At 53.6% G+C, this 56370-nt stretch carries 62 protein-coding genes and 1 pseudogene (1 of these 63 only partly in view); 13 read left to right on the forward strand and 50 right to left on the reverse strand.

Annotated features, from left to right (window positions below; all coding sequences use genetic code 11):
* Nucleotides 1-438 precede the first annotated feature (438 nt).
* Complete coding sequence (locus J0A66_RS11785) at nt 439-1212, forward strand: hypothetical protein (RefSeq protein ID WP_206574026.1); 774 nt, start codon at nt 439-441, stop codon at nt 1210-1212.
* Nucleotides 1213-1306: 94 nt separating this feature from the next.
* On the opposite strand, the gene rplQ is transcribed toward J0A66_RS11785, so the two are convergent.
* The 24 genes from rplQ to J0A66_RS11905 all read right to left on the reverse strand — a co-directional run bounded on the left by rplQ (nt 1307) and on the right by J0A66_RS11905 (nt 20212).
* Nucleotides 1307-1708 carry a 50S ribosomal protein L17 gene (gene rplQ / locus J0A66_RS11790; protein ID WP_206574027.1) on the reverse strand — a complete coding sequence of 134 codons (402 nt, stop codon included), beginning with the start codon at nt 1706-1708 and terminating at the stop codon, nt 1307-1309.
* Nucleotides 1709-1750: 42 nt separating this feature from the next.
* Nucleotides 1751-2740: a DNA-directed RNA polymerase subunit alpha gene (locus J0A66_RS11795; protein ID WP_206574028.1), complete on the reverse strand. Its 990-nt coding sequence runs from the start codon at nt 2738-2740 to the stop codon at nt 1751-1753.
* Between the two features lie 22 nt (nt 2741-2762).
* A complete protein-coding gene (gene rpsD / locus J0A66_RS11800) occupies nt 2763-3383 on the reverse strand; it encodes a 30S ribosomal protein S4 (RefSeq protein WP_206574029.1) in 621 nt (206 codons plus the stop codon).
* Between the two features lie 30 nt (nt 3384-3413).
* The gene (gene rpsK / locus J0A66_RS11805) at nt 3414-3803 is read right to left on the reverse strand and encodes a 30S ribosomal protein S11 (protein ID WP_102798683.1); all 390 of its coding nucleotides are present in this window, start codon (nt 3801-3803) and stop codon (nt 3414-3416) included.
* Between the two features lie 12 nt (nt 3804-3815).
* Nucleotides 3816-4172, reverse strand: coding sequence for a 30S ribosomal protein S13 (gene rpsM / locus J0A66_RS11810; protein ID WP_206574030.1), 357 nt, complete (start codon nt 4170-4172; stop codon nt 3816-3818).
* A 104-nt stretch (nt 4173-4276) separates the two neighbouring features.
* Nucleotides 4277-4393 carry a 50S ribosomal protein L36 gene (gene rpmJ, locus J0A66_RS11815; protein WP_102798681.1) on the reverse strand — a complete coding sequence of 39 codons (117 nt, stop codon included), beginning with the start codon at nt 4391-4393 and terminating at the stop codon, nt 4277-4279.
* Between the two features lie 24 nt (nt 4394-4417).
* The gene (gene secY / locus J0A66_RS11820) at nt 4418-5737 is read right to left on the reverse strand and encodes a preprotein translocase subunit SecY (protein WP_206574031.1); all 1320 of its coding nucleotides are present in this window, start codon (nt 5735-5737) and stop codon (nt 4418-4420) included.
* 5 nt (nt 5738-5742) lie between these two features.
* Nucleotides 5743-6177, reverse strand: coding sequence for a 50S ribosomal protein L15 (gene rplO / locus J0A66_RS11825; protein WP_206574032.1), 435 nt, complete (start codon nt 6175-6177; stop codon nt 5743-5745).
* Between the two features lie 3 nt (nt 6178-6180).
* Complete coding sequence (gene rpmD, locus J0A66_RS11830) at nt 6181-6366, reverse strand: 50S ribosomal protein L30 (RefSeq protein WP_439098869.1); 186 nt, start codon at nt 6364-6366, stop codon at nt 6181-6183.
* 3 nt (nt 6367-6369) lie between these two features.
* Nucleotides 6370-6870 carry a 30S ribosomal protein S5 gene (gene rpsE, locus J0A66_RS11835; RefSeq protein WP_206574034.1) on the reverse strand — a complete coding sequence of 167 codons (501 nt, stop codon included), beginning with the start codon at nt 6868-6870 and terminating at the stop codon, nt 6370-6372.
* Between the two features lie 9 nt (nt 6871-6879).
* On the reverse strand, nt 6880-7233 hold the full coding sequence (gene rplR, locus J0A66_RS11840) for a 50S ribosomal protein L18 (protein ID WP_206574035.1): 354 nt from the start codon (nt 7231-7233) through the stop codon (nt 6880-6882).
* 12 nt (nt 7234-7245) lie between these two features.
* Nucleotides 7246-7779 carry a 50S ribosomal protein L6 gene (gene rplF / locus J0A66_RS11845; RefSeq protein ID WP_206574036.1) on the reverse strand — a complete coding sequence of 178 codons (534 nt, stop codon included), beginning with the start codon at nt 7777-7779 and terminating at the stop codon, nt 7246-7248.
* Between the two features lie 13 nt (nt 7780-7792).
* Nucleotides 7793-8185 (reverse strand): 30S ribosomal protein S8, encoded by a 393-nt coding sequence (gene rpsH, locus J0A66_RS11850; RefSeq protein ID WP_206574037.1) that lies wholly within the window; start codon nt 8183-8185, stop codon nt 7793-7795.
* A gap of 12 nt (nt 8186-8197) precedes the next feature.
* Nucleotides 8198-8503, reverse strand: a complete 306-nt coding sequence (gene rpsN / locus J0A66_RS11855; protein ID WP_206574038.1) for a 30S ribosomal protein S14 — start codon at nt 8501-8503, stop codon at nt 8198-8200.
* Between the two features lie 11 nt (nt 8504-8514).
* On the reverse strand, nt 8515-9054 hold the full coding sequence (gene rplE, locus J0A66_RS11860; RefSeq protein ID WP_206574039.1) for a 50S ribosomal protein L5: 540 nt from the start codon (nt 9052-9054) through the stop codon (nt 8515-8517).
* Between the two features lie 16 nt (nt 9055-9070).
* Nucleotides 9071-9385 (reverse strand): 50S ribosomal protein L24, encoded by a 315-nt coding sequence (gene rplX, locus J0A66_RS11865; RefSeq protein ID WP_206574040.1) that lies wholly within the window; start codon nt 9383-9385, stop codon nt 9071-9073.
* A 12-nt stretch (nt 9386-9397) separates the two neighbouring features.
* A complete protein-coding gene (gene rplN / locus J0A66_RS11870) occupies nt 9398-9766 on the reverse strand; it encodes a 50S ribosomal protein L14 (RefSeq protein ID WP_188695774.1) in 369 nt (122 codons plus the stop codon).
* A gap of 719 nt (nt 9767-10485) precedes the next feature.
* The gene (locus J0A66_RS11875) at nt 10486-11844 is read right to left on the reverse strand and encodes a DUF4397 domain-containing protein (RefSeq protein WP_206574041.1); all 1359 of its coding nucleotides are present in this window, start codon (nt 11842-11844) and stop codon (nt 10486-10488) included.
* Between the two features lie 217 nt (nt 11845-12061).
* Nucleotides 12062-14635: a M1 family metallopeptidase gene (locus J0A66_RS11880; protein ID WP_206574042.1), complete on the reverse strand. Its 2574-nt coding sequence runs from the start codon at nt 14633-14635 to the stop codon at nt 12062-12064.
* Nucleotides 14636-14766: 131 nt separating this feature from the next.
* A complete protein-coding gene (gene rlmB, locus J0A66_RS11885; RefSeq protein WP_206574043.1) occupies nt 14767-15504 on the reverse strand; it encodes a 23S rRNA (guanosine(2251)-2'-O)-methyltransferase RlmB in 738 nt (245 codons plus the stop codon).
* A gap of 3 nt (nt 15505-15507) precedes the next feature.
* Nucleotides 15508-17853 carry a ribonuclease R gene (gene rnr, locus J0A66_RS11890; RefSeq protein WP_206574044.1) on the reverse strand — a complete coding sequence of 782 codons (2346 nt, stop codon included), beginning with the start codon at nt 17851-17853 and terminating at the stop codon, nt 15508-15510.
* 107 nt (nt 17854-17960) lie between these two features.
* Nucleotides 17961-18566, reverse strand: coding sequence for a tetratricopeptide repeat protein (locus J0A66_RS11895; RefSeq protein WP_241264173.1), 606 nt, complete (start codon nt 18564-18566; stop codon nt 17961-17963).
* Between the two features lie 78 nt (nt 18567-18644).
* The gene (locus J0A66_RS11900; RefSeq protein ID WP_206574046.1) at nt 18645-19772 is read right to left on the reverse strand and encodes a MalY/PatB family protein; all 1128 of its coding nucleotides are present in this window, start codon (nt 19770-19772) and stop codon (nt 18645-18647) included.
* A gap of 8 nt (nt 19773-19780) precedes the next feature.
* Nucleotides 19781-20212 carry a response regulator gene (locus tag J0A66_RS11905; protein WP_206574047.1) on the reverse strand — a complete coding sequence of 144 codons (432 nt, stop codon included), beginning with the start codon at nt 20210-20212 and terminating at the stop codon, nt 19781-19783.
* A 161-nt stretch (nt 20213-20373) separates the two neighbouring features.
* Here J0A66_RS11905 and J0A66_RS11910 point away from each other — a divergent pair, with 161 nt between their 5' ends.
* A complete protein-coding gene (locus J0A66_RS11910; RefSeq protein WP_206574048.1) occupies nt 20374-20592 on the forward strand; it encodes a YgaP family membrane protein in 219 nt (72 codons plus the stop codon).
* A gap of 72 nt (nt 20593-20664) precedes the next feature.
* Here J0A66_RS11910 and J0A66_RS11915 read toward each other — a convergent pair whose 3' ends face one another.
* Nucleotides 20665-20856, reverse strand: a complete 192-nt coding sequence (locus tag J0A66_RS11915; RefSeq protein ID WP_206574049.1) for a hypothetical protein — start codon at nt 20854-20856, stop codon at nt 20665-20667.
* A 269-nt stretch (nt 20857-21125) separates the two neighbouring features.
* Here J0A66_RS11915 and J0A66_RS11920 point away from each other — a divergent pair, with 269 nt between their 5' ends.
* A complete protein-coding gene (locus tag J0A66_RS11920; RefSeq protein ID WP_206574050.1) occupies nt 21126-21896 on the forward strand; it encodes a DUF2884 family protein in 771 nt (256 codons plus the stop codon).
* Between the two features lie 45 nt (nt 21897-21941).
* Nucleotides 21942-22745, forward strand: coding sequence for an SDR family oxidoreductase (locus J0A66_RS11925; RefSeq protein ID WP_206574051.1), 804 nt, complete (start codon nt 21942-21944; stop codon nt 22743-22745).
* 48 nt (nt 22746-22793) lie between these two features.
* On the opposite strand, the gene J0A66_RS11930 is transcribed toward J0A66_RS11925, so the two are convergent.
* Both J0A66_RS11930 and J0A66_RS11935 read right to left on the reverse strand, forming a co-directional pair.
* On the reverse strand, nt 22794-24224 hold the full coding sequence (locus tag J0A66_RS11930; protein WP_206574052.1) for a sodium-dependent transporter: 1431 nt from the start codon (nt 24222-24224) through the stop codon (nt 22794-22796).
* A gap of 138 nt (nt 24225-24362) precedes the next feature.
* Nucleotides 24363-25085, reverse strand: a complete 723-nt coding sequence (locus tag J0A66_RS11935) for an SDR family NAD(P)-dependent oxidoreductase (RefSeq protein WP_206574053.1) — start codon at nt 25083-25085, stop codon at nt 24363-24365.
* 138 nt (nt 25086-25223) lie between these two features.
* Between J0A66_RS11935 and msrA the strand changes: the two genes are divergently transcribed.
* Nucleotides 25224-25766 (forward strand): peptide-methionine (S)-S-oxide reductase MsrA, encoded by a 543-nt coding sequence (gene msrA, locus J0A66_RS11940; protein ID WP_206574054.1) that lies wholly within the window; start codon nt 25224-25226, stop codon nt 25764-25766.
* Between the two features lie 4 nt (nt 25767-25770).
* Here msrA and J0A66_RS11945 read toward each other — a convergent pair whose 3' ends face one another.
* The 7 genes from J0A66_RS11945 to purE form a co-directional block, all read right to left on the reverse strand.
* Nucleotides 25771-27246, reverse strand: coding sequence for a HAMP domain-containing sensor histidine kinase (locus J0A66_RS11945; protein WP_206574235.1), 1476 nt, complete (start codon nt 27244-27246; stop codon nt 25771-25773).
* A complete protein-coding gene (locus J0A66_RS11950; RefSeq protein ID WP_206574055.1) occupies nt 27246-27959 on the reverse strand; it encodes a winged helix-turn-helix domain-containing protein in 714 nt (237 codons plus the stop codon). The genes J0A66_RS11945 and J0A66_RS11950 overlap by 1 nt, the downstream gene beginning before the upstream one ends.
* Before the next feature lie 18 nt (nt 27960-27977).
* Nucleotides 27978-28679, reverse strand: a complete 702-nt coding sequence (locus tag J0A66_RS11955) for a spondin domain-containing protein (RefSeq protein ID WP_206574056.1) — start codon at nt 28677-28679, stop codon at nt 27978-27980.
* Between the two features lie 6 nt (nt 28680-28685).
* On the reverse strand, nt 28686-29387 hold the full coding sequence (locus J0A66_RS11960; protein WP_206574057.1) for a spondin domain-containing protein: 702 nt from the start codon (nt 29385-29387) through the stop codon (nt 28686-28688).
* 199 nt (nt 29388-29586) lie between these two features.
* Nucleotides 29587-30432 (reverse strand): tetratricopeptide repeat protein, encoded by an 846-nt coding sequence (locus J0A66_RS11965; RefSeq protein ID WP_206574058.1) that lies wholly within the window; start codon nt 30430-30432, stop codon nt 29587-29589.
* A 96-nt stretch (nt 30433-30528) separates the two neighbouring features.
* Nucleotides 30529-31671, reverse strand: a complete 1143-nt coding sequence (locus J0A66_RS11970; RefSeq protein ID WP_206574059.1) for a 5-(carboxyamino)imidazole ribonucleotide synthase — start codon at nt 31669-31671, stop codon at nt 30529-30531.
* Complete coding sequence (purE, locus tag J0A66_RS11975) at nt 31668-32159, reverse strand: 5-(carboxyamino)imidazole ribonucleotide mutase (protein WP_206574060.1); 492 nt, start codon at nt 32157-32159, stop codon at nt 31668-31670. Before purE ends, J0A66_RS11970 begins: the two co-directional genes overlap by 4 nt.
* 239 nt (nt 32160-32398) lie before the next feature.
* On the opposite strand from purE, the pseudogene nhaA reads away from it, so the two are divergent.
* Nucleotides 32399-33577 (forward strand): annotated as a pseudogene (gene nhaA, locus J0A66_RS11980) (Na+/H+ antiporter NhaA); the annotation flags it as partial.
* Here nhaA and J0A66_RS11985 read toward each other — a convergent pair.
* The 3 genes from J0A66_RS11985 to J0A66_RS11995 are packed head-to-tail and all read right to left on the reverse strand — an operon-like array spanning nt 33574 to nt 39848.
* Nucleotides 33574-34356 carry a transporter substrate-binding domain-containing protein gene (locus tag J0A66_RS11985; protein WP_206574062.1) on the reverse strand — a complete coding sequence of 261 codons (783 nt, stop codon included), beginning with the start codon at nt 34354-34356 and terminating at the stop codon, nt 33574-33576. The pseudogene nhaA and the gene J0A66_RS11985 sit on opposite strands and share 4 nt — an antisense overlap.
* Before the next feature lie 46 nt (nt 34357-34402).
* Nucleotides 34403-35341 carry a diguanylate cyclase domain-containing protein gene (locus tag J0A66_RS11990; RefSeq protein ID WP_338143886.1) on the reverse strand — a complete coding sequence of 313 codons (939 nt, stop codon included), beginning with the start codon at nt 35339-35341 and terminating at the stop codon, nt 34403-34405.
* A gap of 1 nt (nt 35342) precedes the next feature.
* Complete coding sequence (locus J0A66_RS11995) at nt 35343-39848, reverse strand: PAS domain S-box protein (protein WP_206574063.1); 4506 nt, start codon at nt 39846-39848, stop codon at nt 35343-35345.
* Between the two features lie 147 nt (nt 39849-39995).
* On the opposite strand from J0A66_RS11995, the gene J0A66_RS12000 reads away from it, so the two are divergent.
* From J0A66_RS12000 to trmB, 3 genes are read left to right on the forward strand one after another with little or no spacing between them, the layout of a single operon-like run.
* Complete coding sequence (locus J0A66_RS12000) at nt 39996-40913, forward strand: ABC transporter ATP-binding protein (RefSeq protein WP_206574064.1); 918 nt, start codon at nt 39996-39998, stop codon at nt 40911-40913.
* Between the two features lie 27 nt (nt 40914-40940).
* A complete protein-coding gene (locus J0A66_RS12005; RefSeq protein ID WP_206574065.1) occupies nt 40941-41711 on the forward strand; it encodes an ABC transporter permease in 771 nt (256 codons plus the stop codon).
* A complete protein-coding gene (gene trmB / locus J0A66_RS12010; RefSeq protein ID WP_206574066.1) occupies nt 41711-42376 on the forward strand; it encodes a tRNA (guanine(46)-N(7))-methyltransferase TrmB in 666 nt (221 codons plus the stop codon). The genes J0A66_RS12005 and trmB overlap by 1 nt, the downstream gene beginning before the upstream one ends.
* A gap of 22 nt (nt 42377-42398) precedes the next feature.
* On the opposite strand, the gene J0A66_RS12015 is transcribed toward trmB, so the two are convergent.
* Nucleotides 42399-43076, reverse strand: a complete 678-nt coding sequence (locus J0A66_RS12015) for a nitroreductase family protein (protein ID WP_206574067.1) — start codon at nt 43074-43076, stop codon at nt 42399-42401.
* 70 nt (nt 43077-43146) lie between these two features.
* On the reverse strand, nt 43147-43860 hold the full coding sequence (locus J0A66_RS12020; protein WP_206574068.1) for an EAL domain-containing protein: 714 nt from the start codon (nt 43858-43860) through the stop codon (nt 43147-43149).
* 192 nt (nt 43861-44052) lie between these two features.
* Here J0A66_RS12020 and panP point away from each other — a divergent pair, with 192 nt between their 5' ends.
* On the forward strand, nt 44053-45663 hold the full coding sequence (panP, locus tag J0A66_RS12025; RefSeq protein WP_206574069.1) for a pyridoxal-dependent aspartate 1-decarboxylase PanP: 1611 nt from the start codon (nt 44053-44055) through the stop codon (nt 45661-45663).
* Here panP and J0A66_RS12030 read toward each other — a convergent pair.
* The 8 genes from J0A66_RS12030 to sfsA form a co-directional block, all read right to left on the reverse strand.
* Nucleotides 45596-46345 (reverse strand): hypothetical protein, encoded by a 750-nt coding sequence (locus J0A66_RS12030; RefSeq protein WP_206574070.1) that lies wholly within the window; start codon nt 46343-46345, stop codon nt 45596-45598. The genes panP and J0A66_RS12030 overlap by 68 nt on opposite strands.
* 59 nt (nt 46346-46404) lie before the next feature.
* On the reverse strand, nt 46405-47259 hold the full coding sequence (gene panC / locus J0A66_RS12035) for a pantoate--beta-alanine ligase (RefSeq protein ID WP_206574071.1): 855 nt from the start codon (nt 47257-47259) through the stop codon (nt 46405-46407).
* Nucleotides 47260-47268: 9 nt separating this feature from the next.
* Complete coding sequence (panB, locus tag J0A66_RS12040) at nt 47269-48063, reverse strand: 3-methyl-2-oxobutanoate hydroxymethyltransferase (RefSeq protein ID WP_206574072.1); 795 nt, start codon at nt 48061-48063, stop codon at nt 47269-47271.
* A gap of 59 nt (nt 48064-48122) precedes the next feature.
* Nucleotides 48123-48641: a 2-amino-4-hydroxy-6-hydroxymethyldihydropteridine diphosphokinase gene (gene folK / locus J0A66_RS12045; RefSeq protein ID WP_206574073.1), complete on the reverse strand. Its 519-nt coding sequence runs from the start codon at nt 48639-48641 to the stop codon at nt 48123-48125.
* The gene (pcnB, locus tag J0A66_RS12050) at nt 48638-49987 is read right to left on the reverse strand and encodes a polynucleotide adenylyltransferase PcnB (protein ID WP_439098866.1); all 1350 of its coding nucleotides are present in this window, start codon (nt 49985-49987) and stop codon (nt 48638-48640) included. Before pcnB ends, folK begins: the two co-directional genes overlap by 4 nt.
* Nucleotides 49988-50120: 133 nt before the next feature.
* A complete protein-coding gene (gene gluQRS / locus J0A66_RS12055) occupies nt 50121-50999 on the reverse strand; it encodes a tRNA glutamyl-Q(34) synthetase GluQRS (RefSeq protein ID WP_206574074.1) in 879 nt (292 codons plus the stop codon).
* 336 nt (nt 51000-51335) lie between these two features.
* Entirely contained in the window at nt 51336-51785 is a 450-nt protein-coding gene (gene dksA, locus J0A66_RS12060; RefSeq protein WP_206574075.1) for an RNA polymerase-binding protein DksA, read from the reverse strand.
* Between the two features lie 166 nt (nt 51786-51951).
* The gene (sfsA, locus tag J0A66_RS12065) at nt 51952-52650 is read right to left on the reverse strand and encodes a DNA/RNA nuclease SfsA (RefSeq protein ID WP_338143890.1); all 699 of its coding nucleotides are present in this window, start codon (nt 52648-52650) and stop codon (nt 51952-51954) included.
* A 91-nt stretch (nt 52651-52741) separates the two neighbouring features.
* Between sfsA and pepB the strand changes: the two genes are divergently transcribed.
* Nucleotides 52742-54025, forward strand: coding sequence for an aminopeptidase PepB (pepB, locus tag J0A66_RS12070; RefSeq protein WP_206574077.1), 1284 nt, complete (start codon nt 52742-52744; stop codon nt 54023-54025).
* Nucleotides 54026-54070: 45 nt separating this feature from the next.
* Here the strand turns inward: pepB and J0A66_RS12075 are convergent, their stop codons facing one another.
* On the reverse strand, nt 54071-54253 hold the full coding sequence (locus J0A66_RS12075; protein ID WP_206574078.1) for a MerR family transcriptional regulator: 183 nt from the start codon (nt 54251-54253) through the stop codon (nt 54071-54073).
* A gap of 205 nt (nt 54254-54458) precedes the next feature.
* Here J0A66_RS12075 and J0A66_RS12080 point away from each other — a divergent pair, with 205 nt between their 5' ends.
* Together J0A66_RS12080 and J0A66_RS12085 are read left to right on the forward strand one after the other, a co-directional pair.
* On the forward strand, nt 54459-55046 hold the full coding sequence (locus tag J0A66_RS12080; RefSeq protein WP_206574079.1) for a YhgN family NAAT transporter: 588 nt from the start codon (nt 54459-54461) through the stop codon (nt 55044-55046).
* The gene (locus tag J0A66_RS12085; RefSeq protein ID WP_206574080.1) at nt 55047-55628 is read left to right on the forward strand and encodes a YjaG family protein; all 582 of its coding nucleotides are present in this window, start codon (nt 55047-55049) and stop codon (nt 55626-55628) included.
* 31 nt (nt 55629-55659) lie between these two features.
* On the opposite strand, the gene J0A66_RS12090 is transcribed toward J0A66_RS12085, so the two are convergent.
* A complete protein-coding gene (locus tag J0A66_RS12090) occupies nt 55660-56031 on the reverse strand; it encodes a diacylglycerol kinase (RefSeq protein ID WP_206574081.1) in 372 nt (123 codons plus the stop codon).
* A 17-nt stretch (nt 56032-56048) separates the two neighbouring features.
* Nucleotides 56049-56370, reverse strand: partial view of a 16S rRNA (guanine(966)-N(2))-methyltransferase RsmD gene (gene rsmD, locus J0A66_RS12095; RefSeq protein ID WP_206574082.1) — the 3' portion only. It continues 263 nt past the right edge of the window; the window shows 322 of its 585 coding nt (coding positions 264-585); its start codon lies off the right edge, out of view; its stop codon occupies nt 56049-56051.

Genomic DNA, 56370 nt, shown 5'->3' on the forward strand with positions numbered 1-56370 from the left:
CCGACACTCTTTTAACGAGTGTCCACACAGATTGTCTCGTTGCTAATTGTTAAAGAACACTGCCTCTTGGGCTGCCCGAGTCGGCCTGGGCCTCTCTCAAGCGGGACGCGAATTCTACGCTATCCTTCTTCGCTGTCAAGCCATCCAACCGAAGTTTTTTGCCTGACCTTCCCTGCCGATTGCTCGTCTTCACCTGACCTTCCTGGCCACCGGGTTAAGCTGGTTGGCCTACCCCGTCGAAGTGCGGCGCATTCTAGAGATTTATATCGAGGCGTCAAGAGCCATACCCAATATATTTTGTCTTTTCTTGGCCGACCGCCTAATTTGTACCCAACTCGTCGTTTTTTGTTTCTTTTTGGTTAAATTTTGTTACCTTTGAACTCCTTTTCTGTACGCTAGTCCAACACTGGTGTTGCAGTAACTATTGGAAAGCTGTCCATGAACAAACTAATTTATTCAGCGCTTTTCCTCGCCATGACCGCAAACCCGGTGCTGGCAGAGGAAGCAGAGAATAACAGTAATACGGAGACAGCCGACTTTATTCAGCGTCAGGTACAACAGAATATGTCCATTGGCAGGGCGATCAAAAGCATCGTCAGCCATTACCCACAGGATGTGGAGGTTGTTGTCGGCACCGCTTTGGATCTTTATCCGGAGCACTATAAAGAAGTCATACACGCGGCGATTTCGGCTCAGCCTGCCCTGACCGAGGATGTTGTGCGCATTGCCATTGAAAAGGGCATTACCAGCTGCACTAATATTGTCGAGACAGCCATTAACGCCGAGCCCAGCTACGTGGACTTTGTTGTCAATGCAGCGGCACATTCTACGCCGGATGAGTTGAACGATATCGTGAGGGTGGCCGTTGTCACCGAACCCAACTCTGCCGATTCGATCGTCCGCTCAGTCGCCAAGGCCCATCCAAACAAGCTGGTTGATATCATAAGAACCGCAATGGAAGCGGTGCCCTTTGTTGGCGAATATATAGTAGAAACGCTACTGGCTGCCTATCCCGAAAGTGCGGACCAGGTCGTCACAACGGCAGTGCAGGAGTCGGGCTCACACCGCCAAAACCTGCAGCGCATTCTTGAAACGGCCCGTAGCGCCGGTTTAAGCGACGAGATGCTGACCCAGTACGCGTTGCAAGGTGGAGCAACACAGGAAGAGATCACCGCGATCCTGGCCAAGCAAGGTCATGAAGAAGAGAACTGATAAAGTCTGGGTTAATACCCATCGGATTAAGTCAGTCTGACAGAAAATAAAAAACCGGGCAAAAGCCCGGTTTTTTTATACGATGCACGTCGCCTTATTCAGCGACGGCTTCCTCAGTTGCTTCAACTTCTTCAGCAACAGGGCGGTCTACCAGTTCAACGTATGCCATGGGGGCATTATCACCGGTACGGAAACCACATTTCAGAATGCGAATGTAGCCTCCGGGACGCTCGGTGTAACGAGGACCCAGTTCGTTGAAAAGTTTTCCTACTACTTCTTTATCACCAGTACGGGCAAAGGCCAAACGGCGATTTGCAACACTGTCTTGCTTAGCAAGTGTGATAAGAGGCTCAATAACGCGACGCAGTTCTTTCGCCTTAGGCAAAGTTGTTTTGATGATTTCGTGTTTCACCAAAGAACCCGCCATATTGCGGAACATCGCTTGACGATGGCTGCTATTGCGATTTAACTGACGACCACTCTTACGATGGCGCATGGTTCTTTCCTTCTTAACAGATCAGTTTAACTTGCGACCTGATTAGTCTTTCTCAGCAATACTCTCTGGTGGCCAGTTTTCCAGGCGCATACCCAATGAGAGTCCGCGAGAAGCGAGCACGTCTTTGATCTCAGTCAGAGACTTCTTACCCAGATTAGGGGTCTTAAGCAGCTCTACTTCTGTGCGCTGGACCAGGTCACCAATGTATTGGATAGCTTCTGCTTTCAAACAGTTGGCTGAACGTACGGTCAACTCGAGATCGTCGACAGGACGAAGCAGAATCGGATCGAACTCCGGCTTCTCTTCTTTGGCCACTGGCTCCTTGATATCCCGCAATTCAACGAAGGCATCCAGTTGCTCAGCCAAAATAGTGGCTGCGCGTCGGATGGCTTCCTCGGGATCGATAGTGCCGTTGGTTTCCATATCGATAATCAATTTGTCGAGGTCAGTGCGTTGTTCCACACGGGCAGACTCGACAGCGTAGGCGATACGCTCAACAGGACTGAAAGAGGCGTCCACCAACAAACGACCAATCGGTCTGTCGTCTTCTTCAGAGGAACGGCGAGCCGCCGCAGGAATATAACCACGACCCATTTCCACTTTGATGCGCATACTGATAGACGCATCACCGGTCAGGGTGCAGATAACGTGATCTGGATTGACAATAGTCACGTCACCGTCATGTTGAATATCACCAGCAACGACAGGGCCTGCACCGGACTTAACCAGGGTCAGGGTAGCTTCGTTCTTTCCTTCGAGACGAACGGCCAGACCTTTGAGGTTCAGCAGAATCTCGATAACGTCTTCCTGGACGCCTTCCTTGGTGCTGTACTCATGCAACACACCGTCAATCTCAACTTCCGTCACCGCGCAACCAGGCATGGAAGACAAAAGAATACGACGCAGTGCGTTACCGAGTGTATGACCGAAACCACGCTCCAACGGCTCAAGTGTGACCTTAGCGCGGGTTTTGGATACGTTATCTATCTCGACTAACCTTGGTTTAAGGAATTCAGTTACAGAACCCGACATTGTTTCCTCTCTTTGACCTTCTTTACTTAGAGTAAAGTTCGACGATCAGCTGTTCGTTAATTTCGGCAGACAAGTCACTACGCTCAGGAAGACGCTTGAAAGTGCCTTCCATCTTCTTGCTGTCCACTTCTATCCAGGTAGGCTTCTCGCGCTGATCGGCGAGTTCCAGGGCAGACACGATACGAGCCTGCTTCTTGGCCTTCTCACGAACAGACACAACGTCTTCAGCAGATACGCTAAAAGAAGGAACGTTAACAACCTGACCATTTACCAGGATGGCTTTATGACTGACCAGCTGACGCGCTTCAGAGCGAGTGCTGGCAAAGCCCATGCGGTAAACTACGTTGTCAAGGCGCTGCTCTAGCAGCTGCAGCAGGTTTTCACCCGTGTTGCCTTTCAGACGTGCCGCTTCTTTGTAGTAGTTACGGAATTGCTTTTCCAGTACGCCATACATACGACGAACTTTCTGCTTTTCGCGCAACTGCACACCATAATCAGACAAACGGCCACGACGGGCACCGTGCTGACCTGGCGCAGTATCAATTTTACATTTCGAGTCAATTGCTCGAACGCCACTTTTCAGGAACAGGTCTGTTCCTTCGCGGCGGCTAAGTTTGAGTTTGGGACCCAAATATCTTGCCATGATCTTTCTCCAACTGTCCTAAAACAGCGCTTATACGCGACGTTTCTTGGGTGGACGACAACCGTTGTGAGGAATAGGGGTCACATCGGTAATGTTAGTGATACGGTAACCTGTCGCATTCAGGGCACGGATCGCAGACTCACGGCCTGGACCTGGACCTTTTACAAACACTTCAAGGTTTTTCAAACCGTATTCCTGAGCCGCAACACCCGCGCGCTCTGCAGCAACCTGGGCAGCAAAAGGCGTGGATTTACGTGAACCACGGAAGCCGGAGCCGCCGGAAGTTGCCCAAGACAGAGCGTTGCCCTGACGGTCAGTAATCGTCACTATCGTGTTGTTGAAAGAGGCATGGATATGAGCCATACCATCTGCTACCTGGCGTTTTACGCGCTTACGAGTACGTACTGGTGCTTTTGCCATAAATCCCCCCGCTTACTTCTTAATCGGCTTACGAGGACCTTTACGGGTGCGCGCATTAGTCTTAGTGCGCTGACCACGTACAGGCAAGCTGCGACGGTGACGCAAGCCACGGAAACAACCTAGGTCCATCAAACGTTTGATGCTCATTGAAACTTCACGACGCAGGTCACCTTCAACAGTGAACTTGGCGACTTCGTCACGCAGTTTATCAATTTGCGTTTCATCAAGATCTTTGATCTTGGTAGTCTCTGCAACACCAGCGGCAGAACAGATGCTTTTCGCACGAGTTGCACCGACACCGAAGATCGCCTGGATGGCGATCACGGCATGCTTGTGTTCAGGGATGTTAATGCCAGCGATACGGGCCACTAACAGCACTCCTATAGTTAAAATGTCGTCAGCCTAAAAAGCCCGCTAGGATACTTACCCGACGACAAAATTGCAAATTAAGCTCTTGCGAGCTAGTTTTTTGATTAGCCTTGCCTTTGCTTGTGCTTAGGGTCACTGCTACAAATCACACGCACAACACCGTTGCGCTTGATGATCTTGCAGTTACGGCAAATCGCTTTGACAGATGCACGAACTTTCATTTCGTTACTCCGTAATGGCCAATCTTAACGGCCGAAGCCTTTCAGATTGGCTTTCTTCAGAACAGACTCATACTGATGAGACATCAGATGGGTCTGCACCTGTGCCATAAAGTCCATAATCACCACCACAATAATCAGCAGTGACGTACCGCCAAAATAGAACTGGACGTTCCAGGCGATCATCATGAACTCGGGCACCAAACAAATAAAGGTAATATACAAAGCGCCAGCCAGGGTCAGACGTGTCATCACTTTATCGATGTAACGTGAGGTCTGCTCGCCGGGACGGATTCCAGGTACAAAGGCACCGGACTTCTTCAGGTTATCTGCCGTCTCACGCGGGTTGAACACCAACGCAGTATAGAAGAAACAGAAGAAGATAATCGCCGCGGCATACATGATCACATACAAGGGTTGTCCCGGAGACATCATCAGAGACACATCCTGCAACCAGGACATGGCTTCGCTGGAACCAAACCAACTGGCGATGGTTCCAGGAAAAAGAATGATGCTCGAGGCAAAAATTGGTGGAATCACACCGGCCATGTTGACTTTAAGTGGCAAGTGGGTGCTTTGCGCTGCAAACACCTTACGGCCCTGCTGACGCTTGGCATAGTTGACCACGATACGACGCTGGCCACGCTCCACGAATACCACAAAATAAGTCACGGCGACGATGATCACACCGATCAACAACAGGAACAGCATGTTCAGGTCGCCCTGTCTTGCCTGCTCCACTGTCTGACCGATTGCTGTCGGCAAGCCTGCCACGATCCCGGTGAAAATCAGAATGGAGATACCATTCCCGATTCCCCGCTCCGTGATCTGCTCACCCAGCCACATCAGGAACATGGTTCCAGTGACCAGGCTGACCACTGCCGTAAAGTAGAAGCCAAAGCCAGGATTGATGACCAACCCCTGCATCATGTTGGGCAGTCCTGTGGCAATAGCTATTGCCTGGAAAATAGACAGTATCAGGGTCAAATACCTGGTGTACTGGCTGATCTTCCGCCGTCCCGCTTCTCCTTCTTTTTTCAGCTCGGCCATCTGTGGGTGCACCACAGTCATCAACTGCATGATAATGGACGCTGAAATATAAGGCATGATGCCGAGTGCCAGGATTGATGCACGCTCAAGCGCACCACCGGAGAACATGTTAAACATTTCCACGATGGTGCCCTTCTGCTGGTCAAATAACTGAGCCAGCACAGCCGCATCAATACCAGGAATAGGCACGAAAGAACCAAGCCTGAATACGATAATCGCACCCAAGACAAACAGGAGTCTTGTTTTCAGCTCGGACAACCCGCCTTTGGCGCCTGAATCCAATCCTGGTTTAGCCATTTAGCTTATTCCTCTACTTTACCGCCGGCAGCTTCGATAGCTTCACGGGCGCCTTTGCTTACCTTCAAGCCACTAACAGTAACAGCGCGAGCGATGTCACCACTTTTCATTACCTTGACATTCAGCACGTCTTTTTTGACCAGACCTGCTGCTTTCAAAGTTTCCAGTGACACCACTTCACCCTCTACCTTGGCGATTTCATTCAGGGTCACCTGATCAGAGACCAGTGACTTACGTGAAGTGAAACCGAACTTGGGCAGACGGCGCTGGATAGGCATCTGACCACCTTCGAAGCCGGCACGGATAGTACCGCCAGAACGCGACGTCTGACCTTTGTGACCACGGCCACCGGTTTTACCCAGGCCGGAACCGATACCACGGCCCAGGCGCTTGGGAGATTTCTTTGCTCCAGGTGCTGGAGACAGCGTATTCAAATGCATGGGTTACTCCTCAACTATCTCAACCATGTAGCTGACTTTGTTGATCATACCGCGAACAGCAGGAGTGTCTTCCAACTCACGGACATGACCGATGCGACGCAGTCCCAAACCAGTCAGTGTCGCTTTGTGCTTAGGCAGACGAGCGATAGCACTTTTGGTTTGTTTTACTTTGATTGTCTTAGCCATGATCCATTACCCCAAAATCTGTTCTACGGACAACCCACGCTTGGCTGCAACCTGCTCAGGGGATTTCATATCCACCAGGGCATTAATAGTTGCACGCACTACGTTAATCGGGTTGGTAGAGCCGTAGCATTTTGAAAGTACGTTTTGTACGCCAGCCACTTCCAGGACAGCACGCATCGCACCACCGGCAATAATACCGGTACCTTCGGATGCAGGCTGCATATAAACCTGAGAACCAGAATGACGACCCTTGATCGGATGCTGAAGGGTGTTCCCATTCAGACCCACGGTAACCAGGTTACGGCGTGCCTTTTCCATCGCTTTTTGAATAGCGGCAGGAACTTCACGGGCTTTGCCATAACCGAAACCGACACGACCGTTACCGTCGCCCACTACTGTCAAGGCAGTGAAGCTAAAGATACGACCACCTTTAACTACTTTGGACACACGGTTTACGGCAATCAGCTTCTCTAACAGTTCACCGTTTTGAACTTCTACTTTAGCCATAATCTACTCCTAGAACTGAAGGCCAGCTTCGCGAGCTGCATCAGCCAATGCCTTCACTCGACCGTGATACTTGAAACCGCTGCGATCGAAAGAGACTTCTTTGATGCCTTTTTCAATTGCACGCTGTGCGATCGCTTTACCTACTGCCGTCGCTGCATCTGCGTTACCTGTTACTTTCAGGTCCTTACGCAGGTCCGCTTCAACGGTAGAGGCAGCCGCCAGCACTTCTGCGCCGTTAGGGGCAATCAGTTGTGCATAGATGTGGCGGGGAGTACGGTGTACCACCAGGCGATGCGCGCCCAGTTCACTGATCTTTTTGCGAGCGCGAGTCGCGCGACGCAAACGAGCTGTTTTCTTATCCATCGTATCAACCCCTTACTTTTTCTTGGCTTCTTTACGACGCACAGCTTCATCGGCATAACGCACACCTTTACCTTTGTAAGGCTCTGGTGGACGGTACCCACGGATGTTAGCTGCGACCTGACCTACCAGCTGCTTGTCGGCGCCTTTGACGACGATTTCAGTCTGGCTAGGAGTTTCTACGCTGATGCCGGCAGGCATTTCGTAGACCACTGGGTGAGAGAAACCCAACGTCAGATTCAGTTTGGCGCCCTGTGCCTGAGCACGGTAACCAACACCTTGAAGCTGAAGTTTTTTCTCAAAACCATTGGTAACGCCGATCATCATGCCGTTCAGCAGGGCGCGAGCAGTACCAGCCTGAGCCCAGCCATCGACCACGCCTTCACGAGGCAGAGTCTTTAGCAGGTTCTCTTCTTTTACCACTTCAACGCCACCGTTAAACTCACGGCTCAGCGTACCATTCTTACCTTTCAGGGTGACTTCCTGGCCTTTGATGGTGACTTCTACACCAGACAGGATTTCAACCGGGGCTTTTGCTACACGTGACATCGATATTCCTCCGTTACGCTACATAGCCGATGATTTCACCGCCCATACCGGCCTTGCGAGCCGCGCGGTCAGTCATCACGCCCTTGGAAGTTGAAACGATCGCGACACCCAGGCCACCCATTACTTTTGGCAGCTCATCTTTTTTCTTGTAGATGCGCAGACCGGGGCGGCTGACTCGCTCGATGGTTTCAATCACTTTCTTGCCTTCGAAATACTTCAGGGTAACTTCGAGGACAGGCTTCACGTCACCAGATGCCTGGAAATCCGCAATGTAGCCTTCTTCTTTCAGTACCTTGGCAATCGCAACACGCAGTTTGGACGAAGGCATAGCGACAGACACTTTGCTGGCCAGCTGACCGTTACGGATGCGGGTAAACATATCCGCGATAGGATCTTGCATACTCATCTTAGCTACTCCTTACCAACTGGCTTTCTTAAGACCAGGGACTTCACCACGCATGGCGGCCTCACGCAGTTTGATACGGCTTAAGCCGAACTTGCGCAGGAAACCATGAGGACGACCTGTAATGCGGCAGCGGTTATGCAGACGCGTACGGGCAGAGTCACGAGGTAATGATTGCAGCTTGAGCACGGCGTCCCAACGCTCTTCGTCAGAAGAGTTTACACTGCTGATAATGGCTTTGAGCTCCGCACGCTGTTCAGCGTACTTGGCTACCAGCTTGGCGCGTTTGACTTCACGCGCTTTCATTGATTGTTTTGCCATAACCCTACACCTTATTTCTTGAATGGGAAGTTAAAAGCAGCCAGCAGAGCGCGACCTTCCTCATCCGATTTGGCAGAAGTAGAGATAGTAATATCCATACCACGTACCTTATCGACTTTATCAAAGTCGATTTCGGGGAAGATGATTTGCTCGCGAACACCCATGCTATAGTTTCCACGACCGTCGAATGACTTAGCATTCAGGCCACGGAAGTCACGGATACGTGGGATAGCGATTGAAATCAAACGCTCAAGGAATTCCCACATACGCTCGCCACGTAGGGTTACTTTACAGCCAATCGGATAACCTTCACGGATTTTAAAACCCGCTACAGATTTGCGTGCAACGGTAACAACAGGCTTTTGACCAGCAATTGCCTGCATGTCAGCAGTGGCGTTTTCCAACACCTTCTTATCCGCTACAGCTTCACCCAAACCCATGTTCAGGGTGATTTTCTCAATCCGAGGGACTTGCATGACGCTTTTGTAACCGAACTGCTTCGCAAGTTCTGCCACTACTGTTTCTTTATAGAAATCATGCAGTTTCGCCATCGTAATCTCCAATTAATTAAACCAGTTCACCGTTGGATTTGAAGACACGTACCTTCTTGTCATCTTCAAAACGGAAACCGACGCGATCAGCCTTGCCCGTCTTAGGGTTCAGGATCGCTACATTCGATACATGAATTGATGCTTCTTTCTCAACGATGCCACCAGCAACGCCCAACTGAGGGTTAGGCTTCTGATGTTTCTTCATCAAATTCACACCTTCTACTACCAGACGGTCAGATGCAGGCAGAACTTTCAGGACTTTGCCTGTTTTGCCTTTATCTTTACCGGCCAATACGACAACTTCATCATCACGACGAATTTTGCTTGCCATTATCGTGACTCCTTATAGTACCTCTGGGGCCAGTGAGATGATCTTCATGAATTTATCTCCACGAAGCTCACGGGTTACCGGGCCAAAGATACGCGTACCAATAGGTTGCTTGTTGTTGTTCAGCAACACGGCTGCGTTGCTGTCAAAACGGATCAGAGAACCGTCAGGACGACGAACGCCTTTTCTAGTACGCACCACCACTGCATTCAGTACGTCACCTTTTTTAACTTTACCGCGAGGAATTGCTTCCTTGACGGTAACTTTGATGATGTCACCGATATGTGCATAACGGCGATGCGAGCCACCAAGAACCTTAATACACATTACCCTGCGAGCGCCGGAGTTATCGGCCACATCCAGGCTAGTTTGCATTTGGATCATTGTTAGTGCTCCGCTGTTGTTAAGGCCTTCTCAGGCCGTTTAGCTGCTTTAATAGTCATACCCCTATAAAAAGGGCGCGAAATAATAACAGAAAAGAATTTAGGGGGATACCCGCAATGTTGAAAAAAGCGACTGATTCGCTTTTTAACGCTGGAACGCAGTGACGGCGGCCCTGAAAGGGTGGAGGACAGGGATAGTCCGAAGTAAAAAAACGCCGGGAGCGTTTTTTACGAAAAACTTCCCTGTTTCTCGCCTTCCAGGCCAGCTAAAGCCGTTGCTGATTGCTCCCGGCAATCAGGCTGACATCGACGTACCCGTCGATGGCCCCCTATGGGGGTGAATTCCATGGAGGGGATGAACAAAAAAGCGACGCGCTTTTTCACTCATTGCATCCTTGTAAATCGCCCTTCGGGCAGCTCCGCTGTGCTAAACGGCTTTCCTGCCGTTTAGTAACGCTGGAACGCAGTGACGGCGGCCCTGAAAGGGTGGAGGACAGGGATAGTCCGAAGTAAAAAAATGCCGGGAGCGTTTTTTACGAAAAACCTCCCTGTTTCTCGCCTTCCAGGCCAGCTAAAGCTGTTGCTGGTTGCTCCTGGCAATCAGACTAACATTGGAGACCAGCAACGACGGTGCCAAAGGGGGGAAGGGCAGGGTCCCGTCCGGACGAGAAACAAAAGGCCCCTTCCGGGGCCTTAGCTTAATGAGCGCATGCTCCCTGACTAATGCAATAATGCCACCCGGTAGCCACTGGCAGAGCTGCTGTCAGGCTCCACAGAGACCACGTAGCTCACTTCATCCTCGATGGCCAAGGCCTGCGTACGATAAAGAAGAGTCTGATTTCCACTGTTGTCATCATACAAGGCGATAATCTCATAGTAGTCACTGGGCAGGCTGATATCGTCTGACTCGGCAAATTCAAGATTCAAAAGTTTGTATTCGGCTGTCTCGACTGTTTCATCTTGCCTGACAAAGTAAATATCAATATTGCTGTAATCCTTAACCAGGTTGGCCACATTCACTTCATGATCGTAGACTTGCGGCAGATCGCTGTCTTCGAAAGCCAGGGAGCTGAGTTGATCCTGGGCGTTCTTATACAGCACTACGGTTTTACTCTCTCCCTGGTTGAGGGTCAGCAGCCGGTTGCTGAAAGCCCACTGGGCATCCTCAGAGCTGGCGGATATCTGATAGTCTCCATACTTGACAGTACTGAAATCACTGAGCTGGCGTGCCGCCACATCAATACTCTGTTCAACATCGTTCCCTTTCAGCGTGGCTGTCAGGTCAATGCCTGCTTCCAGGCTGTTGTAGAACCGGTACTGGGCACCGGCGCGAATGTCTTTATAGGAAGGGACACTGGTGGAGTTGATGATCAAATCAACAATAAGATTATTCTGTGAGGCCCCCGCAGAAGATCGAATCACCATGACATACTCAGTCTCAAAGTTGAAAGCCATAGTGCCGCTTTCATACAGTATTTCTGTTTTGCCGGGCTCGGTGAGATAAACCACATAATCATCCACATTCCAATCGGCACTGTCTGCATCGCCATCCCAATACTGGGCTTCGACTAATTCTCCGAAGCTGAGCGCGCCCATCAGGTGTGCATCGTCAAGGGATGCCCCAGCCTCGGCCACATAAAGATCATAGGTTTTGTCCGGTATTGCCGAGAGGGCGTGCAAGGTAAAATGATCGTTCAGTTCCGCCCTTTCAAACTTGTGTTCCACCAGCTCAGGATCACTGTAGTCACCCAGCATCAGATATAACGACTTGTGCCCGTCACTCAGGCTGATGTCCTGACTCATTATCTCGACCACCTTGTCGCTGGCATCCGTACGTTTAAGACTGAGGGCCGCCCCTCCCGCATCCAAGGTGTACAGCCCCGTTGCATCGCCGTAACTGGCATTACCCAACGCAACATCGTCAATATACAGCAGGGTCGAGGCACTGTTTGCCGAACCGTTATAGAGTTGTATGTAAGCCTCGGGATAGCTGCTGTCGCTGTCGCTCGATCCGCCACAGGCCGAGAGTAAAAAAGCAGAAGAAACTAACAGGGGTAAAGACAGAATACGTAAATTCATAGTGGGTCCTTGTGTTGTCCGGAACCACAACAGACCTTGTCTAAGTGACTGAGTTCTCAAGGATTCATATTCTTTACCAACCTTTACATTTCCTTACATTGCAGGAAGATTTGCGACAAATTCGGCAGGTTATTTGACGGTATTACTGTCAGGAAAGTGTTTCACTTATGGATTTTCAAAAAAAACGGCCCTGACGGGCCGTTTTCCTCATATGTTGTTAGCGTGGGACCTGCTCCAGATAACGGGTAAACTCAGCTTGAAAGCGATCCTTGAGGGCCAGGCACTGATTGGCCTCGTCCATCGCAACTTCGAAGCTGCGGGCCATACCATCAAATTTCTCCATACGTCCGGGATAAAATGCTCTGGCCAGTTGCACGTTGTGCTGATCACAACTGCTGGAAACAAATTCCGGCATGCGTCCTATATGGTAGCTGGGCATGCGCTCAGTCAATTGCTGGAAATGTTTATCCAGCCAGGAATACAGCAGATCCTGCTTTTCCTGGGACTTTGACGCCACATACAGATTGTAAATAACATTGGCCGGGCTCATCTCCTCATGGAACGAAAAATCCAGTAGCTGTCTTACATTCTCGTCCTGCGGAAAATACATGCTGCCCATCAAGGTATTACGTACATTGGCGTCTGAGCTTTTCAGATAGGCCTGGCGATATTTATGATACCAGTCGGCGGCACCAAACTTGGCCGTACTCTTAAGAGCTGCACTGGCCAGGTGACGGGAAACAGCGCCGGGATCCTCAAGGTATTGCCGGGTCATCTTCTTACTGACCTGCTCCAGCTCTTCATTGGGCGCGTGCTGACTCAGAATGGAAAATACCGCCTGGCGTAGCTTGATGATTTCTTCTGAGTCTCCTGGCTGGGGCCCCACACCAAGCTTCCGATACCAGGGCATCAGCTTTTCAGCAACAAAACGGGCAAACACTTGCCTATTGCTGTCATCAACCAGATAGAGCAGATCATTCAACGCCGCGACCACGGCGCTGACCACCGTCGGATCCTGCTCCTGAGCCAATACATCGAGTACCTGCATATGGTCTTGCAGGGAAATTTCACCAGCCTTGAGCAGGGCGTCGGAGTTGTAAAGCAGGTTTTTCTTTTCGCGGACATTCAATACGTCGATATCGCTGAGCAGCGTCTCCATTTGGCGGGAGGATATCTTCCAGCGGTAGTACCCCATAGCGTTGTCATTGGGATAGATCCAGTCGGCTTCTGCCAACTGGCTGTTCAACACCCTGGGCTCGTTCAGAAACATCATCTGGCGATGAATCTTGCCGTTCTTCTTATAACTGATGGCTACCGGCACATTCCAGACCTGCGGCTTTACCTCGGCACCGGCCAGGTGATAGCGTCGCTGGGAGACCGCCCCATTGGCCTCAAATTCCACCAGCGGGTAACCTGGCTGCTCCAGGTAAGTGCGCATCATGGCAGGCACATCGAAATCCGCCACATCCCCTAACACTGCCCATAAATCGTCGGCTGTGGTATTTCCCCACTTGTGCTTCTGCATGTAGGTCTGAACCGCCTTCTGGAAAGCTTTCTCACCGATCAAGGCCTCAATCATATTGAGGATGGATTCACCCTTGCTGTAATTCAGCCCCAGGCCATCCATGACGTCCGCCGAGGAGCGCACTAACTTTTTCACCGGCTTGGTGGTGGGGCTTGCGTCGGCAGTGAAGGCGCCTTCCTGGATAATTCTGGTGTGGAAATTCAGCTCAGGGTAGAGCTGCATCATGACTTTGCTGGCCATCCAGGAGGCAAAGGCTTCATTCAGCCACAAGTCGTCCCACCAGGCCATGGTCACCAGGTTGCCATACCACTGATGAGCCAGTTCATGGGCAATGGTGTCCAGGGGACCGCTGCGCTCTGACAACCCCGGCTCATCCTCAAGCAGCAGGAGACTGCTGCGGTATGTGATCAATCCGGCATTTTCCATTGCCCCGTGGGTAAAGTTAGGTACAGCGACAAAATCCAGCTTGGCATAGGGATAGGGAATGCCGAAGTAATCTTCCAGCGCTTTCAGGATGGCTGGCGTGTGCTGAATGACAAATCTGGTGCGATGGGCCTGCCCATAGGGCGTATAGACCTTTCCCGGGACGGACAAGCCGGTAATCTCCGCCGAATCAAATTCGCCAATGGCATAGGCAACCAGGTAGGTGGGCATAGGTTTGGTTTTCTGAAAGCGAACTTTCTGCCAGCCCGCCTCGACCTGGCGTTTTTCTACCGGTGTATTGGACAGCACGGTATGCTTTTCTGGTGATTCGATGGTTAGCTGATAGGGGATCTTAAAGTTGGGTTGATCAAAGCTGGGAAAAGCACGTCTGGCTTCCATATCTTCAAACTGAGTGAAGATATAATTACGATCCTCAAACCGGGACAGATACATGCCGTCCGAGCTGGTGTTAACCTTGCCCCGGTATCGGATATGCAACTGATAGGTCCCCGGGGGCAAGGGCTTGCCTGCACTCCCCCAGAAGATATCGTATTCCCCGCCGGACACCTCAAGGGGGATAACATTTTCCCCCTGCACCAGCTCCACTTTTTCAAGTGTCAGATCGATATGATAAAAACCCACTTTATCCGTGGTTTTCGTGATATCCAGATCGATCCAGGTTTCACCGCTGAAATCCAGTTGATCGGGGTCAACACGCAGTTGAATGATCTGCTGCTGGGGTACAATGCTGTCCGGTAACCGGTAAATCTCGTCGGCATTTGCCAGGGTACTGACAGACAACATAAATGCGGCGGCCAGCTCCAGATAATATTTGACCTTCATGGTCGGTTCCTTTGTTGATTTTTGTTGTAGGGACCTGCTGACCATACCGGATTTTCTGTCTCCGGCAAGAAGGAATTGGTTAGAAGTTTTTACAGGACAGAAGGTAGAAAAAAGGGCCCACCGAAGCAGCCCTATTGTCTTTGCCTGACCACTTCATACAGGCAGATGCCGGTGGCCACTGACACATTCAGACTGGATACTGAACCTGCCATGGGTAACTTGATCAACTGATCACAGTGCTCACGCGTCAGACGTCGCATCCCTTTACCTTCAGCCCCCATAACCAGGGCCAACGGACCTGACAGACTGCACTGGTAGATGTCCTGTTCAGCTTCGCCGGCTGTACCCACTATCCAGACACCTGCCTGTTGCAGCTCCTTCAGGGTTCTGGCCAGATTGGTCACCTGAATCAGGGGGATCACCTCGGCGGCACCACAGGCGACTTTCCTCACTGTTGGGGTCAAGGACGCAGATTTATCCTTGGGCACCACGACTGCATGTACCCCGGCCGCATCGGCGGTTCGCAGACAGGCTCCCAGGTTATGGGGATCGGTCACCCCGTCCAGCACCAGTAAAAAGGGCATCGGAGTGGCATGAATGATTTCATCCAAATCTTTCTCATCATACTGGCGGCCAGGCTTCGCCTTGGCTACCACTCCCTGATGCTGCTCTCCCTGTGCTTTGTCATCCAGTGTCTTGCGCTGACAAAACTGCACCGATACGCCGAAGCGCCGGGCCTGATTGACAATATTGAGTAAACGTTCATCATCCCGCCCCTTTAATACGAACAGTTCAATCAAACGTTCCGGCTCCCTTTGTAAAAGGGACTCCATGGCGTGTATGCCGTATAACCATTCCTGTTGCGCCATGGGTTATTTCCTTTTGCCCCGGGATGATCTGGCGGGTTTGTCTGTATTTGACGTTCGCCCTCCCCCTTTGCCGCTCTTACCTTTTTCCGGCCAGGGTCCCTTGGCTTTCTTGTCTTTCTCACCCGCCTTTTTAGCCTTGCGCACTGTTACTTTACGTCCACCTTTGCCCTGGGCCATGGGTTGATCCAATACAAAATCTATCTTTCGGTCATCCAGGTTAACCCCGGCGACCTTGACATGAACCGGATCGCCCAGACGATAGACTGTGCCAAAGTTTTCACCAATCAGGTGCTGTTTGACCTCATCATAATGGTAATAGTCGTTCTCCAGCGCGGTAATATGCACCAGGCCGTCTATATGGAATTCACCCAGACGCACGAAGAAGCCGAAGTTGGTTACCGAGGCAATCACTCCGTCGAAACTGTCACCCACATGGTCCTGCATAAATTCACATTTGAGCCAGTCGGCCACATCGCGGGTGGCATCATCGGCTCGCCGTTCAGTCATTGAGCACTGCTGACCCAACTGCGTCACTTCCTCCTGAGAATATGCTTTACCGCCCGTTTTACTTTTACGTCCCGCCTGCTTATCCAATATTGCCTTGATAGCGCGGTGCACCACCAAATCCGGGTAACGGCGAATGGGTGAAGTAAAGTGGGCGTAGGCTTCCAGGGCCAATCCAAAGTGACCGATATTCTCCCTGTCGTAGATTGCCTGCTTCATTGAGCGCAGCAACATGGTCTGGATCAGTTCCTGATCAGGCCTGTTTGCAATTTTGTCCACCACCGTACTGAAGTCGGACGGGGCCGGATCGCCGGTAATGCCATGAGGGATCCCCACCTCGGCCAGATAACTCAGAAAGCTGACCAGCCTGTCCTGATCCGGTTTGTCGTGCACCCGGTAAAGGCCCTCGGCTTCATGTTGTTCCAGAAATCTGGCTGCGCTGACGTTAGCCAGAATCATGCACTCTTCGATCATTTTGTGGGCGTCGTTGCGCACCACCGGGACGATATGATCGATCTTACGCTGGGCATTGAAGATAAACTTGCTTTCCTGAGTCTCAAACTCAATGGCGCCGCGACGACTGCGGGCTTTTTTCAGGATACGGAACAGATCGTGCAGGTTGCGCAGATGGGGGACCAACGGCTCATATCTTTGGAATAACTCCTTGTCTCCCTGCAATATGTCCCACACTTTGGAATACGTCAGACGGGCATGGGAGTTCATCACCGCTTCGAAGAAACGAAACTCCTTCAACACACCTGATTTACTGACCGTCATTTCGCAAACCATACACAGGCGGTCTACCTGGGGATTCAGGGAGCAGAGTCCGTTGGAAAGGACTTCTGGCAACATGGGGACTACCTGGGCAGGAAAATACACGGAATTGCCCCGCTCGACGGCCTCTTTGTCCAGTGCAGTGGCCGGACGCACATAATAGCTCACATCGGCGATGGCCACCCAAAGCTTCCAGCCACCTGTATCCAGCGGCTCACAGTATACCGCGTCATCAAAATCCCGGGCGTCCTCTCCGTCTATGGTCACCAGTGGCATAGCCCGAAGATCGACCCGCCCCTGCTTGGCCTCTTCCGGTACCTGCTCGGTGAGACCCTGAATCTGCTTGTCCACTTCACCTGGCCAATCATGGGGGATATCGAAGGTGCGCAGGGCCATCTCAATCTCCATGCCGGGCGCCATGTGCTCGCCCAGCACCTCGACGATCTTACCGATGGCATTGACCCGCTTCATCGGGCGTTGGGTGATCTCCACGACCACCACATTGCCCTGGCGTGCCCCCTGGGTATGCTCTGGGGGTATGATGATATCCTGACAGATACGACTGTCATCCGGTACCACTAACCCCATCCCCTGTTCCAAAAAATAGCGGCCGACAATAGGTTCAGTCCTGGGCTCTACCACTCTGACAATTCGGGCCTCCTTCTTACCCCGGAAATTCTGGCTGCTTTCGGTCGCCAGCACGATATCACCGTGCAACAGCATCTGCATGGGAGAATTGTGGATGTAGAGATCCGGCTTGCCATCATCCCGTTTCAGAAAACCAAAACCGTCACGATGTGCCAAAACCCTGCCACGAATCAGATCCATCTTCTCGGCCAAACCATACTTTTTGTTGCGGTTGAACAGCACCTGGCCTTCTCTTTCCATGGCGCGTAAACGCCTTTGCACACCAATACGACTGTCCTCGTCGTTGGCGTCCACCAACTCGCAGATTTCTAACAGGGAAAGGGGGGTGTTTTTTTCTTTCAGGATTTGCAACAGGTACTCGCGGCTGGCGACCGGATTCTCGTATTTCTCTTTTTCGCGTTGGTAATAGGGATCGTCTTGCATCAAAAAGCAGTGACCTTCAGGTGAATATTGGCCCAAGTATAGCGAACTCCCTGTTCAGAAAAGCATTTATTTGTTGCCGGGAGTCAAGGGCCGAACCTGCGGTCGTCTCAGGAATCCAATGAGCGCTTTGCCTGACGCACTGCTTTGGGGTGCATAAGTTTTTCCAGTTCCGTCAGACAATGAGCTATCTTCTGATGGGTTTGCTTGTCATCCGTAATGGCGTTGTGCAACCAGTGGTAAGCATCCTGATAATCGTAAGGACTGCCATATCCTTGAATGAACAGCTCGGCAAGCTGGATTTGCGCCTTAAGATTGCCAAGACCCGCGGCTTCCCGCAGGAACATCACCGCCTTATCTCTGTCCTGCTGGACCAATGTCCCCTTGGCATAATATCGCCCCAGTTGTTCCAGAGCCGGAGGCAATCCCTGCAATGCTGCTTCACGCATAAAATGGACGCCTCGCTCAGGCTCAGCCTTAACGCAGACCCCCCAGGCCAGCATATCGCCCCACAGGAATTGATAAGCCGGGATCATCATGGTTTCGGCCCTGGCTTCGATATCCTGAACCAATTGACACTCATCCGTCACCACCCTGTCCAGATGGGTATTGTCGTTAATCATCCTGATCAACTCATCCTGCGAATAAAGCTGAACCGCTTTAAGTTCTTCCTGTTGTGCCAGGGCAACCGGTATGCCTAACAACATCAAAGCCATTGCAACAGTCTGTCTAATCATGGTGCCTCCTGTGATGTTGAATTTATCGGCCAGACGATTAAATGCTGGAGTGCCAATTCACCCCTTCAGACGCTTCACCGCCTCACGCAAATAGTCCCTGGGGCAGCCGAAATTAATACGGAAGAATGACTTGGCGCCAAAATCTGCTCCCGGAGAAGGCCCAAGGCCCCGGGCTTCGCACCAGGCCTGAGGGTCATCGACGCCAAGAGCGGTCGCATCCACCCAGGCCAGATAGGTGGCCTGGGGCTCAAGCAACCGCAAGCCATCGATCTTATTGATTTCCTCCATCAGGAGGTCCCGGTTGCCACGTAAATAATCCAGTTGCCCCTGATACCAGTCATCACATTGGGTAAATGCGGCCTCCGTTGCTATCAGTCCCAGCACATTCACCCACGGCACAATTCCCGTGGCCGCTCTGCTGAAGCGGACCCGCAATCCTGCATCGGGAATAATCGCAAACGAAGCACCAAGACCGGCGATATTGAAGGTTTTGCTGGCCGCCATCAGGGTAATGGAAGTGTCATTGAGAGATTCAATACTGCCGGCAGGAAGATGCCTTGCCTCCTCGTCCAGTATCAAATCGCAGTGGATCTCGTCGGAACACAGGATCAGGTCATGCTGCTGGCAGATAAGGGCAATGCGTTCAAGTTCTTGGGCTGTTAAGACCGACCCCACCGGATTCATCGGATTGCAAAGAATCAGCAGCCTGGCCCGGGGATCTGCAGCCTCTTTTTCCAACGCATCGAAGTCCAGTGTCCAGCGACCCTGTCTTTCCAGGGTCTGAATATCCACCCGTTCCAGTTGATTGAGACCAGGCGCTGCCAGCAAAGGGGGATAATTAGGTACCTGCACCAGCACTTTGTCGCCCGGCTCACAAATGGCCTTACAGGCGACATTGAATGCGGGCACTACGCCGGGTGTCCAGACGATCCAGTCCTCCTCAATCTGCCAGCCGTGCTGTTGGTTGAGCCAGTGGATAATAGCCTGCTTGCCGGGTTCATATTGGGCGGGCAGGGTGTATCCAAGCACCCCGTGGGAGATACGCTCCTGCAGGGCATCCAGAATGGGCTGAGCGCACTTGAACTCCGTATCCGCCACCCACATGGGCAAAACATCCCGGCCACGGTATTTATTCCACTTGAAGGAAAAGGTCCCACGCCTGTCGACTATCTGATTGAAATCCATACTACATCCTATTCGGGTTCATGATCGCGGAAGTCATCTCTGAGTTTGCTTTGCAGCAGTTGGGCCACTTTAGTTTCCAACTCCCTGCGGCTAAAAGGCTTGGCAATAAAACCCGAGACCCCGGCCTTGCCGGCTTCCACCACATTCTCTTTGGTGGCGTCACCTGTGATCATTAAAAAGGGCACATCAGGGGCCATAGCCCTGAATGACTGCAGAAACTCCAGACCATTCATGCCACGCATATGCCAGTCACAAATAATCAGGTCGTAGTAATCCGCTCCGACCCGTTTCAAATGAGACAACGCGGGACCGGCACTACCAAAACTGCTGATATCTGCAAATTCCATATCCCGCAGCATATGGACCAGCAGGTCTACCGTAATGCCCTCGTCATCCAGCACCATTACGTTGAGAAAAACAGCATTGACTCGATTTTCCACTCGGCTCTCCTCGGCTCTGATGCCAACTATATTCAAGGCGGGTCGAAAATGGCAACTTTGATCTGGAACAACATATGACTGTTGATAACTTGACCCGCATCAAGGCAGCCCGGCCCTTGATTTTTCATACTGGAGCAGTGAAAAAACAGGAGGGGATTCCCATGAAAGACTTCGACAATGTTGGCATTCTGGACACAGCGGTGCGTTCAGTAATCTCGGTGATTCTGCTGGCCCTGGCCGTTGAAGGGCTGTTTTCCAATACTATCAGCCTGATCCTTGTGGTGGTGGGACTGTTACTCTGGGCCACGGCTTCCAGCGGTGTGTGCCTGCTCTACCGACTGTTGGGGCTGGACACCTACCATAAGAAGGGCCACCAATAAGACGATCCCAGGCAGGCCAATTAAAAAGGCGCCGATGGCGCCTTCAGATTGTCCTGGAACCTAAGGATGGGGTCAGAGGGCATAACTGAACAAAATACACAGCACCAGTCCGGAAATACCGAAGAAGCCATACTCCACCTTTTCTTTCATGGCAGTCCCGGCGGTCACCGGACTGTGCAACAATGCCATGATGATACTGCTCACACCCAGCACAAACGCCATCAACGCCAAACCAAACACAAAAGCATCGAGCCAGTTGCTCATAATTCACCCTCAATATCAGTAAGCTGACGTTATTATGCCTGAACATGGGGCAAAAAATCAGTGCGCTGGATCAACTTTTTTACCCCTCCGTCTGAGGACCTGCAGACTGGTGAGACTCACGATTTAGTGGGCAAACCGGCTACTCCATCGTCTTGTCAGACTGACAAGGAAATCTCAAGCAATTGTAAATAAAGGATTTATCCCTTTGGTACAGGCCTTGCTCAGATGTCAGGGTGTTTGTCGAAATTGATTACAGTAAGGAAGTCACCATGAAAACCTTTGCCGCCGCTACCCTGATACTGGCCTCCAGCGCCATGGCCAATGACTGCAATATTAACTTGCAGGGTGAGATGAACCTCGAGCAGGGCATCCTGACCCTGAAAACGGATAACCGGACGTTACAACTGGACGGCCGCACCGCCTATCTGGACAGTCAGATGCTGCATCTGAACAACGAACAGGCTGACTTGCTGAACAACTACCATAAGGAGGTCACTCTCCTTGCGCCCAAAGTTGCCGACATCGCCCTGGAAGCGGTTGGCCTGGCCAGTGAAGGTATCAGCCGTGCCTTTGGCGGACTCCTGGGTGACGACGACGCATTGGTTCTCGATCTGGGCACGGAAATGGCCGACCTGCGCCACCAACTGCAACAGGAATTTTATGCAGAAGATGGCTCCATACGTTTTAGTTCACATCACTTTGATGAAGACGGCATTGTAGTAAACAGCTTCGAAAACGAGTTCGAACAGAAGATTGAGCAGGCGGTTGAGCGATCCATGGGGCGCATCCTGATCGCCGTAGGCAAAGAGATGCTGTTCAGCGGCGGCGACATGCAAGCCTTCGAGGCCAGAATGGAAAATTTCGGTGAACAAATAGAGCATGAAATGGAAGCAAAGGCCGCCGTGCTGGAGCGCAAAGCCGAACACCTCTGCTATGACCTGACTAAGATCGATCAGTTGGAAACACGCATCAACCAGTCAATCCCTGAACTTGAGGAACTGGACATGGTCAGGGTTTCCCGCTCGGTACATTCCATGTAGCCTGAAGACAAACTCCCTGTTTAAGCGGCGTCAGCCGCTTTTTTTATGAAGAAAAACATCAGTATCATTGGACTCGGCTGGCTGGGTGAACCACTTGCCAGGCAACTGAAGGGGGCAGGATACCAGGTCTGGGGTTCCTGCCGAACCGAACAGAAAAAGCAAAGTTTGCTGGCCCAAGGCCTGGAGGCGGAGATATTTGAGCTGGGTAGCAGGTTGCCAGCCATGGCCTCCCCACCAGACCTCTGCGTCCTTAACATTCCGCCGGGCAGAAAGAACCTGCAGCCCCAACAATTCGTGCACAATATGCAAAGCCTGATTGATGAAATGCTAGGCAGGGGCTGCGAGCAGATCCTGTTCATCAGTACCACCTCTGTATACGGTCAGAGCAGCGGCGTAGTGACTGAGGAAACCCCGCCACAACCAGATACCGACTCCGGCCAGGCGCATGTTGAAATTGAACGGCATCTGTTGCAGTCCTGTAAAGGCAGGGTACTGAGGTTGGCCGGCCTGGTGGGTCCAGGACGGCATCCGGTAAAGCATCTGTCTGGCAAGACAGTGGACAAAGGTGGTCAGATGGTGAACCTGATCCACCAGTTTGATGCGCTGCAGGCCATCGGGGCGATAGTGGCTGGGCGGGGCAACCTACCTGTTTTGCATCTGGCGGCAGCCGCCCATCCCAGCAGGGAGAGTTTTTATACCTATGCGGCAGCATCAGCAGGTCTGCCATTGCCGGTCTTTCTGCCCGGCGACACCGATAAGGGGAAGAAGATAGATGCCAGTGCCACCCTCAGGGATCTTCGAATCGACCTGGCCTATGCCGACCCGATGACCATGCCCGTCCAGTTATAAAAAAACAAGCCGGACACAAGCCCGGCTAGCTGGATCAGGGCAAAGTTTTCAGAACAGCAGATTCTTGCCAAAAAATACAGTGGCAACCGTGTTGACGAAAATCACCGCCAGAATGACCGGGATAAAGGTACCGAGGGAGAAGTTGATATACTTCTGCAGCAGAGATCCTGCAAAGGTACTGTTGCCCTGACTGATCTCCGCGTCAAAGTTATGTTTCTTCCACCGGTAGATTACAAACAAACAGAGCAATAAACCGTTCAGCGGTAATATGGTTTCATAGAAAATATCGTAAACCAGATCGAAGAAGGACTTGGCCAGGGGCAGTCCATCGGCACCCAGACCATAACTGGTGAGACTGGTAAACAGATCCACCCGGCCAAATGACAAGGCGCAAATGATTGCCAGGACAATCATGGCTCCCCCCAGTGAATAGAGGGCGGTGCGGCGACTAACCCCTTTACCGTCCATCAGGCTGGCGACCGGTACCTCGATGATGGATACCAGCGATGTCAGGGCTGCAAAGAACACCAGCAGGAAGAAGAAACTGGCAATAAAGGACGCTCCCAGATAGCCAATATTAGTCTGCAGGGCCAGGAATATTTTCGGCAGGAAGGTAAAGATCATGCTGATGCTGGACTCTGACAACTCGCTGAGCTGCACATCGGGATTGAAGGAAAATACCGCCGGCAGAATCAACAGGCCCGAGCAAGCGGCCACCAACAGCGACAATCCCGCCACCATCTTGCCTGCCTGAACGATATTGTTACCCTTTTGAATATAAGAGCCGTAGGTAATCAGAATACCCATAGCCAGGGACAACGAGAAAAACGCCTGGGCCAGCGCCCCGTTGAGCACTTTGCCGGTCATCTTGTCAAAGTCCGGGATCAGGAAGAACTTGACGCCCAGCTCGGCATTTTCCAGGGTCATTACATAGATGACCAGAGCGATCAACATCAGAAACAACAGGGGCATCAATACTCTTGCCGCCTGTTCGATGCCTCTTTTGACCCCCCCCTGCAAAATAAGGAACGTCAGGCCGATAACAACAGCCATGTAGATAAAGAGCTCATTGCTGTTGATAAATACCCCAAAGCTGTCCGGCGCAGCCAGAAACTCCAGTTGTCCCATCACTGACTTGGCCAGATATCCGAAGATCCAGACAGTGATGACCAGATAAAACACTCCAATCATGAACGGCGTAATCACCGACATCCAGCCCACAGCCCGCCAGGCCGCATTCTTGCCTATTTCGGTATAGGCACCGAGCGGATTCTGGCGGGTATGCCGCCCAAGGCTCATCTCCGCCAGCATGACCGGCAGGCAGATAAAAAAGACGAAAAAGGCATACATTATTAAAAAAGCGGCGCCACCGTTTTTACTGGCCATCACCGGAAAGGCGACCAGATTGCCAATGCCGACGGCCGACCCTGCCGCCGCCAGCACAAAGCCGAGGCTGGAACTGAATTCTTCACGTTTCATCCTGCGCGGACTCCCTGAAATTTATAGATTATTGTTGTCGTCAGAAGGACAAGGATGTTAACAGCAGCATAACAAAATGTCTTTGCTGTCGGCCGATTTATTAGCGGCCTTGGCGGGATCAAGTGAATAGGATTGGCTCTACCAGGGGATCCTGTTGCCCCGCCAGTCAAGATAGTAGGGACCCTGCTCTTGCGGCAGGCCTTCAAGCACAGACAGCATATGCTGCACAGCCAGTTTTGCGCTGAAGAGTTGTTCAGCCGGTACATTGGCCTGAAAGGGTCTGGACAGGGAGGTGTCCACTGTACCGGGGTGATAACAGACTAACCTCACCTCGGGCCTGCGCCGTCGATACTCTACTTGTGCTGTGGCGACCAGCATGTTCAGGGCTGCCTTCGCAGCCCGATAAGCATACCAGCCGCCCAGCCGGTTATCGCCGATACTGCCCACCCTCGCGCTGATAAAGACCGCCACTGCAGGTTCCTCTTTGCTGAGCAGCAGCGGCAGATGCTTTATCCACAAGGCCGGAATAATACTGTTTACCCGAAAGCCTTCCACAAGCCATGCCTCATCCAGATCCTCCAGGCGCTTTTCCGGTTGCTTCCCGCCTGCATGTAACTGCCCGATACAACAGACCACCAGCCTGAACCTTGCCTTTTCATCCGCCATGGCCCTGCACAGCTGCTCTATCCCTTTGTTGTTGTGCTCGGGCAGACAATGGCTCACCAGTCTGGAATCCTCAGGATCCAGAGCCCGACGACTGACCGCATGTATGCGTTGGAAATCTGTATCGGCCAGCAAAGTCTCAACCAATTGCGAACCCAGGCCGCCGCCGGCGCCAATTATCAAAGCCGCTTTTTCCATTCTGTCCTCCTCAGCTGTTAAGGAGGGTACGAAGCAAAACCCCCACTGGATGACTTGAACTCTGAGAGGCCAGCACCCACATTAATGCTCAGCATCTTAATTTCCGGCACTTGCCGGCCCTTTAGTACTGAGGAAAACATGGCAAAGAATATTCAGCAAGCCACCCTGGCTGGGGGCTGCTTCTGGTGTATCGAGTCGGCCTTCAACTCTCTGGAAGGTATCGAATCCGCCTATTCGGGTTATGCCGGCGGACATCTGGCCAACCCCACCTACGAGCAGGTCTGTAAGGGCGATACAGGTCATGCTGAGGTGGTCAGAGTCAACTTCGATGCCGACAGGATCAGTTACCGGGAATTATTGGAGATCTTTTTTGCCCTCCATGATCCGACTCAGTTGAACAGGCAGGGAAACGACATCGGCACCCAGTATCGCAGCGCCATTTTCTACCACAACGGGGAACAGAAGCTGACAGCCGAACAGTTGATTGCAGAACTAGGCCGGGAGGATATCTGGCCAGGCGATATCGTCACAGAAGTCACAGAAGTGAATAATTACTATCAGGCAGAAGACTATCACCAGGATTACTTCAGCAATAATCCCCAGAATCAATACTGCAACATGGTGGTGGCCCCCAAACTGGCAAAATTCAGGCAGAAATTTGCCGCTCGTCTCAAAAACTGATCTATTACGGCATCTGCTTCAGTTCGAAACTAAAACAGGTGCCCTTGCCCAGCTCACTTTCCACCTGCAGATCGGAATCCAGTAAGGCTATGAGTTTCTTGCTGATGGCCAGACCGAGGCCAGTATGCAAGGCCTTATCTTCCTGGCTGTTCCTGGCCCGGTATCTGGCATCGAAAATGTACGCCAACTCCTTCTGGCTGATACCTACCCCATTGTCGCGGATGTTGACCCTGATCCTGTCTTGGTGCAGGCCTACCTCAATATCGATAGCGCCCCCTTTGGGCGTATGGCGCAGGGCATTGTCCAGCAGATTGGTCAGGACCCGCTCCAGTTTGGCAATATCAGCAAAGACCTGGTACTGGAACTCGTCGGGAATAATGCGCAGACGGATGCGCTTTTGATCCGCTTGAAGGGCGAACTTCGCCACCACGTCATACAGCAGATCGCCCAACGCAAAAGATTCCTGGTTGAGGGTCACCTGACCCCCTTCGAGGTAGGCCAGTTCAAATATCTGGTCAATAAGATGCTTGAGATTACGAGCGTTCTTAAGACAGATATCAACGAATCGCCGCCGCTCATGCTCCGTCAGGCTGTCTTCATTGAGGGCCAGGGTTTCAATGTAGCCCTGCAGATTGGCCAGGGGAGTGCGTAGATCATGTGACAGATCGGTCAGCAATGCCCTGCGTTGATTATCGACCCACTGCAAGGTTTCAAATTGACAATGGATATGTGCCATCATGCGATTAAATGTATCACCCAGCCTGTGTACTTCATTTCCACTGTCAGGGTGCCATTTTTCCATCGGCATCCTGGCCAGCTTGAAATCCTGGCGACTGTAAGCCTGCATGGTCTCCGTCAGGCGTTTCAAGGGCCGGGTAAAAAAGCCGAACAATAACAACAGCAGTACCAGCAGGAAAACCAGGGTAAAAGCCCCCAGCAGGGCCGGTTTCTGCAGGCCATGGCTGTCACGGACCTGGGCCAGCACTGAATCATAGGCTTCACCACCGATAATCATGTACAGATAGCCTTGCAGTGCTCCGTCACGGCGTACCGGCGCGGCAGAAAATATCTTGCGTGTAGTCAGGCTGCGGGGATCCTCTCCCAGTACGGGCAAGGACTGCGGATACCTGAGCAATTGACGAATTGGCTCAAGATCGACGCGCTGGCGCTTAATTTTCTCTGGTTCGGCGGAGTAGGCCAGGATGCGGCCGCTGGGATCGAGGTAATAGAATTCAAAGCTTGGCCCCAGCAGCATCAGGGTATGAAACAGGTTCTCCAATGCCTGGTAGTCATAGACACCTTCTACAAGCAGAGGATTGTCCTGCACCAGATGCTCGGCCAGGGAAAGGTGCAGGCGCTGTTCCGCTTCATGGCGGGTACGGCTCTGTAGCTGGGCACTCCACCAATAGAATACCCACAGCATCAACAGAAACACCAATACCAGCGAAAGAGCCAGCCGTTGATAGAGAGACAGCGCCATCATCGGACCCCCGCGGTGTTGAGTTTATAGCCGACCCCCCAAACAGTCTGAATAATCCTGGGTTGTGCCGCGTTGCACTCGACTTTAGCCCGCAGCCGGTTGATATGGGAGTTGACCGTATGCTCATAGCCACTGTGCTGATAGCCCCATACCGATTCGAGTAATTGAATCCGGCTAAAAACCTGATTGGGGTGGCGGGCGAGATAGGAAAGCAGTTCAAATTCAGTGGCCGTCAGGTCCAACACCTGCTCCCCCAATAGTGCCTGGTGCTGCCCATGATCGATACAAAGCCGCCCCAGACTCAACCTGCTGTTCCCCCGGGCCGGGTCATGCCTGCTCCTGAGCAGTTGCACTTTCCTGAGCTGCGAGCGGACTCTGGCCTGCAACTCGCGCACACTGAAGGGTTTGGTCATATAATCGTCCGCCCCCAATTCCAACCCCAGCACCCGATCCGTTTCCGTATCCTTGGCCGTCAGCATGAGAATAGCCTGCTCAGGCCGGGCCTGGCGGACCTGCCTGCAGATATCCAGTCCACTCAAATCCGGCAACATCAAATCCAGCAGCAAAACCTCATAGTCTCCGGACAAGGCGAACTCCAGTGCCGCCGCACCGTTGTCGACGTGGCGGCACTGTATGCCTATTTCCTGTAAATTAACCCTGACCAGATCGGCGATATCCTGATCATCCTCGACAATAAGTACCTTATCCGTCATCCTCCAGGCCTCCAAAGGCTATTGGGTTCGGGTTATACGGATCCTGGCTACTGGGTTGTCGAATCGCTGTGCCACTGTCAAGGCAGAATCGGGCAAACCGTCCGGCGCTGACACCACGCCCGGGTGCATGCTGATAAAATCCCGGTCATCCCGGGCCCCATTGAAACCCTCTCCACCGGCAGCGGGGCCGGGAACGGTGTGCAGGGATTCGCTGTTGGCCTCCGTACCTGCGTCGTAAGCGAAACTGTTACCTTCCCAGCTGTCACCCTCGCTCAACTGAGCCAGGTCTAGTGCATTGAGACCGGTAAAACCATCGTTTGTATTCCCCAACATGGCGGCGATGGACAACAGGCTATCGGTTTTTTCTTCAATGCTGATGCTGAGAGTTTCACTTTGGCCCGGCAAGATAGGGCTCTCTCCGGCGCTGGAGGCCAGTACCCTCTCCGTTGCCAGCATGGCCTGATTGTTACCTTCCTCCGCGACCTGCTCCAACGCCACGGAGGCCGACTGACCGACTTCCCATAACCGGCCTGACTCATGCAACAGCAAGGCCAGCGGGGAAATAGGCTGTCCGGCGGTGAGGTTAGTCACTGTCACTTCGTAGCGAACCATCACCGGTTCAGGTTCGGCAACCTGCTCGATTTTATCGTCATCCAGCCAGCAGCCACTCAGGGCCAGAACCAATACCAGGGGGGACATTCGTATGCTGATATTCATCATGCCCCCCTAGTTCACCGTGAGGGTCAATTTGGCCACAGGGTTCAGCCAGCGATGCAATCGGTTGTCCAGATCACTGCCGCCGCCGTCGGCCAGCGCATCACCCAGGTGGCCGGGATGGACGTGGATCATGCTGTTGCTTTCGGCGTCCGTGACACCCGTGCCGTTCTGTCCTATCTCATCTTGAAAAAATGGCAGAACCGGCAGCCCCGGGGTCCCAGGGGCGCCCCCGCCACGAACCTCATCATTGGCTTCGGTACCCGCATCATAACCATTCAGGTAGACAACATAACTACCGGCAGCGGTGGGAATCATCCAGCCGTCCAGTCCGACAAATCCATCGTTGCTGGGTACCATCATGCCGGTTATGGACAGGACAGCATTGCCTTCTTCGGTGGTCAGGCTGGTACTCACCGACATGCCCGGTGCCAATGGGCCCGCTGCCGGGTTTTCGCTGTTGTCGGCGCCGTTGCCGCTGGTCAATGTCACCAGACCGGCAAGATCGCCGCCCTCGGCCATGGCCTGAATCTCAGCGGAGGCAGCCTCACCGGTCTGAAAAAGATGCAGGTCCGGACTGTGGGCGCTGATTAACAATGGGGCGAAGTAGGTGCCGGCGGTAAGGTTCTGGACTTCAATATCCAGATTGGCGCCTCCAGCCGCGCCAGGTACTGCCAGCCCCAGCAAGAGGGCCGGGTGGAGTAAGTGTTTCATTATGCTGTCCTCGCAATGTTGTTATCGCCAGGCAAGCATAATGGGCAAACCTCCCGGAAGTATCACGAGGGGGTCACGTATCCATAACACGAGATCCCCACCTGATCCTGACCTCTGGGTTCAGCAGGCAGAGACAGTCAAACTCCGAAAAAGCGTCAGGCCTTCTGTCGTGGCTGACTCACCATGACGCGGCGGATCGTCAATACAACAGGCTGTAGACTTTGCGTCTGTACTGACTGGCCAGAGGATCTCCTGCCGGCAGGGCATTGATGGCATCCAGCATGATTTTCTTTGCCTCGCCGAAGTTGAGATCTTTTTGCAGGACGGCCAGCAGCAGCGCCAGGGCGTCTTCGGCCTTGCCGGTCTGCTGGTATTGCACTGCCAACTGCACCTTGAGTTCCAGGCTATCCGGTTCTTTTTCAAGGGCCTGCTGCAGGGCTTTGATCTCCGGAGTTTCTGCCGCCTGCTCGGCCAGCTCAATGCGACCTTTAAGGCTCTGATAGGTAGCGTCCTGGTCAATCATGCCGATGCTCTCAAGCAGCTCTTTGGCCTGGGCGATGCGTCCAAGTTCGATATAAGCTTCAATCAGTACAAACTTGATATCAGAACGCTCAGGCTCAAGATCATAAGCCTGCTTGGCCAGGCTGAAGGCCTGCTGGGCGTCTCCCATGCCGATGGCTTCCCTGGCTTGTTCCAGCAGCCCGTCCGCCGGGCTGGGCAGATGCTTTTCCAGCAGGGCACCGATTTCCGCATCGGATTTCATGCCGGCAAAGCCGTCCACCGGTTGACCGTCCCTGACCAGATACACAGTCGGCAGACTGCGCACGCCAAACTGCATGGCAATCTGCTGTTGCTCGTCACAGTTGACCTTGGCCAGAATCAGGTCATTGGCATGACGGGAAGCGATTTTCTCCAGCACGGGCATCAGTTGCATTGAGGCCTCGTCCCACTCGGTCCAGAAACCCACCATAATGAGTTTTTGCTGGGAGGCTTCCAGTATGACCTGCTGGAAGTTATCCAAATCGATATTGATGATATTACTCACAGAATCTGTCCATCTTTGCTGATTACCCGAATTATTGGGATGAACCCGCTTTTTACAAGTCAGAAACACAAAACGGGCCGCAGCCCGTCTTGTGGTCTAGCTGACACCCTTGAGCCTAAGGGCCTCGCTTTCAAGATGGGGAAAAAACGCCGCGGGCAGATACCCGCCCAACTGGCGCATCGCTTCCCCTAGCTCGCTGTAACCGGTACCACTGAGATTGAAATGCCCCATCTTGCGCTTGGGCCTGACGACCTTGCCGTACCAGTGCAGGTGACAGCCGGGAATGGCCAGCATGTCCAGGCCGAAAGCGTCGAAGCCGATGATGTTCACCATGGCGGCAATGCCCCTGGGACGCGTATCTCCCAGTGGCAGACCGCAAACGGCGCGCAGATGATTTTCAAACTGACAGGTATCGGCCCCCTGTTGGGTCCAGTGGCCTGAGTTGTGTACCCGGGGAGCGATTTCATTGACCAGCAGTTGATCACCGACCTGGAAAAATTCCACAGCCAGCACGCCCACATAATCCAACGCCTCCGCCAGTTTGCGGAATATGCTCTCGGCCTGGTCGGTCAGCGACTCATTCAACTGCGGTGCCGGTGCCACCGATACGTGCAACTGGCCCTGGTGGTGCAGATTCTCTGCCAAGGGGTAGAAACGTATTTCGCCGCTTCGGCTGCGCATACCGACCAACGACACTTCCCGCTCGAACGACTGCATTTTCTCCACTACCAGCGGCACTTTTTTCAAATCCAGATCCGTCAGGGACTGCGCCAGAGCGGGCAAATTACTTCTCTCATTCAGCCGCCACTGGCCATAGCCGTCGTAGCCGTCGCGACTTGCCTTGAGGATCAATTTATCGCCAAGCAGCTCGACGGCTCCCTCCAACTGAGACACTTCGTCCACTATCTGATGGGCACAGTTGGGGATCGCCAGCCTTTCCAGCAAACGCTTTTCCCTGACCCTGTCCGCACCGGTCAGAATGGCCTCAATGCCCGGATACAACTTGCCACTTAATGCGGCCTGCTCAAGCAAATGCTCAGGCACATGCTCAAACTCCACCGATATCGCATCGGCATGGTCGATAGCATGAGACAGACTGATATCACTGATTTGTTTGGTGACAGGATTAACAATTTTCTCACTGCCCACATCCACGGCATGCACTTCTATTCCCAGTGGGCTGCCGGCAAGATACATCATCCTTGCCAGTTGGCCGGCGCCGTAGATCAGTACTTTCATTCAGGCAGCTCCAGTTGCTGGTTGCCCAGCACCTTATCCGTTTGTTCCTGCCTGAACGCGGTGATGGCATCCTTGAGCCTGCTGTCAGACAGGGCCAGTACCTGAGCGGCCAGCAAGCCGGCATTGGCGGCACCGGCATCGCCTATCGCCAGGGTACCGACCGCCACGCCTTTTGGCATCTGTACGATTGAGAGCAGAGAGTCCAGCCCGTTCAGGGTCCTGGATTTGACCGGCACGCCAAATACGGGCAAATGAGTATGGGCTGCAATCATGCCTGGCAGGTGGGCTGCTCCGCCAGCACCGGCAATAATGACCTGAACGCCTTCATCCGCCGCCGTTCGGGCAAACTCGGTCAGCAGATCCGGGGTGCGGTGAGCTGAAACGACCCTGGCGCTGTAGTCCACTCCCAACTGCTTCAGCATCAGGGCAGCTTGCTGCATGGTCGGCCAGTCTGACTGGGACCCCATCACGATGGCAACTCTTGGCATCATGGCTCCTTACTCATCTGAATTAAAAATACGTCCCGACCGATCCGTTGATGGCAGGATAATGTAAAACGGAGGCCGGATTGTACATGGAAAGTGCAAAAATGTCCTCTGCACCCACGCCAGAATCGACATACTTGGGATCTAATCACCAGGAAGCGGGAATTCCCACAATCTGTGCTTGAATATCATAGACTTGGGCCAGATATAGAGCTGAGTCCCAGCGACAACAACAGGAAACAGAGGCAATGAACGCACTGAAGGAATTTTTCAAACTGGAATCAGCCAGCGGCATACTGCTGATGCTGGCGGCCGTTCTGGCACTGATTGTGGCCAATTCTCCCCTCGCCGGCCTTTACGACTCCTTCCTCAATATGCCCATGGCGGTTCAGGTGGGCAAACTGGAAATTGCCAAACCTCTGCTGCTGTGGATCAACGACGGCTTCATGGCCATCTTCTTTTTCCTGGTCGGCCTGGAGCTGAAGCGGGAAATCCGCTCGGGTCAGCTGTCCAAGCCCGAAAACATCATGCTCCCTGCTGTGGGTGCCCTGGGTGGCATGCTGGTACCGGCGGCTATTTACGTGTTCTTTACCTGGGGGAATGAGGTTGCCTTATCTGGATGGGCCATCCCCGCCGCTACAGATATTGCCTTTGCCCTGGGCGTGCTGGCCCTGCTGGGCAGCCGCATCCCCCCCAGCCTGAAAATATTCCTTGTCTCTTTGGCCATTATCGACGACATCGGCGCCATCCTGATTATTGCCCTGTTCTACACCAACAACATCTCCACCGGCCCGCTGATCGTGGCGGCGGTCAGCCTGGTCCTGCTGTGGTGGATGAACAAGCGCAATGTAACCGAAGTTGCCTCTTATGTGTTGATCGGCGTGGTGCTTTGGACTGCCATGCTCAAGTCGGGCGTCCATGCAACACTGGCCGGCGTTCTGCTGGCCTTCTTCATTCCCATGTACGACAAGAAAAAAGCGGGCTATCTGCCAGTGCAGGAATTGGAGCACAGTCTGCACCCCGCCGTGGCCTATGTAATACTGCCCTTATTCGCCTTTGCCAATGCCGGTATTGACTTCTCGGGCATCAGCCTGTCCTCCGTCATGCACCCGGTAACCCTTGGCGTGATGCTGGGACTGGTTGTGGGTAAACAGGTGGGTGTTTTCGGTTTTTGCTATATCGCGATCAAGCTGAAACTGGTCAGATTGCCGTCGGATATTAATATGACCCAATTGTACGGAACCGCCCTCTTATGTGGAATCGGCTTTACCATGAGCCTGTTTATCGGTTCGCTTGCCTTCGAGGAGACTGGGGTCAACCTGATGTTCGACGAAAGAGTGGGTATTCTGGGTGGTTCGCTCATCTCTGCGGTTGCAGGCTATTTGGTACTCAGGTCGGCAAAGCATAAGGCGGCGGGCTAAGGGGCTCGCCAGTCCTGCAGACCGTAGTCAGCGAGAATCCGGCTTAATTCCCCTGACTGGCGCATTGCTGCGGTTTCCCGGCCCAACAGCTCGGCCCGCTGTACCGACTCGGCCATGGCGGGAGAAAAAGCCACATACACATTGGCAAAGTCAGGCGGCATGGAAGGCCTGCCGGCCAGTGTCACGGGCAAATCAGGCCCCCGGGTGGCAAGGTAATGGCGCAGGACGGACTCGTCTTCAAGCATCAAATCAATCCGCCCTGCCGCAAGCATACGTAATCCCTTTCCGATTGGGTGCGTCCCATACATCACCTGGATATACAGGGCGTTCTGTGGATCGGCAATATACTGGTCCAATTCCGGCCCATAGCTGTAGCCTGAACTCACCCCCAGGACCTTACCCTGTAGCGAACCAATATCCTGATACCGCCAGGATTCGTTTTTTCTGGCCCAGAAACTGGTCTGCATCCGACCCTGTTCAAAAACCGGGAAGACAAAGTCCGGCGCATCGGAAAGTGCAGCACCCACGATGGCGTCGAACTCTCCCGTCCGGGTGCCCTGTACAGCCCTGTTCCAGGGCAGGATTTGATACTCAATCTGAATATCATGTCTGGCAAAAGCCCGTCTGGCGATTTCAACCATAAAGCCGGGCTTGCTGCTGCCGGGATCGCAATTGTACGGGCACCAGCGATCAGCCACGAGGATCAGTGATGGGGCGGCCAAGCTGCAACTAGTGAAAACGGCGCAAATCAGCATCAGGTAGGTGTAGCAGACGCGCACAGACGGCTCTCGGTCAAATACTTGGTATAAGTCTAGACATAGTCGCTCAGCCCACGCAAACCTTGTTTCTGCCGCTATCCTTAGCCTCATAGAGAGCCTCGTCAGCCTGTTCGAGCAAGTCCTTGGCCGATGAATGGCGGGCCAGATCCAGGCTGGCCACACCAAAACTGGCGGTGACCTGGTCATGGTCTGACGGCTGATGGCGGATTTGTAATTCACGGATGGCGTCAGCAGCGGCCTCTGCCACCTCCTTGGCCCCCTGCTTACCCGTATCCGGCAGCACTATCGCAAATTCCTCGCCGCCATAGCGGGCCAGCAGGTCACCGGGTCGGCGTACTGCCGACAACACCGCTTTGGCCACCTGTTTTAGGCAGTCGTCACCGGCCTGATGACCATATTCGTCGTTAAAGGCCTTAAAATGATCTATGTCCAGCATAATCAGTGAAAGTAATCCTTTGCTACGCTGGCTTCTCCGCCACTCGGCGTTCAGCGCCTCATCAAAACGACGCCGGTTCGCCACCCCGGTCAAGCCATCCATCAGGGCCATTTCGCGCAACAGATCGGACTGCAGTTTGAAAGTAAGGTGGGTCATCACCCGATGGCGCAACGTCATGCCGCTTACGGGTTTGGGCACGAAATCCACACCGCCTGCCAACCAGCAGGCTTCCTCTTCGTCCTTATCGTCGTGCCCGGTGACGAATATCACCGGGATGCGCGCGGTGGACTCTTCCTGTTTCAGGCGACGACAGACTTCCAGCCCATCCATGCCGGGCATCACCACATCCAGCAATATCAGATCCGGCGGCGAATTGAGGCAGAACTCCAACGCCTGCTCACCGCTGGTGGCCACAAAAAGTTGATGTTCATCGTTGAGTAGCTGATGGATCACTCTGATATTGATGGCCTGATCGTCAACCACCAGCACTTTGCCGCGCGGTTGACGTTGCTCCAGTTGTTCCAGATCGGGAAAGTAGCCTGTTACCACATCACTGCTCCTCAATACGGCTTTTCACTTGTTTGCATAATGCTAATGCTCTGGGAAAATCCATACTCTCCATCGACTGGTTTAACTCCCCGCTCAGGATCGGGGTTTCCCTGAGCAAGCTGTCTTTTAGGTTCTCAAAGACCACCAGCGCGTCCAGATTGGCCTGTTCCAGCAATTCAAGCAAGCGGTTTAGTTCACTTAGCAACCATACCTTAGATATCGATTTGTCCGCTATCTCACCCGAATTTTTACCAACCAAAATCTCAAGCTCGTTCCGGCACAGTTCCAGTTGTCTGGCCAGGCCGGTACGATTCACTCCATATTCTCTGGGATTGTTTTGTCTGAGCTGCCTCTCGAGCTGCCCGGCGAGCTGCGCCACCACAGTCGCTCCAATAGTTGCACCCATGCCTTTCAAGCTGTGCAACTGATCGGCTATATGTGCGCGTCGTTCAAGGGGGTAGTTGGCCGGAATGCTGTCCAAAATTTCCGGTGCCTCGGCCAGAAAGGATCTGATACTTTTTTCCAGTACCGCCCGATTGCGCCCCATCCGTTTCAACGCTCCTTGCCAGTCAATACGCTGACTGACGGTAGAAGCCTGTTCTGACGCAGCGCCTTCCTGTCCTGTCTCAGCCGGTGTCCGGGCATCTCCCGGGCCGTGGGTCCATTTTAGAATCACCCTCAGCAGATTTTCCAGTTCAAACGGCTTGCCCAGATGGTCATTCATCCCTACCGCCAAGGCGGTTTCCCGATCGGAAGCCAGCGCATTGGCGGTCATGGCAATAATGGGCAATGTCCTCAATCCCAACTTCTGGCGGATTTGTTTGGTGGCGGTATAACCATCCATACCTGGCATCTGAACGTCCATCAGCACCAGATCCAACTGCTGACGTTCGCGCCTGACCCGTTCCACTGCAGCCATACCATTTTCAGCAAGCAGCACTTCGGCCCCCTCTATGGTCAGCAACTCCATGGCCACCTGTTGATTTGTCTTGTTATCCTCAACGAGCAACAACCTCAGCCCCTTCAATGGTTTCTTGCCTACTTCCTTGGCGGCAGTCAGCCGGCCCCTAAAGTTCAGACAGTCGGCGACGGTATCCAGCAACATAGAGGCGGTGATGGGTTTGACCAGCAAGGCATTGGTGATCTCTTCGATCGATTGCCGTTGACTGATAATCTCTGCTCCATGGGCGGTAACCATGATAAACATGGGTAATTTGTGGGGTGGAAACATGGCACGAATGCACTCGCAGACTTCCCATCCGTCCATTCCAGGCATTTTCCAGTCCATCAGTACCAGGTCATAGGGTGGATGATTACCGCCGAGCGCCATTTTTGCGATTGCCCGCTCGCCCTTGTCTATGGCTTCGCCCTGCCATCCAAACGACTGAATCATGGTCAACAATACGTCTCTGGTAGCTTCATGATCATCCACGATCAGCACGCGCAAATCCTTGGGCAGATTGCGGGTCCGCCGTTTTTGCAGTACTTCGCAAGGCAGGGTGAAGCTGAAAGTACTGCCTTTGCCCAGTTCACTGACCACCTTCAGCTCTCCCCCCATCAGGTCCACCAGCCTTTTGCAAATGGCCAGACCCAGGCCCGAGCCGCCAAAGCGGCGTGTGGTTGAGGCTTCTGCCTGGCTAAAACCGTCAAAGATATGTTGCAATTGTCCTTCGTCTATCCCGATTCCGGTGTCACTGATATGGAATTCCAGTGTCAGACTGTCCCCCACCTGCTGCATCTTGCGTACCGAGAGGCAAACCTCTCCCTCCTCGGTAAACTTGATCGCATTGCCGGCCAAGTTTATCAGGATCTGCTTGAGGCGCATCCCGTCGAGCAACACCTCACTGGGCAATTGCGGATCCAGGTCGAACAGGACATCCAGATCCTTAAGATCCACGCTGGCGGAGACGATATTTGCCACTTCCCGAAGCACCAGATCCAGATCACAGGGCTGGGGATCCAGGTGCAGCTTGCCGGCCTCCACCTTGGAAAAATCCAGTATGTCGTTGAGAATGCTGAGCAATGTATTGCCGGCCGATTCGGCCTTTGTTACATAGTCCTGTTGTTGAGTCTTGAGTTCACCGCGCTTTAACAATTGCAGCATCCCCAGTACCGCATTCATAGGGGTGCGGATTTCATGGCTCATATTGGCCAGAAATGCAGACTTAGCCTTGTTGGCGCTGTCGGCTTCAATCCTGGCTTTTTGCAGCGTGTGCTCGTACTGCCTCTGGGCAGTGATATCCCGGTTGATGCCCAACACGAGTTCTGGTTCACCGTTACTGTCACATTCCACCGTGGCGGCAGCCTGTATGGTCCTGACGCTGCTATCTGGCAGTCGGATGCGAAAAGTCGGACTAAACACGCCTTTGCCTGCCAACAGATCCTGCAATTGGCTGATCAACCACTTTCTGTCCTCAGGGTGAACTGAATCGTACCAGGACTGATAGTTCAGGCGGGTTGCGGCCGGAAGTTGGTAAATCTGGAACATCCTCTCATTCCAGGACAGCTTATCTGCTTTTACCTCCCAACTCCAAATGCCCAACTCACCCACTTCTGCGGCTTTCAACAAATGATCGCGGGTGGAAACCAGCTCCCGCCGCACTTGTACCTGTTCCGAAATATCAGTGGCCATGCCCAGAAACCCGGTAATCTCACCTTGCTCATCCACCAGACTGGTAACAGACAGTTGTACGTCTATGTATCGGCCGCTCTTGTGAACATAAGTCCATTCATGGGAATTCACCTTGCCTAGCCGGGACTTACACACAAACACTTCGAATCCGGGTAACACATTCCTGCCCAGTTCCTTTGAGAAGCTTTTGGCGCGGCTTTCTATTTCACCTGACAGATGAAAGACTGCGGGGGATTGCTTGCCAATCATCTCGTCGGCACCGTATCCGAGCAGTTTTTCCGCTGCCGGGTTGAACAATGTGATAAGACCATTGGGATCGGTCGCAATAACAGCATGGCCCGCTTGTTTCAGTACCGCCTGCTGAAACCTGTGCATCTTGGCAATCTCGGCAGTCTGCGCTGCCACCCGGTTTTCCAGTTCGTTGTTTAGCTGCTGGATCTGCATCTCATAGGCTTTCTGCTGGCTGATATCCCGCATTGTGGCCGCTGCACCTATTATCTTCTCACCTTCTGTGACCGGAGAAACTGAGACCGACAGCATAGCCAGACTTCCGTCTTTGCAACGTCTTTGGGTATCATAAGGCAACACCAACTGGCCCTGTCTGATTTTTTGCAAAGTGTGTTGCGTCTCTTGTCGGAGGTGTTCAGGAACCAGCAGTTGGACAAAAGACTGCCCTACCGCCTCTTCATAGCTGTAGCCGAAAATTCTCTCTGCCGTCAGGTTCCAGTCCGTAATCATGCCCTTGAGATCCGCCCCGATGACCGCATCCCGGCTGTGGGTGACAATGGCGGCCAGTCTTGCCTGTTCGCGACTCAGGCGCTGACGCTGGCGGACATTCATCCGGTATAGCAGCAGCAATGTGCCAATCAGCAGCATGCCTCCAAACATGGCAGCAACCTGTCGACCTGCAGCAGAGGCCACATCCCTGTCCATCAATGACTGGGGATACGTTATACGCATGGTCAGATGCCGGGGTGTATGACCTGATTGCAGTGTCAGTTCGTGCTCGGCCAGGTAAAAAACCTCCTGTCCATTACTGACCCGACGGAGCGTCTGTTGCCAGTCATATCTTGCCGGCAGCACTTCAAATTCATCCTGCCAGGTGGCGGCTGCTCCAAACTCAAAAGAGAAACTCCGCTGCGCATCAGGATGTATCAGATACTGGCCTTCGCTGTTTAGCAGGTAAAGCTGCCGGTCTGTATTGAGGTTGGTAGCCAGATCCTGCAAAAGGCCTGTCAGGTCCCAATTAACGATCACCAATCCAAACAGGGTACCGCCTTTATCGTAAATAGGCGTAGCAACCCTGATGGTTGGCTGCAGAGGCGTCTCAATTTCACCTAGCTCCCGGTTAAGGTTGATCTCTGACACATAGAGCTGCCCTTCAGGCAGCTCTATGGTTTCAATAAAGTAATCGCGATGAGCTTTGTGCTGAAGATTGGCAGGCGGCACACGCCGGACCTGCCCCTGGTTACGATCCACCCTGACCAGTTCCGCACCGTCATTTTCCAACCCAATGTATCGGACTTGCTTGATATCTGGGTGACTATTCAGATAGGCAGTAAAAATCTCTTCCAAACGGGTTATCCACAACTCCGCCGTACTGTTTTCCTGAGCATCAAGCCCATTGCCTGCAGCGACCCTGACAAGTCCCTGTATGGGAGGAACGCCAGAGAGCAGCATGACATCCCGCTTCATGGCGGCAACCTGCTCTTCGAGCCGGCCCGTCCGGGCCTTCAGTTGGTCAGTCAAATTCACGGTCAGGGTTGAGAATGTCTTCTGTCGCTCATATCGGATACCCGATACAAACAACAACACCATGATCGCCGCAAGGGCAGCAACCAAAAGTGTTACACGCAGGTATCGCCTGGAAAACATCTGCACTCCATCCGTCATCTTCAGCTCAGCATATACCTAGAATCAGCTTTTTCACTATCCAGTTCAAATACTTCTAGCATTGAATTTAATTGCAGATGACCCAATGATGGCAGGATAAATAATGCAGAGACAGGGACTTAACATCCGATGAAGGCATTGGAGATTCGTGATTTACACAAGACCTACAAGGGGGGGACACAAGCCCTCAAAGGGATTGATCTGGATGTCCAGGAGGGGGACTTCTTCGCTCTGCTGGGTCCCAATGGAGCCGGCAAATCCACCTGTATCGGTGTTCTGGCCAGTCTGGTAAACAAGACCCAGGGGCAGGTGCGTATCTTCGGCGACGATCTGGATACAGATCTGGTGAGGGCCAAATCGCATATAGGTTTGGTGCCGCAGGAGTTTAACTTCAATCAGTTTGAAACCCTCCTGCAGATCGTGGTCAATCAGGCCGGTTATTACGGCGTACCCAGGCAAGTGGCCAGGCAACGTGCTGAGAAGTATCTCAAGCAACTGGATCTTTGGGATAAACGCAACACACCGGCCAGGACCCTGTCCGGCGGTATGAAGCGACGCCTGATGATTGCCCGGGCCCTGATGCACGAGCCCAGAATGCTTATTCTGGACGAGCCCACTGCCGGTGTGGATATCGAAATCCGCCGCTCCATGTGGTCATTCCTGAAGCAGATTAACCAGCAGGGCATCACCATTATCCTGACCACCCATTATCTGGAAGAGGCGGAAATGTTGTGCCGCAACATCGCCATTATCGACAAGGGACGCATCATCGAAAACACCAGTATGAAGGGCTTGCTGGCCAAACTGAACGTGGAGACATTTATCCTGGACCTGGCTCCCTGCAGTAAGGAGCCCAGGCTGGAGGGCTTCGAATACCGTATCCTGGACGATCACACCATGGAAGTGGACGTGGCCAAGAGCGAGGGATTGAACGGTGTGTTCAGGCAATTAAGTGAGCAGCAGATTCAGGTGCTCAGCATGCGCAACAAATCCAACCGTCTGGAAGAGCTGTTTGTTCGCCTGGTTGAGGGCGGCCGTGACAAGTGAAGTATTTGATTAAGGTTTATCCATCCCATGAATAGTTTAAGTTTCACCGCTCTGCGTACCCTCTGGATCAAGGAATGTACCCGTTTTATGCGGATCTGGGTGCAGACCCTGGTGCCGCCGGCCATCACCATGACCCTGTATTTCATCATTTTTGGTAACCTGATCGGCAGTCGGATAGGCCAGATGGACGGGGTCAGCTACATGGAGTTCATCGTGCCCGGGCTGATCATGATGTCGGTCATTACCAACGCCTATTCGAATGTCTCCTCATCCTTTTTCAGCGCCAAGTTCCAGCGCAATGTGGAAGAGTTACTGGTGGCACCGGTGTCAAGTTGGATCATTATTCTCGGCTTTGTCGGCGGGGGAGTGGCCCGTGCATTGCTAGTGGGGATTCTGGTGACCCTGGTGTCCGCTTTTTTTGTCGATATCAATATCCATAATCCACTGATGCTGATCCTGACCCTGCTGCTCACTGCCACCCTTTTCTCCGCTGCCGGCCTGGTCAACGCCGTATTCGCCAAGACCTTCGACGATATCTCCATGGTACCTACCTTTGTCCTCACCCCGCTGACCTATCTGGGTGGCGTGTTCTATTCCCTGTCCCTGTTGCCCGAGTTCTGGCAATGGGTCAGCAAGGCCAATCCCGTTGTTTATATGGTCAACGGATTCCGCTATGGCTTTCTGGGTGCCTCGGATGTGGGCATAGGAACGGCCCTCTCGGTGCTGATAGGCTTCAATCTGCTGGTGTTCGCCACGGCCTGGCATCTGATCAACAAAGGTGTGGGGATCCGCAGCTGATGAGCGAGGGTATCTCAAAGATTGTCACCACTAACCAAACCGGTCCCCACGATAAGCTGGAAGAGCTGGTCAGACGGCATCTGAGCAGCGACAGCCAGAAGCCGATCAGCCAGCATACCCGGGAGGCCTTCGAACAGGCCAGCGCATGGCTCGGGGAGTGGCAGGGACCACTGATTCTGGATTCCTGCTGCGGCGTAGGCGAGAGTACCGCTGTCATCGCCTCCCGCTACCCCGCCGCCAAGGTTATTGGCGTGGACAAATCGGCGGTGCGCACAAAGCGACATGAGCGCGCCTACGCTTCGGGGCAGGACAACTATCTGGTGCTGCGCGCCGATTTAAACGATTTCTGGCGTCTGGCCCACCGACAAGGCTGGAAGCTGGCCAGGCATTACCTGCTTTATCCTAACCCCTGGCCCAAGTCCATGCATATCAAACGACGCTGGCACGGGGGCGCCAGCTTTGCCGATATTATCAGGTTGGGTGGGCGATTAGTCCTGCGCAGTAATTGGCTCTTGTATATTGAAGAATTCGCCCTGGCGCTGAAAGTGGCGGGATTCGACGCAACGCCCTCGCCCTATCAGTCCGAACAGCCTATGACTCCTTTCGAGCGAAAGTACTGGGCCAGCGGCCAGCAGAGCTGGCAACTGGAAGCAGACCTGGGCTGAGAATGGGGTTACATCCCTGCTCTTAGAGGAAGCTGGCTATCTCGTTTAACTCTTTCTTTACCAGGGCATGCTCAGGAATTGTGGCGTTTTCGGCGGGATAGCCGGCCACGATCAGCATATACGGGCGCTCGTTGTCTGCATCCCGGCCACAGATCTCCGTTAGAAAGCTCATGGGTTTAGGTGTGTGGGTCAGGGTGGCCAGTCCCGACTGGTGCAGGGCCTGAATCAGAAAGCCGGTGGCCAGTCCCACAGACTCATGAACGTAGTAATTCTGCTGCTTGTCGCTGGCATGGATGCCCCCCTTTTTCTGACTGAACACGGCAATCAGCCAGGGCGCCACTTCCAGATATGACTTGTTGGCATCGGTACCCAGGGGCTTTAGGGCTTGCAGCCATTCCTCACCAGCACGGCCCTGGTAAAAAGACTGCTCCAGTGCCTCAGCCTGGGCCCGGATCTGCTTCTTTACCTCGGCGCTGCCAATGGCCACAAAATGCCAGGGCTGATGGTTGGCGCCGCTGGGGGCTGTACCGGCAGCACGAAGGCAGGTTTCAATCAATTCCCGGTTAACGGGGCGGTCTGAAAAAGCCCTGACCGAATGGCGCCGCCTGCATGTGGCATAAAAGTCCCGTGCTCGTTTCAGCATCTCGCTGGCGGGGTATTCGATAAAATCCTCGAGTGGCACTGAGGCGTGTTCTTGCATGACTGGGGCCCATTTTTAATCCTGTTGACCCATTCTTATCCTGCTCATCAAAGGCGTCAAGCCGGACGCGTCAGTTAAGAAACGCCTGTGGCTTGCTGAAGTAAAAACCCTGTCCATAGCGGATTCCCAGGCTCCTGACCGCCTGCAGGGAAGATTTGTCCTCAATATGCTCGGCAATCACGGCAATATCCCGTTCCTCGGCCAGTTGCTGCAGGTGGCTGACAAAATCCATGGTTTCCTGACTCCTGGCCATTTGCTTAATCAGGGCGCCGTCCACTTTCACGCCATCAATGGGGAGCTCCAGTATTGTCATGATATTGCTCGAAATGGCGCCAAAATGATCGACAAAAAGGCGAATGTTCAGTGTCTTGCACATCTGCAGGAAAGATTTGAATTCATTGCGATGGTTAAAGGCCGTGGCGGCCATCAGTTCGAGTGTAATGCGTCCCGGATTAGGATATTCCGGCAGAAAGTCGGTCAGAAAGCGCACCAACTTGGACTCGACGATGTCCTGCTGACTGATATTGATGCTCCAGGCCATATTATTGTTGCGAAAATACTCGGCGCTGGCATGGAAGATCCGCTGACTGAGTTGCCCGAAGCATTGTCCCCGTTCAACCAGGTATAAAAATTCGCTGGGCAGAAATGTCTGCTCCTTGTCGGTGACCAGCCTGGCCAGACATTCATAACTCCAGACCGCATGGTGCTCCAGGTCCATAATCGGCTGGAAATAGGGCACGATGCGTTCAATATCAAAGGCTCCGGCTATTTGTTTGATTCGCATTCAGGGCAAGAATTGGCGGCAGTACGCTCAATATAGCAGCGACAAGGACAGAATTGTCAAACATTTCAGGAGATTGAGGCATTCCGCCTCTTTATGGCAGCAGGCGGAGTATAACTGGCATGTGCCGGCGGATGACGGAATCGGGGTAATTAGGGTAAAGTGCCGGTTCTTTTCGCCACTAAGAGTCAGCCAGTGAGTCAAGCCAAAGCCAGCCACGAGCACCTGCTGCGGGTGTTCACAAAGCCTGAGGGCAGAGATTCCCGCCTGTCGCAGATCGAACAGCATCTGTCCGACAATCTGGCCGATTTTCTCTCCCGTCATGTGGTGGCCAGTGATACCTCGCTGGAGGAGATCGAACAGGACTTCAAGGTCAGCAGCATTCCCCAGCAGCCGCAATTCGTCTCTGAGCATGCCGACATGCTGCTGAACAAGCTGGTGGCCAATTCGGTCAATACCTATTCGCCACGCTTCATCGGCCATATGACGTCGGCCCTGCCTTATTTTCATCTGAGTCTGGCCAAGCTGATGGTTGGCCTGAACCAGAACCTGGTCAAGATTGAAACGTCCAAGGCCTTTACACCGCTGGAGCGGCAGGTCCTGGGCATGATGCATCAACTGGTGTTTGAGCAGGACGAAGGATTCTACCAGCAGCATCTGCATAGTGCCGATCATTCACTGGGCAGTTTCTGCAGCGGCGGCACCCTGGCCAATATCACCGCCTTGTGGGTAGCCAGAAACCGTTTACTGGCGCCAACAGAAGGGTTTCGCGGCATTGACCGTGAAGGCCTGTCGGCCGCCATGGCCCATTACGGCTACCGGCGACTTGTTGTCGTCAGCTCCCGGCGGGGCCATTATTCCCTCGGCAAGGCGGTGGATGTGCTGGGACTGGGCCGTGAGCAACTGGTCACGCTGCCCTGCCCCGGACAAAGGCTGGATCCGGCCCAGGCGTTAGCCGAAGGCAAACGCATCCGGCAGCAGGGGGGACGGGTAATGGCGCTGGTGGGAATCGCAGGCACGACCGAAACCGGCCATATCGATCCGTTGGACGAACTGGCCGATGTAGCCAGGGAACTGGATTGTCATCTGCATGTGGATGCAGCCTGGGGTGGCGCAACCTTATTTTCCAGACGACACAAAGAATTGCTAAAGGGTATCGAGCGGGCCGATTCTGTGACCCTGGATGCCCATAAGCAAATGTACGTCCCCATGGGGGCCGGCATGGTCTTGTTTCGCGATCCCAAAGCGGGCAACGCAGTGCGTCATCATGCCCAGTATATCCTGCGCCAGGGCTCCAAGGATCTGGGAGCTACCAGTCTGGAAGGCAGCCGCAACGGCATGGCCATGATGTTGTATGCCTCGTTGCACATTCTTGGTCGCGCCGGCTATGAATTACTGATCGATAAAAGCCTGGCCATGGCCAGAACCTTCGCCGCCATGATAGATGAGCACCCGGAGTTTGAGCTGACCACCGCCCCTACCCTTTGCCTGTTAACCTACAGGTACTGCCCTGCGGCGTTACAGGAAAAAATGGCGCACCAGCCGAAACTGGCAGAGCAGGTGAATCCTTTGCTGGACGAACTGACAGTTGCCATCCAGAAGCATCAACGGGAGTCCGGCCATTCATTCGTCTCCCGCACCCGCTTTGAAACGGATCGCTATCCGCAACAGCCGATTAATGTCTTTCGTGTGGTGCTGGCCAACCCCCTGACCACAGAACAGGATTTGCAGGCAGTCCTTAACGAGCAGGTTCGTATCGCCAGGAATCTGGACTGGGATCCTGAGTTGTCCCGGCACTGCCAATGAGGGAAGCGTCCCGCAGCGCCTTCTGGAGGGCCGGCTCTACTGCAGGAATAAGATGGCGGTGCCTTTCATTCAGATAATGATAAACACCGGTCTGTAAAATCTTCGGCTGCGCCACCTGCACCCGATAGTCGGCCAGCAACTCCTCGCGGCTGGCCACGACGGCAAACAGGGCAAAGTCGATTCTGCCCAGGCCGGTCAACTCGATCAGTTGATCATTGCTGGTCAGCTCCAGCGCCAAGGCTTTACGATCTTTGAGGATTAACCTGGCGATAGAGTCCCCACTGGGAACCGCAACTGACACAAGAGGTTCATTGAGCATCTGCGGATCACAGACTACCCCGATACGGCAAATCAGGTAGATATTCACGTCCAGAAGGGAAACGGGAACCCTGAAGGTGTGGCTTAGCCCGCTCTCAATAAAGCCGGTGCGGGCCGTGATGCCGTCCACCTCACCACGTTCCACCGCACGCAATTCCCGCTCCGGGGGAATGGCGACAAACTCGATGGGAATCTGCAGGCTGTTGTAGGCTTGCTTAAGCAGTGGCTTGATCAATTCAATCTGTGGATGTTCAACATGACTGAACAACAGCGGTGGCTTGTCCCATCCCTGGCTCATGGCAGGTATCGACAGCAGTGTGGCGAGCCAGATAACCGGCCGGCACCTCAAACATACAATACTCACACCCATCCCCCGGTCACCAGATCTGTTCAGAGTGTAGGCGCTGGCACCAGCGCCGCCAATTAGTCCTTGAGCTCCACGCGGATATTATCGATGAGTCTGGCCCGGCCGAGAAACGCAGCCATCAATACCACCAGTTGCACCTCCTCATGACTTGGATGCAACAGACTGTCGGCAGCTCGTATTTCGATGTAATCAGGCTTGAAGCCCGCATCGAGCAACTTCTGTTTGTGCTCCTGAATCAGCCTGGAAAAGTCACGCCTGCCCAATTGAATGGCGTCGGCTATCTCCCGCAAATTGCGATACAGGGCCGGCGCTGTTTCGCGCTCTTCTGTGGTCAGGTAGTTGTTCCTTGAGCTCATGGCCAGGCCATCGGCCTCACGAACCGTCTGCACGCCATGGACCTTCAGGTTCATGGACAGATCCGTGACCATGGCCTTGATGACCTGAAGTTGCTGGTAATCCTTTTCACCGAAAAAAGCGTGGTTAGGCTGTACCATATTGAACAGCTTGCAGACGATGGTGGCCACGCCGCGGAAATGGCCCGGCCTGCTGGCGCCACAAATCATGTAGGAGATGCCCGGCACCTCCACAAAGGTCTGTTGCTCCAACCCGCGGGGATAGATGTCTTCCACACTGGGCGTAAACACCACATCGACGCCCAGGGATTCCAGCGCCGCCAGATCATGTTTGAGGGTACGGGGATAGGCGGCCAGATCTTCGTCCGGTCCGAACTGCAAAGGGTTAACAAAGATCGACACGACCACTATGTCAGCGGCCTCACGGGCCTTCCTGACCAGGTGGAGATGGCCGTGATGCAAGTTACCCATGGTCGGCACAAAGCCGATGGCCCTGCCTTCGATCTGCCAGCGGCGTCTGGCCTCACGCAGAGCCACTATGTCACTGATGACCTTCATGGGGTGCTCCTAACTGAAACTGTGTTCGTCGGAGGGGAAACTGCCGTTTCTCACCTCTTCGATATAAAGCGTTACGGCTTTACGGATATCACCGGTGACGGCCAGATAATTCTTGGAGAATTTTGGCATATAGTTGGCGCTGATGCCGAACATGTCATGCATGACCAAAACCTGACCATCCGTATCGACGCCTGCGCCAATACCAATGACCGGAATATTCAGCGCCTGGCTGATACGGCCAGCCAGTTCTCTGGGGACACATTCCAACACCAGCAATTGAATGCCGGCCTGCTCCAGTTGCCTGGCCTGTTCAAGCATCTGGCTGGCAGCCTGCTGGTCCCGCCCCTGCACCTTGAAACCACCGAACTTGTGCACCGACTGCGGTGTCAGGCCCAGATGGCCACAGACAGGAATACCCCGCTCCGTCAGCCCGGCAATGGTGTCGAGCAGCCAGGCGCCACCTTCCAACTTGACCATTTCCGCGCCGGCGGCCATCAGGGCTGCAGCATTGGCAAAGGCCTGCTCTGTGGTTGCGTAGGACATGAAGGGCATATCGGTCACCACCAGCGCCCGCTGTGTACCCTTTCGCACCGAACGGGTGTGGTAGGCCATCTGCTCCACTGTCACCGGCAGGGTGCTGTCTTCACCCATCAGCACCATACCCAGGGAGTCACCGATCAGGATGACTTCCATGCCCTGTTCATCGAACAGCTTGGCAAAACTGGCGTCATAAGCCGTGATAACACTGATACGCTCGCCCTGTTGTTTCATTTTCATCAGGGTTGAGGTTGTCACTTTTTTCATGAGGTCACTCCTGCTTTCAACCGGCGGGGATCAAACACACCGGCTGCGATGTCGAGCTACTATACGGATCCAGCCAAAGATGTCCAAACCTCGGCCTGCTGCCGGATTACCTGCATCCCCTGCACAGGGCAGGAAGCCACCAGTTCGGCCAGGCTCCGCCCGTCTGGCAATACCAGTTGCGGAGCGATTTCCTGTAAAGGACAAAGCACAAACTCACGCTCGGCTATGCCGTAATGGGGTACGGTCAACGCCTCGTTATGGATAACCTGATCTCCATACAGGAGTACATCCAGATCCAGGGTTCTGGCCCCCCAGCGCAGGGAGCGCACCCTGCCGCTGGCCTTTTCCAATGCCTGCAGGGCCCTAAGCAGTTCCATTGCTGATAAGGATGTTTCCAAGCGGGCCACCGCATTCACATAGTCCGGTTGATCAGGCGGCCCCATGGGACGGCTCTGGTAAAAAGACGAACAATGGGTCAGGCGACTGGCCGCCATGGTCTGCATGCCCTTGAGGGCAACGAGCAGTTGCCTGGCGGGATTATCAAGATTGCTGCCAAGACCGATGTAGCACGGGATCATTGAGCGGGTTTCTTGCTTCTTGGACGGCGACGTCTGCCCGGGCGTTTGTTGTCCCTGGTTTGAAGCGCATCCAGCATCCGGCGACGCTCATCCTGATCGGCATCCTGGAATTCGGTCCACCAGCCTGCCAGCTCTTCCAGTTCGCCACCTTCCACTGCTGCCCGCTGCAGCAGGAAGTCATAGCCGGCACGGAACTTTGGATGTTCCAGCATCTGGTAGGCCCGGCGGCCGAATCTTTTCGGCAGGCGGTTCTGCAACATCCAGATATCGCGAATTGGCAGGGTGAACCTTTTCGGGATCATAATGCGCTGCTGCTGGCGATGTAGCACGTCATTGACGGACATATTAAATGCATCGTAGGCGCTCAGGCCGCTTTCTGCCTGCAATTGCGCACAACGGGCTTCCAGGGGATACCAGAGCATCGCCGCGAAGATATAGGCCGGTGTGACCCGCTGCTCATTATTGATCCGCTCATCCGTATTGATCAGTACCTGTTCCAGCAACTGACATTCCTTGCTGCCGGGCACTTTCAGCATGGGTTGCAACTGGGGAAACAGCTGTCCGAACAGGCCATACTCCTGCAGTAATTTGTAGGTTTGCAGGGCCTTGCCGGCCATAAACAGCTTGAGTACTTCCTCAAACAGCCTGGCGGGGGGAATATTGGCCAGCAAAGAGGCCAGCTCGGGAATCATCCTGCCTGCTTCGGGGGCAATCTGCATATCCAGTTTGGCCGCAAAGCGCGCGGCCCTGAGCATGCGCACGGGATCTTCCCGATAGCGGGTTTCGGGGTCGCCAATCAGGCGGATTTTTCGCTCTTTGAGGGCTTTCATACCACCGGCAAAATCGGTGATGCTGAAATCGGCAATATTGTAATACATGGCATTGACGGTGAAATCCCGTCGCTCGGCATCTTCTTCAATGCCGCCAAATACATTGTCGCGCAGGATCAGGCCTTCTTCGCTACGCTTGCCCAGTTTGTCATCCTGTTCTTCCTCGTCCTGAACGTGATGACCGCGAAACGTGGCGACCTCTATGACTTCCCGGCCAAAGACCACATGGGCCAGACGAAAACGGCGGCCAATTAAACGGCAATTCCGGAACAGGGCCTTGACCTGTTCGGGTTCAGCATTGGTGGCCACATCGAAATCCTTGGGATGCAGTCCCAACAACAAATCGCGAACGCAGCCACCTACCAGGTAAGCCTGATAACCCGCATTGTGCAGCCGGTACAGCACTTTGAGGGCATTGTCACTGATGTCCTGGCGGGAAACACCATGCTCGCTGCGGGGAATATGCACTGGGGCCAGACGGACTGGCGCATGACTGGCGGAAAAGACCTGCTTCACCTTATGGATAACCCGGGAAATGATAGTTCTGTCTCCACAACTACGGCACGGCCAGGGACCGGCCGGTCAGACTAAAAAATGGGCGCTAATGATATACCAGGCTTGGCAAAAAGAGAATCTGCGCCAGACATGGTCAAATCAATATCTCTCGGCACTTTGGCAGGCTGGTTACAGACCAGTTGGCAACAGCCCACTCCAGCAGAGCGGCAGGAGAAGCATAATCGCTGACGGCCCCGGGGTGCATGCCCAGAAACACCAGTACCTTGTGCAGATTCATCATCGCCTCGTGATTAAGCAGGGCCGGGGCATGATTCTGTTTACTCAGCTTGAAGCCCTGCCGGATTGACGCGACGGGCAGATGCAACCAAGCGGGCGGCGTTGCCCCCAGGGCACGATACAGCGCTATCTGACTGACAGTGGTCTCCAGCAGATCCGCACCACGCACCACCTGCGTGATGCCCTGGCGGATATCATCTACCACCACTGCCAACTGATAGGCATAGAGTCCGTCCTTGCGGCGAACTATAAAATCCTCCTGTGCAATAGGCTCAGGTATCTCTATTTTCCCCAGCAGGTCGTCAGTGAATTCTGTCTGGGGCTGGCGATTATAGAATCGTAAGGCGCTGTTTTGGGCTGATAAAGTCCTGTGACGACAAGCGCCGGGGTAGTGTCCACCCCAGTTCCGAATCTGGGCGCGGGTACAGCGACAGTAATAACTCAGCCCCTGATGATTGAGTTGCGTCAGGGCGTCATCATAAAATTGGCTGTGCTGACTCTGGTAACTGACGGACTCGTCCCAGTGCAGGCCGTGGGCTTCCAGAGTGGTCAGAATGGCGGATACGGCGCCGGCCACTTCCCGCGGCGGATCGATATCCTCGATTCTGACCAGCCACCGTCCATCTTGTTTCCTCGCCTGCAGATAACTGCCCACAGCAGCAATCAGGGAACCAAAATGCAGGGGACCTGAAGGAGAAGGGGCAAAACGGCCGGTGTAATGGGAGTAAGCAGGCATTCGTTATCAGTCGTCAGCCATTTAGCTGATTAAATGAAAAGGCGGCAATGCTTTCCGCCTTCTGTGCAACTTTGGCTTTTCCCAGCCACCTAGGGGTCTGAGAGCCGGGCCGGGTTTACTGAAGGCCGCCACGGCCTGTGGTAAACCCCTCAAGGCGTGACGTTAAGCCACTCCTTGGTGCCTCTGGCGTACTCTGTTCGTAGAAACCGTCGGCACTAAGGATTATCGATTCAATCCTTCCCTGGAGCTTGGGTCCAGGTCGGCCATCCACGGCCTCCCGTAAAACCCTCGAGGCGTGACGTTAAGTCACTCCTCGTCGCCTGCGGCGACCGGGTTTTACCCTTGCATTTGTTTTTCTTTGATTTCTGCCATGGTCTTGCAGTCGATACAAAGGTCTGCAGTGGGGCGGGCTTCGAGGCGTCGAACACCTATTTCGATGCCACAGGAATCGCAGAAACCAAAATCATCCTCCTCGATTCTCTTGAGGGTTTTTTCAATCTTTTTAATCAACTTGCGTTCCCGATCCCGGGTACGCAGCTCCAGGCTGAACTCTTCTTCCTGAGCAGCCCTGTCCACCGGATCAGGGAAGTTGGCTGCCTCATCCTGCATATGGTGTACGGTCCGATCAACTTCCTGACGCAATTGATCACGCCATGCCCTCAGCAAGCGACGAAAGTGCTCAAGCTGATTGTCATTCATATACTCCTCGCCGGCTTTCTCCTGGTAAGGGGAAAGTCCGGCAAGTGCCAGCAATCCAAGCGTTTTGTTGGTATTTTCTGTTGGCATCAGCCACATCTCCTAAACAGCTCTACAGGGCCAAATTGCGCAAGCGGCTATCTATAGCAGAAAGCCAAATGGCAGGCAATTGCTAATACGCCGCCTCAACAGCGGCCTATCGGCCAAAAACAGATTGCCAAATATGGTCCCTGGTGGGGAAAAATCAACCCTTTTTTTAAACGACAAAATCGAGTGATTGATTTAATAGCATTTTTTCAGGACTGATCTGGCAGCCAAAAACCAGTATTTCCAGGCCCTGCCGGCGGGCCTCGGCCAGCAGAGCGGCATACTTCGCGTCAATATGTTCAGCCACCCTCACGGAGGTAATGCCCGTATGCTGTACGCAGAAAAGCAATACTGCCCGGTGTCCCGCCTTAAGTACCTGCATTAATTCCTGCAAGTGCTTGCGGCCTCTTTCAGTGACGGCATCCGGGAAAAAGCCCTGCTCTTTATTCAGCAGCGTGACGGATTTTATTTCCACATAACAGTCCGGTAATCCTGATTCTCTCAGCAGCAGGTCAATACGGCTGCGCTGCTCACCATAACGCACCTCCGGACGGATATGGCGGTAGGCACTCAGGGCCCCGATCCGGCCCTCCTCCAACGCTTCCCGGACCAGTTGATTGGCTCGCAACGTGTTGATGCCGATAAGGTTTCCGGCAAAGTCCTCTGCCAGTTGCCAGCTGTATGCCAGCTTGCGACTGGGATCAGAATGATAGGACAGCCACACCCTAAAGCCAGGTTCGGCGCAACCTGTCATGGCACCGGTGTTGGCGCAATGGGCCGTGACAACCCTGCCACAGTCCAGTTCGACATCTGCCAGAAAACGCTTGTAGCGCTTGATTAGGGTGCCGGGAACAAGGGGGGGTGGAATTGCATGACTTGAGGGCTCTTGGGTTGCTGTTAGAATACTGGGACATTCTGCCGGGCTGTAAGAACCCGGTATCTTATAACAGGAGCCATTCATGTCCCAGATGCAGGTCAGACTCTCGCCAGACAGCCCACAAGAACATTGGGGCCGCGGCCCACTTTCTTTCGATGCCAACTCGGCAACCATCCACATAGCGGGCGAGACGAGCAGTCAGTTACGGACCATACGTAAAGCCGCCAGATTGCTGGACGGACTGGGCCCTGAAGAAATTCTTTTTGCCGGGGACTGGCAGAAGGAACAGCAGTGGGCCTTTGCCAGCAGCTTCAGCAATCCGAAGAAACAGGCCCGCTTTCACTGGTGTGAAGATCAGCATAAATCAGTACTGGAAAAGCAATACCAGGCCATGCTTTTTACCCGTCAGCTGATCAATCGCACACCGGAAGATATCTTCCCGGAAAGCCTGGCCAATGAAGTCACCGACTGGTTGTCCGGTCTGGCTGGTAAGGCGGTCACTGCCCGCAGCATAAAAGGGGAGGCTCTGAAACAGGCCGGCTGGGTCGGTATCTACCATGTTGGCCGTGGCAGCGATCGCCCACCCGTGTTGCTGGAGCTGGACTACAACCCTAGCGGCGACGCGGATGCGCCGGTGGCCGCCGCGTTGGTGGGTAAAGGCATTACGTTCGACAGCGGAGGATACAGCATTAAGGCCAGTGAAGGGATGCTGAGCATGAAATGTGACATGGGCGGCGCCGCAACTGTCGCCGGCGGCCTTGGCCTGGCCATCATGCAAGGCCTGAACAAAAGGGTAAAACTATTCCTGTGCTGCGCGGAAAACCTGATCAGCGGCCATGCCTACAAGCTGGGAGATATTCTCACCTACAAAAACGGGGTCACGGTCGAGGTGGTCAATACCGATGCAGAAGGTCGCCTGGTACTGGCCGATGGACTGATGGCCGCAGGCGAAACCGGTGCCCCCCTGATTCTCGATGCAGCCACCCTGACGGGAGCGGCCATCATGGCACTCGGCGGCGAATACAATGCGTTATTTGCGCTGGACAAGAACACGCAGGACAGAATTCGCCAGATTGCCGAGCAGGAGCAGGAGCCGGCCTGGCCCTTGCCACTGGAAAACTGGCATCAGGAAATGTGCCCTTCCCCCTATGCCGACACCGCCAACAGCCGCCCCATGAAAGGCGGTGGGGCGGGTGGCGCCTCCAATGCAGCCGGTTTTCTGTCGAGATTCGTGCCTAACCGGGGTAAGGGATGGGTACATATAGATCTGGCTTCAGCCTTCAACAACACGGCCACTTCCACCATGCCTGCCGGCGCCTCAGCCCAGGGTATCCGTACTATTGCCAGAGCCTTACTGGAAGCCTGATGTTGTGGGGGAGAATGCTCCCCCATACCAATTTTATTCCCGGGCTCAGATTCCGCCGATTCTTTCGGCAAATTCCTTATAACGCTGCACGTCATCCTTATCGAATAACGGCTTACCCTCAGCGTCCTTATCTTTTGAAACCAGCAGGCTCTCCCGCTCAAGCCTTTCAACGCGGATCTCCTGAACGCCCAGATATTCTGCCACCTCAGAAACGGACATCAAGCTCATGAATCTTTCCTCATTCCCAAAAACATTGCTTAGTATAACCTTATGTTTACTGAACACCCATCTGACAACGTCTGCACCACCTGATACAGGAAAATTTCCCCATGATCCGCACAGCGCCTCGGATAAATATTATTAACTTACTGAAAGTCAGCCTTTTTTAACAGATAATGCTGTTTCGCGCAGTTATTTAATGCAAGGGGGCAAGATGGATACCTGGTCTGCGGCCATCATGCTGTTTTTTATCATGGATCCGCTGGGGAATCTGCCGATTTTCATGTCGGTACTCAAAGGTATCGCCCCAAAAAGAAGGCGTTTTATCCTTGCCCGGGAGCTTATCTTCTCTCTGGGAGTCATGCTGTTGTTTCTGTACAGCGGCCAGGCGGTGCTGGACTTCCTCAATGTCCGGCAGGAAACGGTTAGTATCGCCGGTGGCATCATCCTGTTCCTGATTGCACTACGCATGATTTTCCCTCAACCCGGTGGTACGGTCAGCCAGCCCCTGGACAGCGAGCCTTTTCTGGTGCCGCTGGCTATCCCATTGGTGGCGGGCCCCTCTCTGCTGGCCGCCCTGATTCTGATAGCCAACCAGGATCCCAGTCGCATGACCGACTGGACTATCGCTGCCGGTTCCGCCTGGCTGGCGTCATCCGCTATCCTGATGTTCTCCGGTCTGTTCCATCGTCTGCTGGGCGAACGGGGTCTGATAGCCGTGGAACGCCTGATGGGCATGATCCTGGTAATGATTTCCATCCAGATGTTTCTCGATGGCATTGCCAGTTACCTGGATAAATAAATGAGTAAACTCAATACTTTTCAACGGGTCAGAGACCTTTCCGATTGGCGGGCTGTAGCTTTTGGCGCCACTTTGCTGGAGCGCAGCCTGCCCAATTATCAACTTTTTTGTGAGTTGAATGATTTCGGCGAGCCCGAACAATATCGTAACTGCCTGAACACGGTCTGGGACTGGCTTGCCAATCCCAAGGCCAGGGTCAATCTGCAGGTCCAGTTGGACAGAGTGGAAGAAGCGGTGCCGGATGCGGCAGATTTTGTTGGCTTTGGCGTCTATCCGGCCATTGATGTCTGCATGTCCATGACTGCCCTGCTGATGCTGATGATGGGCGACGATCCACAGGGAGCCGTGGTAATCAGTAAGTTATCACAGGGATCAGTGGAGGCCTTTATTGAGGCCACCAGTGAAGAGCAATTGGATGCCGATGCCATTAAGGCTCATCCCCTGATGCAATGGGAGATCGATTTCCAGAGTGAGCTGTTGGACCGTATCGCGCAATGCGACCGTCAAAAAGACAGTATCCAGGCATTAAAAGCCATGGCTAGGGAAGAGGGAATGAGCAATATTGGTCTTGAGATGGAATAGAGACAGCCAGGCCGGCGCCTTATCCAACGGCTTACAGCATTTTAGGCAGGCCGATCACCAGCCAACTGACCACAACCATCAGTGTGGCGATAAAGACCGCGGCCGAGCCCAGGTCCTTGGCCTGTTTGGACAACGGGTGGCTGACGGTGCTGATGCGATCGATGGACGCTTCCACCGCACTGTTCAGGCACTCAACCAACAGCAGCAACAACAGCGGCAGGACAAGCAACAACAGCTCAACCGGATCCCGGGTCAGCCAAAACGCCAGCGGTACCAGTATCAGGCTCAGTAGCAGTTCCTGCCTGAAAGCCGCTTCATGCCGAATGGCATAACCCAGACCGTCAATGGAACAGTGGGTCGCTTTGAGCAACCTTCTGAAACCGCGCCCATTGGGCTTTTCCATCCTGAGGGACTCCTTTTTCATTGGTACTGATACAGCCGGTAATTAACCTGGCCAGTCTGTTTCTGCTTGAATAAGGACCAGGTGGCCGGCAGTTGCGGGGACAGGCCCGGTTCGGTCTCCAGGTAGATCAGGGCCCCCGGATTTAGCAATGCTTTGCTGTCCAGCAAATCCACACAATCCTGCAGCAGGTTCTGGAAAAAGGGCGGATCGAGAAACACCAGATCGAACCGTTCAGTGGTCTGGCTGAGAAAGCTCTGCAAAGGACAGTTCAATACTCTGGCTTGTTCGTTGTTGACGCCAAGCAGGCGAACGTTGTCTTCAATCAGGCGCGCCGCACGC

Source organism: Bowmanella dokdonensis (genome assembly GCF_017254865.1).
In the GTDB taxonomy this organism is placed as follows: Bacteria; Pseudomonadota; Gammaproteobacteria; order Enterobacterales; family Alteromonadaceae; genus Bowmanella; species Bowmanella dokdonensis.

Bases quoted from the DNA above. Each gene is read 5' to 3' on its own strand.
- J0A66_RS12090 (WP_206574081.1), bottom strand. From the start codon at position 56,031: ATGGAAAAGCCCAATGGGCGCGGTTTCAGAAGGTTGCTCAAAGCGACC.
- rpsD (WP_206574029.1), bottom strand. From the start codon at position 3,383: ATGGCAAGATATTTGGGTCCCAAACTCAAACTTAGCCGCCGCGAAGGA.
- rplN (WP_188695774.1), bottom strand. From the start codon at position 9,766: ATGATCCAAATGCAAACTAGCCTGGATGTGGCCGATAACTCCGGCGCT.
- J0A66_RS12075 (WP_206574078.1), bottom strand. From the start codon at position 54,253: ATGAGCTTGATGTCCGTTTCTGAGGTGGCAGAATATCTGGGCGTTCAG.
- J0A66_RS12080 (WP_206574079.1), top strand. From the start codon at position 54,459: ATGGATACCTGGTCTGCGGCCATCATGCTGTTTTTTATCATGGATCCG.
- J0A66_RS11925 (WP_206574051.1), top strand. From the start codon at position 21,942: ATGAAGAAAAACATCAGTATCATTGGACTCGGCTGGCTGGGTGAACCA.
- J0A66_RS11915 (WP_206574049.1), bottom strand. From the start codon at position 20,856: ATGAGCAACTGGCTCGATGCTTTTGTGTTTGGTTTGGCGTTGATGGCG.
- J0A66_RS12085 (WP_206574080.1), top strand. From the start codon at position 55,047: ATGAGTAAACTCAATACTTTTCAACGGGTCAGAGACCTTTCCGATTGG.
- folK (WP_206574073.1), bottom strand. From the start codon at position 48,641: ATGATCCCGTGCTACATCGGTCTTGGCAGCAATCTTGATAATCCCGCC.
- J0A66_RS11785 (WP_206574026.1), top strand. From the start codon at position 439: ATGAACAAACTAATTTATTCAGCGCTTTTCCTCGCCATGACCGCAAAC.
- rpsK (WP_102798683.1), bottom strand. From the start codon at position 3,803: ATGGCAAAAGCACCAGTACGTACTCGTAAGCGCGTAAAACGCCAGGTA.
- J0A66_RS11960 (WP_206574057.1), bottom strand. From the start codon at position 29,387: ATGAAACACTTACTCCACCCGGCCCTCTTGCTGGGGCTGGCAGTACCT.
- rplE (WP_206574039.1), bottom strand. From the start codon at position 9,054: ATGGCGAAACTGCATGATTTCTATAAAGAAACAGTAGTGGCAGAACTT.
- panC (WP_206574071.1), bottom strand. From the start codon at position 47,259: ATGAAGGTCATCAGTGACATAGTGGCTCTGCGTGAGGCCAGACGCCGC.
- J0A66_RS11970 (WP_206574059.1), bottom strand. From the start codon at position 31,671: ATGAAAGTACTGATCTACGGCGCCGGCCAACTGGCAAGGATGATGTAT.
- J0A66_RS11900 (WP_206574046.1), bottom strand. From the start codon at position 19,772: ATGGATTTCAATCAGATAGTCGACAGGCGTGGGACCTTTTCCTTCAAG.
- J0A66_RS11910 (WP_206574048.1), top strand. From the start codon at position 20,374: ATGAAAGACTTCGACAATGTTGGCATTCTGGACACAGCGGTGCGTTCA.
- J0A66_RS11875 (WP_206574041.1), bottom strand. From the start codon at position 11,844: ATGAATTTACGTATTCTGTCTTTACCCCTGTTAGTTTCTTCTGCTTTT.
- rpsH (WP_206574037.1), bottom strand. From the start codon at position 8,185: ATGAGTATGCAAGATCCTATCGCGGATATGTTTACCCGCATCCGTAAC.
- J0A66_RS11995 (WP_206574063.1), bottom strand. From the start codon at position 39,848: ATGTTTTCCAGGCGATACCTGCGTGTAACACTTTTGGTTGCTGCCCTT.
- msrA (WP_206574054.1), top strand. From the start codon at position 25,224: ATGGCAAAGAATATTCAGCAAGCCACCCTGGCTGGGGGCTGCTTCTGG.
- J0A66_RS12020 (WP_206574068.1), bottom strand. From the start codon at position 43,860: ATGCGAATCAAACAAATAGCCGGAGCCTTTGATATTGAACGCATCGTG.
- J0A66_RS11945 (WP_206574235.1), bottom strand. From the start codon at position 27,246: ATGGCGCTGTCTCTCTATCAACGGCTGGCTCTTTCGCTGGTATTGGTG.
- rpmJ (WP_102798681.1), bottom strand. From the start codon at position 4,393: ATGAAAGTTCGTGCATCTGTCAAAGCGATTTGCCGTAACTGCAAGATC.
- dksA (WP_206574075.1), bottom strand. From the start codon at position 51,785: ATGCCAACAGAAAATACCAACAAAACGCTTGGATTGCTGGCACTTGCC.
- rnr (WP_206574044.1), bottom strand. From the start codon at position 17,853: ATGCAAGACGATCCCTATTACCAACGCGAAAAAGAGAAATACGAGAAT.
- J0A66_RS12000 (WP_206574064.1), top strand. From the start codon at position 39,996: ATGAAGGCATTGGAGATTCGTGATTTACACAAGACCTACAAGGGGGGG.
- purE (WP_206574060.1), bottom strand. From the start codon at position 32,159: ATGCCAAGAGTTGCCATCGTGATGGGGTCCCAGTCAGACTGGCCGACC.
- trmB (WP_206574066.1), top strand. From the start codon at position 41,711: ATGAGCGAGGGTATCTCAAAGATTGTCACCACTAACCAAACCGGTCCC.
- rplF (WP_206574036.1), bottom strand. From the start codon at position 7,779: ATGTCACGTGTAGCAAAAGCCCCGGTTGAAATCCTGTCTGGTGTAGAA.
- rpsE (WP_206574034.1), bottom strand. From the start codon at position 6,870: ATGGCTAAAGTAGAAGTTCAAAACGGTGAACTGTTAGAGAAGCTGATT.
- J0A66_RS11920 (WP_206574050.1), top strand. From the start codon at position 21,126: ATGAAAACCTTTGCCGCCGCTACCCTGATACTGGCCTCCAGCGCCATG.
- rplO (WP_206574032.1), bottom strand. From the start codon at position 6,177: ATGCATTTGAATACGCTGTCTCCAGCACCTGGAGCAAAGAAATCTCCC.
- gluQRS (WP_206574074.1), bottom strand. From the start codon at position 50,999: ATGCCTGCTTACTCCCATTACACCGGCCGTTTTGCCCCTTCTCCTTCA.
- rlmB (WP_206574043.1), bottom strand. From the start codon at position 15,504: ATGGCGCAACAGGAATGGTTATACGGCATACACGCCATGGAGTCCCTT.
- J0A66_RS11795 (WP_206574028.1), bottom strand. From the start codon at position 2,740: ATGTCGGGTTCTGTAACTGAATTCCTTAAACCAAGGTTAGTCGAGATA.
- rpsN (WP_206574038.1), bottom strand. From the start codon at position 8,503: ATGGCAAAACAATCAATGAAAGCGCGTGAAGTCAAACGCGCCAAGCTG.
- J0A66_RS11895 (WP_241264173.1), bottom strand. From the start codon at position 18,566: ATGGCTTTGATGTTGTTAGGCATACCGGTTGCCCTGGCACAACAGGAA.
- secY (WP_206574031.1), bottom strand. From the start codon at position 5,737: ATGGCTAAACCAGGATTGGATTCAGGCGCCAAAGGCGGGTTGTCCGAG.
- panB (WP_206574072.1), bottom strand. From the start codon at position 48,063: ATGAAAAAAGTGACAACCTCAACCCTGATGAAAATGAAACAACAGGGC.
- pepB (WP_206574077.1), top strand. From the start codon at position 52,742: ATGTCCCAGATGCAGGTCAGACTCTCGCCAGACAGCCCACAAGAACAT.
- J0A66_RS11930 (WP_206574052.1), bottom strand. From the start codon at position 24,224: ATGAAACGTGAAGAATTCAGTTCCAGCCTCGGCTTTGTGCTGGCGGCG.
- rplQ (WP_206574027.1), bottom strand. From the start codon at position 1,708: ATGCGCCATCGTAAGAGTGGTCGTCAGTTAAATCGCAATAGCAGCCAT.
- J0A66_RS11955 (WP_206574056.1), bottom strand. From the start codon at position 28,679: ATGATGAATATCAGCATACGAATGTCCCCCCTGGTATTGGTTCTGGCC.
- J0A66_RS11935 (WP_206574053.1), bottom strand. From the start codon at position 25,085: ATGGAAAAAGCGGCTTTGATAATTGGCGCCGGCGGCGGCCTGGGTTCG.
- rplX (WP_206574040.1), bottom strand. From the start codon at position 9,385: ATGGCAAGCAAAATTCGTCGTGATGATGAAGTTGTCGTATTGGCCGGT.
- J0A66_RS12005 (WP_206574065.1), top strand. From the start codon at position 40,941: ATGAATAGTTTAAGTTTCACCGCTCTGCGTACCCTCTGGATCAAGGAA.
- J0A66_RS11880 (WP_206574042.1), bottom strand. From the start codon at position 14,635: ATGAAGGTCAAATATTATCTGGAGCTGGCCGCCGCATTTATGTTGTCT.
- J0A66_RS11950 (WP_206574055.1), bottom strand. From the start codon at position 27,959: ATGACGGATAAGGTACTTATTGTCGAGGATGATCAGGATATCGCCGAT.
- J0A66_RS12015 (WP_206574067.1), bottom strand. From the start codon at position 43,076: ATGCAAGAACACGCCTCAGTGCCACTCGAGGATTTTATCGAATACCCC.
- rplR (WP_206574035.1), bottom strand. From the start codon at position 7,233: ATGGATAAGAAAACAGCTCGTTTGCGTCGCGCGACTCGCGCTCGCAAA.